Origin of the sequence: Cryobacterium sp. TMN-39-2, assembly GCF_004402745.1 — a bacterium.
GTDB classification, from domain to species: domain Bacteria; phylum Actinomycetota; class Actinomycetes; order Actinomycetales; family Microbacteriaceae; genus Cryobacterium; species Cryobacterium zongtaii.
In genome coordinates, this window is sequence record NZ_SOFX01000020.1 from 227,440 (window position 1) to 285,110 (window position 57,671).

Genomic DNA, 57,671 nt, shown 5'->3' on the forward strand with positions numbered 1-57,671 from the left:
CCGGGTCGAATTCCAGCACCTTGGGCTGTTGCGCCGTTGGCGTCATCGCCGCGGCCGCGGCGAGCATCGAGTCGGAATCGGGCGACACGTATGCGCCGGCCGGATTGAGCAGGGAGGCCGTGACGTTCTGGTAGCGCGACGCGGCCGCGGCCGTGCTGAGTCCGATGACGCCCTGCTCGCCGACCAGGGCTCGGGTACTCTTGAGGTACTTCGGCGGGGTGCTCGTGGAGTCCCAGCCGCCGAGCTGCAGCCCGTCGCCGCGCAGGGTGAGATAGGCGCCGTTCTCGAAGTCGGAGGTGTACGGCCGCCAGGTGACCAGGTTCACCGGCCCCACGTAGTTCGAACCCTCCGTCGCTTCCGTCTCGACGGGGTCGGCCTTGGGGAAGTTGTCACGGGGCAGTGCGAACGCCGCTCCAGTGGGGTTGATCGCGGCATTGGTGGAGTACCAGGGGTTCACGATCATGCCCCACTCGTCGGGGGTGCCGTCCAGGAAGGCCACGGCGTCGGCATCCGCCATCACATAGCGCCACAGCTGGGTGGCGAGGTCGGAGCGGCCCGACGGGCTCAGGGCATCAGACAGCGAGACGCTGTTGAGGTCCTGGGCGGCCCATTCAGCGTCGTTGATCTCGAGGAAGTCGGGATCGGTGGTGATGTTGCGCGCGTTGTCTCCGGGGTGTTCGAAATCGACGTAGTTGATGTGGGTGAGGTCGGCTCCCGGAGGCAGTGCCGATACGTAGGACGCGGTGAGCAGCTTCGCGATCAGGCGCGGGGTGAGATTGACAGATGTGAATGCCTGCGTTTCCCGGTCGATGTAGTCCTGGTCGATGCCGCCGATGGGCTTCACCCGCCGGTCGATCGCGAAGGAGACGGTGACGCCGGACATCCCGACCGGGGCGTATTGCAGGGGGTCCGCTGTGGTGGTGCTGGCGGGAAACGAGGTGAAAGCGAGCGGACTGGGGACTGTACCGGCGGCTTTGGCCAGGACGTCGGATTCGTTGCCGGTGCTCAGCACGAACGCCGACCCTGTCGTGCCCGCGCAGAGATTCGGCTGCCAGGAGGAGATAGCTCCGGCGATGAGTTCACTGCCGCCGAGCTGGGATTCGGCGCTGCCGATCTCGCAGCGCACGCCGACGGGCTTGAAATGAAGCTTCACGGCGACATGGTGTTGCCAGGCATCCCAGAACAGGCCGGGCCGGATGATCTGGCTCACGCCGGAGTCACCCGTTCCCCGGGGGATGACGACCAGCCAGCAGGACCTGCCGGTGGTGTCCTGGCCGGCAACAACGACGGGCTCGCCACAGCCGAGACCGGGAGACTGCATGGTTGTCTGTACCTCGAACTTGATCGAGCCGGCGCCGGTGTCGTCGGAACCGGCCCACTTCACCTCGTTAGAGGTGTACTGGGTGAAGAACTCATTGCTGTTGACGTCGACGCCCGTGTCGTGCACGAGGACGCCCTCCGCATTGGGCACCACGGAGGCAACGGTGCCGCCGTTGAGGGAGGTGAACGGTATGGAGGTGTATGGCGGGTTCGCGAATCCGGAGCCCGCGGACGTGTACTGCTCGTCCTCTGGAGCGATGTTCGGCGCCAGGCCGGTGTCGGGTTCGTTGGGATCGACCTCGACGTTCGCCTCGACGTTGGAGTCGCGGCCGGCATTCGGGAAAGCACCGTACTGGCAGGTCGTGCGGTCAGGGTGCCCTGGATGATCCGGATCATCGCCCCAGCACTGCGCGATCTGCAGGAAGTTCTCGCCGCCGACGTTGCCCTGTGGCCGCACAGACTTCTTGCCGCCGGTCCAGCTCACCAGGATGCCCTCGGACACGAGGTCGGTGGTTTTGGAGACCGTCACCGAGAGATCGGGAAACGGTGCCCCGGCCGGGTCGAGCTCGTAGTCAGCGGCGGTCACGGTGACGGCACTTGAGTTGTCGGCCACGGCGGGGATAGGGGCCAGTGAGGTGAGCGCGGCAACGCCGACGCCGACCAGAAGGCCCACGACGATGCCGCCGGCACCCGCCCGGGTCCAGAGCGAGGTTTTCACCGTTGCATGGCGGCTCATTTGAGGCCGTCCCTGCCACCGCGCGGAGCCAGGCGTCGCCAGAAGACCGGCGGCAGCACTGCCGCCGCCACCAGGAGGGTCGCGGCCAGGAGCATCAAGGATTGCTGTGTCCCCCAGCCTTCGTCGGCCAGTGCGAAGGGCGTGGCCACGGCAGCACCGGCCAGGGTCGACCCGGCTGCCCCGCCGGAGATCAGGGCGCCGTTTGCGTCGTACACCGCCGCGGCACCCGTCGAGGCGGCGGCGGCGCCGCCGGTCGCGGCGGCCGCCGCCGCGGCGGTCTCCGTGGTTCCACCGGTGGCGCTTCCGCCGGTTCCCGAGCCGGAGACCGGGGTCTCCGCCGGGGCGCCGGCGGTCCCGGTGGTGCACTGGTTGGGACCCACCTTGTCGCAGTCCTGCGGTTGAGCGGCGGTGAGGGCGAGCTGGTTGCTGGAGGGTGAATCCCCGGGTTTGAAGGTGGGGTTGTTGCACTTATTGATGTCCACACCCGACGTGTCCGCCCCCGGGATGCGCTTGATCTGGTCGAACCCGGCCAGCACCAGGTTCATGGGAAGCGGCGAGTAGCCCAAATCGGCGGCCTGCTGCTGGCCCTCGCAGAGCATGTAATTCGCGAACGCGCCCAGGGTGAAGCCCTTGCTGGCCGAGAAGACGCCGCCGACCTCCGTGGGAACGATCATGTACGAGTAACTCGACAGTGGGTAGGTTCGTGCGTCGGCGCTGTTGTACACTCCGTCCAAGATCTGAGTGAGGTAGTTCGGACCGGGGGTCTGGTCGATTTGGGCTGTCGTCAGGGCAACGGCCACCGAAGAGGCAGTGGGCTCGACGTAGTAGCCGGCCTGGTTGAGCACCTTGGCCACGGGAAAGCCGGACTCGAGGGCGTACGAGTACTCGACGTAGGTGATGGCGCCTTCGCCGTAGTCCTGGCTGACGTAGCCGGCCACCCCTGAGGACAGGCTCTGGGCCTTGGCGTTGCCGAAGGTGGGGTACTGGGAGGTCAGCCCGCAGGGTGTTGGACGGTTGACCGAGGTGCAGAATGCGTTCCACAGGTCGGGGTGCTGCTTGGACATCCAGAGGGTGAACTGGGCGGTGGAGCCGGAGCCGTCGGAGCGGACAACCGGCACGATGCCCTTGTCTGGCATGGCCAGGCCGGGGTTGTCAGCCTGGATGGCCGGGTCGTTCCAGTTGGTGATAACGCCGGTGAAGATCTTGGTGACGACCTCGCCGCTCAGCCGCAGGTTGGATACTCGCACCCCGTTGATCTTGAGGTTGTACATGAAGGAGGTGCCTCCAGCCACGATGGGCATGTACGCGTATCCCCTGGTAGGTACTTCTGGTGCCGTACCGTTTTCCGGGGCGAGCTGGAAGGGGACCTCGCTCACAGCGAAGTGGACGACGCCGGCGATGAAGTCGCTGCGACCGGTCGAAGAACCGCCGCCGTTGTAGTTCACGGTCATCCCGTAGTTCGACGCCACGTTGGTGCGCCACTGGTCGAGGGCGTTCTGCGACCAGGTCGAGCCGCTGCCCGAGATCGGGTCGTAGCTGACAGCCTGCGCCGGCAGGGCGCCGGTCAGGCTCACGATCACGACGGCGCTGAGTGCGAACAGGGCGTGGATTACACGAATCCACCGGGTTTTCGGCGTCACGAGGACGACTCCTTCTTCTTTGGGGCAGGCGGGAGCGGGGCAGGCTGGTGCGGATGGCGGAGGTCGCCCCGGATCGTGATGCGCTGCAGGTCACGCAACGAGGCCGCCACCACCCGCTGCTGTTGGCGGCGCGTCAGGTCGCCCGGGCCGCGCCCACCGATCAGCCTGGCGATGGCGAACAGGGCGAGCACCAGCAGGATCAGCACCGCCGCCGCCCCGAAGCCGCGGGCGATCATGTTGGGCTCCGGCGACTTGACGAAGTCGAACACCTGGAGTGGTAGCGAGATCATCGGGCCCTCGAACGGGTTGAGGTTGACGACCGCGGTCACGCCGCTGGTGAGCAGGACCGGGCTGGTCTCACCGATTCCCCGTGCGGTGCCCAGGATCACGGCCGTGGCCAGCCCGGGCCGGGCCGTGGGCAGCACAACGTGCCAGATGGTGCGCCAACGGGTTGAGCCCAGGGCATATGCGGCCTCGCGCAGGTTGCCGGCCACCAGGCGCAGCACGATGTCGGAGGCACGGATGACGATGGGCAGCATCATCACCGTGATCGCCATCGCTGCGGCGAAACCCGACCGCTGGTGGGTGATCAGCACGATGATCGCCGAGTAGACGAAGAGGCCGGCCACGATCGAGGGCAGCGCGGTCATGGCATCCGAAATCGTGCGCACGAACCGGGCGAACCGGCCGCCGACCTCGTTGAGGAAGAGCGCGGTGAGGATGCCCAACGGAACCGTGATGATCAGCGCCATGCCGATCTGCATCAGGGTGCCGAGGATCGCGTGCAGGATGCCACCGACGTCGAGCCCGTCGAGGGGGCCGGCCAGCTCCATGCTCTCGGTGAAGAAGTTGAGGTGGGGCAACGCCTCCTGCCCGCGCACCAGGGTGAAGGCCACGACGAAGACCAGGGCGCCGAAGAGCACAACACCGGCGCTGGAGAGCAACACGGCCATCACCCGGTCCTTCACCTCCTGGAAGTCAGCGGTGAAGCTCACCAGCAGCGCGTAGAAGCCGATGAAGGAGAGGAAGGCGACAATCGTCCATCCGACGCCGCCGGACAGCGGCGTGACCCAACCGAAGATCAGGGTGGCCAGGGCCATGGCCGCGGCGGCGGCGCCCAACACGTTGAAGCGGTCACCCACCCGCGCCGAACGCACCCGGCGGCGTGGACCGATCGCGATTCCGTCGGGTGACGGGATGTGGGTGCTGCGCGCAGCCGGCGTGAGGGTGGTCTCTGTCAGTGTCATGGTCAGTCGCTCTCTGCCCCTGAGCGGGACCTGGCCACAATGGAGGAGGCTGTGAAGTTGATGACCAGGGTCAGCAGGAACAGCACCAGACCGGCCGCCATCAGCGCGGAGAGGCCGAAGGCGCTCGATTCGCCGTAGCGCAGGGCGATGAGCGCCGACACCGAATTGCTACCGGTCTTGAGCAGCTGCCAGTTGATGGTGAAGATCGGCGAGATGATCATGTAGACGGCGATGGTCTCGCCCAGGGCCCGGCCGAGGCCGAGCATGGTGCCGCCGATAATTCCGCCGCGTCCGAAGGGAAGGACGACGGCCTGGATCATGCCCCAGCGGGTCGACCCGAGGGCGAACGCCGCCTCGCGTTCCCCGATCGGGGCCTGGGAGAAGGCCTCGCGCATGACCGAAGTCTGGGTGGGCACCACCATCAGCCCGACGACGATGCCGGCGATGAACGCCGAGGAGGTGAAGGCGCTGGCGTCGGTGAGGGCATCGCCGGACGCATCCGAGACCCTGAAGAACGGGATCCAGCCGAAGTAGGTCGAGATCCAGCTGGCCACCGGGATGACGTTGGCTTGCAGGAAGAAGACTCCCCAGAGCCCGAAGACCACGCTCGGCACGGCGGCCATCAGGTCGACGAGGGTGACCAGGGTGGACCGCAACCGGCCCTGGGCGACCTCGGAGATGAGCAGCGCGGTGCCCAGCGCGAGCGGCACCGCGACACACATGGCGATGAGGGCGATCGTGATGGTGCCGAAGAGCACAGAGGCGATGCCGAAGGACCGGGACTCCGGTGACCATTCCTGTTCGGTAAGGAACGAGAAGCCCGCGACGCCGAGGGCGTCAGAGGCCCGGATCGAGAGGAAGACCCCCACGGCGAGCATGATCGCGACGGTGATGCCACCGGCGGCGAACGCCACCGAACGGAACACGGAGTCCGACACCGACGGCCGGGACACCAGCGTGCGCCGACGTTCCTTCTCGAAGGGGAACGCTTCGGTGTCCGGCGCGGGGCGCGCAGACAGAGAAGCATTGATCGTGCGTGGCATGGGTGTCCTCGGGAGCGACAGGGAGGGAACGGGGCGGGGCCGTGCGGGCCGGGTAAGCGGCCGCACGTCCGAAACATATGTTTGGGTTGCCGGGTGAATTCGCGGAGTCGGTTTCGCTACCGAGCCATGGACACGGTGTGTTGACTTGGCGCCGGTCGACGCTCAGGGCGACGGAGCCGGCGGTGCGCTGTTCGTGGGCGTGGTGCTGGGGCCCGGCGACGACGACGGCGTGGCCGTCGGATGGACCGGGGCCGCGGCGGCCACGGTGATCGTCACGCTCGTTCCGAGGCGCAGCACCGCTGCCGTGTCGGGATGGCTCGCGAGCACCGTGCCAGGCACCGTATCCCCGTCGACGCGGGTCTCGACGACGGCGACGAATCCCGCGTTCTGCAGGGCGGCCACAGCCTCAGCCGAGGCAAGCCCGACGGTGGCGGGAACGCTGTTCGAGCCGGACGCCACCACCAGGTCGACGGTGTCCCCCGCGTTCAGCCACGACCCTGGCCCCGGCTCAAGGGCGAGAACGGTGTCGCCGGTCCGTACCGAATCCGCCGGTGTCAGGCTGCCCAGACGGAGACCGGCGGCCTCGAGGGCAGCGCGGGCCTCGCCGAGCGGCATGATGGTGAGCTCGGGCACCTGGACCGATGGGGATGGGGCCTCGACCGGCGCTGGGGGTGCCGTCGACATGTCGGTGCTGACCTCCGTAGCGGTCGCCGATGGCGTGCTGCTCACGGCCACGAATGACCGGGCAGAGCCACCGGCGGCCGCCACCCAGCCGGCCGCGATCACCCCCGCAACGAGCACCAGGGCGACCCAGCCGCCCGCCCGCCCTCCGCCCTGTCGCCGGCGTCCGGGCCGAGGCACGGCGGGCGATCCGGCCGCCGAACCGGTGGCCGACCCGGCCGTCGCCCCACCCGGCGGACGTTGCGCGGTGCGCGGCAGCACGGTGGTGCGGCCGGGGTCGGTGACGGCGTGGGGCAGCCCGTCAACCCGGCGGTCGAACCGGCGAGTGCGGTCGTCGCCGATACCGGTATCGGTTGGCGCGGGCGGCGTCAGGGCCAGAATGGCGTTCCGCATCTCAGCCGCGGAGGTGAACCTGTCCTCCCGGTGCTTGAGCAGCGCCCGCACCACGATCCGGTCGACGCCCCGAGGGATGCCGGCCCGTACCACCGACGGAACCGGTGGCGGTGCGAGCGCGTGGGCGCGCATCACTGCGGCCACGGTGTCGCGGACATAGGGCGCCTCCCCGGTCAGCGCGAAGTACAACACCCCGCCCAGCTGGTAGAGGTCACCGCGCTCGTCGACGGGAACACCGGCGGCCTGCTCGGGTGAGAGGTAGTTGACACTGCCCAGCACGCCGACGGGCCGGTCCTCATCGGCATCCGGATCGTGGCCGTCTGCCGGTTCGCTGCCCAGCACGTCCGACCCGACCGCCGCCCGGCCGGCCGCATCCGCCAGGCCGAAGTCGAGCAGTCGGACGCCAGCTATATCGAGTCGGCCGTCGCCGCCGGGGGCGATCATGATGTTCGCCGGTGACACGTCGCGGTGGATCAGCCCGGCGGCGTGGGCGGCGGCCAGCGCCTGCAGCACGGCGAGAGCGACCGTTAGGGCATCCGGGACCGGAAGCGGGCCGGTGCGGCCGACGTGCTCGGCGAGGCTCTCGCCCGGGGCGAGATCCAGGGCGATCCAGGCGAGCGGCTCGGCGGCATCGTCGTGCACGCCCACGTCGAGGACGGCCACGATGTTCGGGTGCCGGACCCCGGCCGCCGCACGGGCCTCCCGGAAAAACGCCTCCCGGAGCCTCGGGGAGCTGGACAACACCGGATGCAGGATCTTGAGCGCGATGGTGTCGCCGGAACGGGTGTCGACGGCGGCGAAAACCGACGCGGATCCACCCGTGCCGAGCAGCGCACCCAGCCGGTAGCGCTCGGAGATCAGGCCGGCGACCGGGCCGGACAGCCGGTTCACGGCATCCGCGCTGCGTAGCCGTTCGCCGCCACGGCGACGGAATCGACGTAGCTCTCGACGTGGTTGTACGAGTAGACGGCCGCCCGCCAGGCCGTCGCGGCCGAGAGGTCGCCCATGTCGCAGAGGTACCGGCCGGTCGCCAGCGCGGCGTCGTCGATCTGTTGGGGGTCGGCGGTTCCGTCGCCATTGCCGTCCGCACCCCACCGGTCCCAGGTGGCCGGGATGAATTGGAGCGGGCCGACGGCACGGTCGAACTCGGTATTGCCGTCCCAGCGGCCGGCGTCGGTGTCGACGAAGACGTCGTATTCGGACCCATCCAGCAGCGGCCCGTAGATCCCCGGCGCCGCGACGCCGTCGGCGCCGATCGCTGAGCCGTCGTGGCTGCCGTGGTCGGATTCGATCGATCCCAGCGCCGCGAGGGTAGTCCAGCCCAGGCGACAGCCGGGCTGTTCGCTAGCCAGCCGCAGTGCTGCGCCCGCGTACCCGAGCAGAGCTCTGTGCGGGATGCCGGTGGCCGATGCCGCCGCCCTGGCCCAGTCCGCCGACACCAGGCCGGCAGCGGGGACTCCGACCAGGACGGAAGTGCCGACGGCCACGTTCCCTGGCTGGCTGACGGATGCCGTTGGCGCCGGGGCAGGCAGCAACACTGCCGGCGCAGCGGCACTGCTCGACTCGCCCGCACTGCTCGACCAGGCCGTCCTGTACTCCCCTGGCCCTCCCACCGATTGCAGCAGGGCTCCCCCGACCAGCCAGGCCGTCAGGACCAGGAACAGGCCGAGGGGTACCCAGTCGGCCCAACGCTCGCGGGCGCTCACCAGACGCCGGCCAGTTCGGCGTCGCCACGGGGCCGGCGGGAACGGCGGGCTCCGGGCTCGACCATGCGCCGAGGATCGGCCGTCACCACCGCGCTGCGCAAGGCGGCCAGGGCGCCCGCGCAGGCATCCCGGCTGGCCGACGTCGTTCCGTACCACCGTCCACTCGTCATCACGGCGACGTTGTCGACGGTGACAACCCAGCCGTGGGTTCCGGATACCGGCCCGGTCACGGCGCGCATGGCCATCCGGTCGACCCCCAGCTGCAACGCGAGCACGTGCGCCCGAGCCGTGGCGAAGGACGAATACACCGAGGAACTGCGCCCCAACTCCCGGCTGTTCGACGCGAGGAGACGCCAGATCCCGGAGTGTGCCGACCAGGACCCGTCGGTGGCCGACGTGCCGCGCGCGCCGCCGCGGCGTGGAACCGGCACGATGCGGGCAAGCCCGACCTCGCCCGATTGCAAGTGTTCCCTAAACGACAGCCAACCCTGCAATCGGGGGTCAGCGGCCGAGCTGAAGGCGCAAAAGATCACGCTGGCGCTCGTTGACACGCTGCTCCTCGAAACCCTGGATTGACTCGGTACGAGGACAAACCCAACGGGTGTCGGTGATGACAACGCTGACGTGGCCGGCCTCAGCGAGAACATTCGTGGGGCGAGGTGACCGTAGCCGGTCAGTTGACTGAACGAGCGGTGTACGCTCCCTGACCGAACGCTGTGCTATCGGCGCAGCGCCTTGCGGGCCAGTCGGTTGCCGAGGAACTGCACAACCTGCACGAAGATGACGATCAATAGCACCGCGGCCCAGGTGACGACGGGGTCGAACTGGCGCCAGCCGTAGAGCAACGCGAACGCACCCAGTCCGCCGCCGCCGACGTAGCCGGCTACCGCTGACATGTCCACGAGCGCGACGAAGATGAACGTGTAGCCCAAGATCAGCGGGCCCAGAGCCTCAGGCAGCAGCACCGTGAAGATGATCCGCACGGGGCCCGCGCCCACGCTGCGGGCCGCTTCGATCACGCCGGGCGTCACGGTGAGCAGGTTCTGCTCCACGATGCGGGCCATCGCGAACATGGCCGCGAGGGCGATCGTGAAGATCATCGCGTTGTTGCCGATCCCGGTGCCCACAACGGCGCGGGTGAGCGGTTGCACGGCGGCAAGGAAGATGATGAACGGGATGGGCCTGATGGTGTTGACCAGAACGTTGAGGACGCCGAACACCGCCCGATTGGACAGGATGCTGCCCGCCCGGGTGAGGTAGAGGCCGAGGCCCACTAGCAGGCCGCCGAACCCGCCCAGGAGCAGGGTGAGGCCCACGATGTACAGGGTCTCCCACGCGGCTACCCACAGCTGGGGCAGAAGATCGATGAGTCCGTCCATGGTCAGCGCACCTCGGTGACTGTCGTGAGCGCGCGCACCCTGTCGAGTGCGGCGTCGATGGTCGTGTCGTCGCCGGTCAGCGCGAGGGTGAGGTGCCCGAACGGGCGCCCCTGGATTTCGTTGATGCCGCCGTACACGACCTGGAAGGCGATACCGTCGCGGGACAGTTCGCCGAACACCTGGGTCTGGTCGACGGTGTCGCTGCGGAACGCGAGGGTCACGATGCGGCCGGTGTGCCTGGCGCGGAGCACCTCCAGCTCGGGCTTGGACGGCAGCCCCTTCACCACCGTTGAGACGAAACGAGCGGATGCGGCCTGCTGCGGGTTCGAGAACACGTCGAACACGTCGCCGCGTTCGATGATGCGACCCTGGTCCATGACGGCAACCTTGGTGGCCAGCGTCTGGATGACATCCATCTCGTGGGTGATGACGATGATGGTGACGCCGAACTCGCGGTTGACCCGCTTGAGCAGTTCGAGGACCTCGTGGGTGGTCTCGGGGTCGAGGGCGCTGGTGGCCTCATCGGCCAGCAGCAGCGCGGGCGACGAGGCGAGGGCACGGGCGATGCCCACCCGCTGCTTCTGTCCGCCGGAGAGCTGGTCGGGATGGGCGCCGGCCTTGTCGGCCAGTCCCACGAAGTCGAGCATCTCGGCGACCCGTTTGGTGCGCTCGGCCTTCTCTCGACCGGCCACTTCGAGCGGATACGCCACATTGCGGGCCACGGTGCGGGAGTTCAGCAGGTTGAACTGCTGGAAGATCATGCCGATACCCAACCGGACCGGCCGCAGTTCGCGTTCGGGCAGCTGGGCGACGTCCCGACCGTCGATGAGGATCTGGCCCGCGGTTGACCGCTCGAGCACATTCACCAAGCGCACCAAGGTGCTCTTGCCGGCGCCCGAGTAGCCGATGATGCCGTAGACGTCGCCGGCGTCGATGCTGATGCTCACGTCGTCGATCGCCGTCACATCCGGGGCTCCCTTGACGGTGGCCGGGTACACCTTGCTGACGTTGCGCAATTCGACGAGTGGGGTTGAAACGGTCATGCAGATCCTTCGGTTGGAACGGGGAAAGGCCGGCCGCGCCTCACGGGGAGGGGCGACCGGCCGGGACTGCCTACTTCTGTGCTGCGGTGTCCTTCTCGACCGTGGCCAGGGCGGCCTGCAGGTCGGCGGGCGACGTGGTGGCCAGGACCGCGGAGTTGCCGGAGACCTCGAGCAGGCCGTCGGTGACGGTCGTCGTGGTCTGGAACAGCTCGACGAGCTTGGCGTAGGTCTCGTTGTCCTTGTCGTCGGCGCGCACGGCGAACACGTTCACGTAGGGCAGTGCGGACTCGTCGGAGGGATCGTCCTTGACGAGGGCGTCCTCGAACTTGAGGCCAGCCTTCTCCACGAAGTCGTTGTTGATGATCGCGGCATCCACGTCGGGCAGCGACGTCGCGGTGAGGGACGGCTCGAGCGCGGTGACGGTGACGAGGGACTTCTCGGTGTCGACGTCGTCGAGAGTGGAGAAGATCGTGCCGCCGTCCTTGAGGGTCAGCAGGTCGGCGCTCTGCAGCACGAGCAGCGCGCGGGCCAGGTTGCTGGCGTCGTTGGGCACGGCGACGGTGTCGCCCTTGCCCAGGTCGGCCACGTCTGTGACCTTGGTGGAGTACAGGCCGAGCGGGTAAATGGCCGTCGCGCCGATGGGCGTGAGGTCTTCGCCGCTGGAGACGTTGTAATCGGCCAGGTAGACCAGGTGCTGGAACTGGTTCATATCGATGTCCCCGTTGGTCAGCGCCGGGTTGGGCTGGTTGTAGTCGGCGAAGTCGACGACCTCTACGGTGATGCCCTCTTCGGCGGCGGCCCCGGTGTAGTCGGCCCAGTATGGGTCGCTGGCCCCGACAACACCGATTTTCACGGTCTCGTCGTTGCCGCCGGCGCCACCGGCGCAGCCGGCGAGCAGGGTCACGCTGGCGCCGAGCGCCAGGGCTGCCAGGATGCTCTTCTTCGTTGTGATGTTCTTCACTCTGATGTTCTCCACGTTTCGTTCGCTGTGTGTGCGCCCGCGCACGACGATGCGTTCACAGGCACAGCGCAACCACGGAGTCATCGCGTGGGGGTTCTGTGCCGCAGCGTCGGGTGGCACTCTTCTACGGTAGCCGCAGCTCGGTCGAGCCGTGGGCCGCTCGGACACGAAACGTCACAGGAACTTCGACGAAAGCCGCCCAGTCACAGAATCTGCGAGCTGGGCGGCGGGTCGAGCAACCGGGGGTGCCGGTGGTGAGGGCGGTGACCTATTTTTCGAGCAGCACCGAGAGTTCGACCCACCGGGTTTCGAAGCCGGCGACGGCGTCTTCGGCCGCGGCAACCTCGGCCTGCAGTGTGCCCAGGCCCGTGTAGTCGCTCTGGTCGTGCGCGGCGAGGGCGTTGTGGAGTTCCTTGATCTTGGCCTGCTGCTTGGCGACCTTGCGGTCGATGGACGCGAGTTCCTTCTGGGCGTTGCGCAGCTCGGCGCCGCCGAGCGCCGGCTTACCGGAACCCTTGGCGGTGGCGGACGTCGGAGACGCCGCATCTGCCGTGAAGGAGCCGCCGGCGACCTGGCGCTTGCGCAGCTCGAGGTACTGGTCCACACCGCCGGGCAGGTGGTGGAAGCCGCCGTCGGAGACCGCGTACTGGTTGTCGGTGACGCGCTCGATCAGGTACCTGTCGTGCGAGACCACCAGCAGGGTGCCGGGGAAGGAGTCGAGCAGGTCTTCCATGGCCGCGAGCATGTCGGTGTCCAGGTCGTTGGTGGGCTCGTCGAGGATCAGCACGTTCGGCTCGTCCAACACGATCAGCAGCAGCTGCAGGCGACGCTTCTGGCCACCGGAGAGGTCCTTGACCTGGGTGGAGAGCTGCGCACTCATGAAGCCCATCCGCTCGAGCATCTGGCCGGGCGTGATCTCTTTGCCACCGGCCATGTACGAGGTGCGCTGGCGGGCGATGACGTCGCTGACCCGGTCATTGCGGATGTCATCAAGTTCGAACAGCTGCTGGGTGAGCACGGCGACCTTGATGGTCTTGCCGCGCTTGACCTTGCCGCTGTCGGGCGTGAGGGTGCCGGCCACGAGGTTGAGCAGGGTCGACTTGCCGGCGCCGTTGACACCGAGGATGCCGGTGCGCTCACCCGGCGCGATCAGCCAGGTGATGTTGTTGAGCACGGTCTTCTCACCGAAGGTGACGGAGACATCGACGAGGTCGACGACGTCCTTGCCGAGGCGCTGCATGGCCATCGACTGCATCGACACGGTGTCGCGGGGCGGCGGCTCGTTCTCGATCAGTTCGTTGGCGGCGTCGATGCGGAACTTGGGCTTGGCGGTGCGGGCGGGAGCGCCGCGGCGGAGCCAGGCCAGTTCCTTCTTCATCAGGTTCTGGCGTTTGCCCTCCATCACGGCGCTCATCCGGTCGCGCTCGACGCGCTGCAGGATGTAGGCGGCGTAGCCACCCTCGAACGGTTCGATCAGGCGGTCGTGCACCTCCCAGGTCATGTTGCAGACCTCGTCGAGGAACCATCTGTCGTGGGTGACGACCACGAGGCCGCCGGAGTTCTGGGCCCATCGGTTTTTAAGGTGGCCGGCCAGCCAGGCGATGCCTTCGACGTCGAGGTGGTTGGTGGGCTCATCGAGGAAGACCACGTCGTGGTCGCCGATGAGGACCTGGGCGAGGGCCACCCGGCGGCGCTGGCCACCGGAGAGGTCGTCGACGAGGGTGTCCCAGGGGATGTCGCGCACGAGGCCCGCGATCACGTCGCGCACCTTCGAGTCGCCCGCCCAGACGTGCTCGTCGATGCCGCCGACGATGGTGTGCCCCACGGTCTGGCCGTTGACGAGGTCGTCGGACTGGTCGAGGACGCCGATGGTGACGCCGCGTCGGCGGGTCACCCGGCCGGAATCGGGCTCCATACGACCGGCGAGCAGGCGCAGGAGGGTGGACTTGCCGTCGCCGTTACGGCCGACGATGCCAATGCGGTCACCCTCGTTCAGACCGGCGGTGACGCTGTCGAAGATGACGCGGGTGGGAAATTCAAGGTGCAGGGACTCGGCCCCGAGCAAATGTGCCATAGGGTTCGAGCCTATCCCCCGCAGCTGAGCGCCAGTACCGCGCGGGCGGGCTACGAGGTGAGGATTCGGGCGCCGTGCACGGGGCCGGTGGCACGCACCACGTTCAGGCGGGCGGCGCTCAGCGCCACCGTCAGTTCGAGGCCGGCGTCCAGGTCCGGCACGAGGAACGCCACGGTGGGACCTGACCCCGAGAGGATGCCGGCCAGCGCGCCGTTGGCCTCGCCGAGCTCGAGCACCCGGCCCAGACCCGGCGCCAGCTGCAGCGCCGGGGCCTGCAGGTCGTTGTGCATGGTGTCGGCGAGCATGGCCGGGTCCCCCGCGCGCAGGGCCTGCAGCACGTCGGCATCCACGGTGGGCTGCTGTGAGGCGGGGAAGATGTCCTGGGCGTGCCGGGTGCGGTGCCGGTCGAGCTCGTTGTAGACCGAGGGTGTCGACATGCCGAACTCGGCCAGGGCGAGCACCCAGTGGAAGGTGCCCTTGGCCAGGGCGGGGCTGAGCTGGTCACCACGGCCGGTGCCGATGGCGGTGCCGCCGGTGAACGCGAACGGCACATCCGCGCCGAGGGTGGCCGCGATCTTCAGCAGCTCGTCGCGGCTCAGCTCGGTGCCCCAGAGCGTGTCGCAGGCGAGCAGCGTGGCCGCGGCATCCGCAGAACCGCCGCCCATGCCGCCGGCGATGGGCACGTTCTTGTCGATTTCGAGGTGCACCCCGCCGGTGTAGCCGGTGGCCCTGGCCAACGCACGGGCGGCCTTGATCGCCAGGTTGCTGCCGTCCACGCTCAGATTCGACGTGTCGATGGAGCCGGTGAACTCGACGCTGAAGTCGTCGGAGGCCGTGGCACGCACGTCTTCGTAGAGGGAGACGGCCTGGAACGCCGTGGCGAGATCGTGGTAGCCGTCGTCCATCACGGCTCCCACTTTGAGGAAGACATTGATTTTGCCCGGTGCCCGCGCATGCACAACCGGTGAGGTCGCCGTGTTGGTCATGTTCCTAACCTAGGCCAGCCAGGCCCGGGCGATCGCCAGGAAGTCGTGGACGGTGAGCTGCTCGCCGCGCTCGGTGGGGTCGATGCCCGCCTTGCTGAGCACCTCCGTCGCCTGGGCCGAGTCGCCGAGCACGCCGGACAGCGACTGGCGCAGCATCTTGCGGCGCTGCTGGAATGCGCCGTCGACCAGGGCAAACGTTGCCAGGCGCAGCTCCTCGGATTCGAGTTCCTCTGCACTTCGTTCGAAGGCGATGAGGATCGAATCGACGTTGGGGACCGGCCAGAAGACCTGCCGGCTCACCTTGCCGGCGGTGCGGAACTGGCCGTACCAGGCGGCCTTGACGCTGGGACTGCCGTAGATCTTCGAGCCCGGCGCGGCGGCGAGGCGCTCGCCCACCTCGGCCTGCACCATCACCACGCCGGCGCGGATGGAGGCGAAGTGCTCGAGCAGGTGCAGCAGCACCGGCACCGATACGTTGTAGGGCAGGTTCGCCACCAGGCGGGTGGGGTCGCCGGGCAGCTCGGCGATCTTCAGAGCGTCGGCACGGATGACGGTGAGCGCGGCGCCCGGCTGCATCAGCTGCACGGTCAGCGGCAGCTGCTCGGCGAGGCGGTCGTCGATCTCCACGGCCACGACGGCGGCTCCCACCTCGAGGATACCCAGGGTGAGCGAGCCCAGGCCCGGACCCACCTCCACCACGGTTTCGCCGGGCTTCACGGCGGCGACCTTGACGATCCGCCGCACGGTGTTGCCGTCGATGACGAAGTTCTGGCCGAGCTTCTTGGTCGGGTTCACCCCGAGCATCTCGGCGAGGTCGCGGATCTCGGCCGGCCCGAGCAGGGTGGGCGCGGTCGGTTCTTTGGCTGAGTTGTGGGCAGAGTCGGTCATGCGAGGCCTCCGGCCGGGCTGATGCGGGGGTCTCGGGGGGTGTCGGTCAACACCACGGCTTCCGCGTCCCAGCGGCCGTAGACGAGTTCGGTGTTCGAGGTGATCTGGGCGGCGAGCACCGCGACATCCGTCTGCAGGTGCTCTGCCATGGCGCGCAGGGTGTGCGGCAGCAGGTACGGCGCGTTGGGACGACCGCGGTGCGGGGTGGGCGTGAGGTAGGGCGCGTCGGTTTCCACCAGCAGCAGGGCGCGAGGGGCGACGTCGAGCGCCTCCCGCAGCGTGGCGGCGTTTTTGAAGCTCACCGGTCCGGCGAAAGACATGTACCAGCCCTGGTCGGCGCACAGCCTGGCCAGTTCGGCGTCGCCGGAGAAGCAATGGAAGACCGTGCGCTCGGGGGCTCCCACCCGCAGCAGGGTCTCGACGACCTCGTCGTGGGCGTCCCGGTCATGGATCTGCAGGGCGAGACCGTGTCGTTTGGCGATCTCGATGTGCGCCTCGAAAGACCGGAACTGGGCCGCCCGGCCGTCGGGGCCGGTGCGGTAGAAGTCCAGCCCGGTTTCGCCGATGGCGACCACCCGGGGGCGGGCGGCGAGCTCGTCGATCACCGCGAGGGCTTCGTCGAGGGTTCCGGCCGTCTCCAACTCCGGTGTGTCGTTGGGGTGGATGGCGACGGCGGCGAGCATCCGTGGTTCACGGGCCGCCATCTCGGCGGACCAGCGGGAGGTGGCCACGTCGGTGCCCACCTGGATGACGCCGCGGACGCCAACGCTGGAGGCCAGGTCCAGTTGCTCGGCCACCGAGAGCGGCGTGATTCCGTCTGAGATTTCGAGGTGGGTGTGGTTGTCGTAGACGCCAACGACCAGCGGCACCGGCGCCGGCGGGTAGACCAGGTCGCGGCCGGCGGTGGCCTCGCGCGAGCGGATGTGGGTGCTGTCGGCCGAACCGTTAGCCAACAGTGGCCTCGATGCGCGGGAACAGGGCGGCTAGCGGCGAGACGTGGCTGCCGCCGGTCCATTCCCAGGCCCGGTCGATCTGTGCGTCCTGCACGTCGCCGGTGCCGCCGAGGGCGGCCCATAGCGTCGCGGTGGCCTGCGGGGTCACCGGGGAGAGCAGCACGGCGAGGGTGCCGAGGCCGCGGACCACGGTGTGCAGCACGGTTTCGAGGCGTTCGCGGTCGTCAGGGTTCTTGGCCAGCGCCCACGGTTCCTGCGTGGTGATGTAGCCGTTGAGCTCGTCGACGAGCTCCCACACCGCGGCGAGGGCCTCGTGCAGGGCGAGCCTGTCGATGGCCGCGTCGGCGGCCTTGGTGACCCGGATTTCGGTGTCGCGGATGGCGGTATCCGCATCACGCGGCGTACCGCCGGCCGGGATCTCGCCGTCGCAGTAGCGCACGACCATGGCGATGACGCGGGATGCCAGGTTGCCGAAGCCATTGGCGAGCTCGGACTGGTAACGCGCGGACAGGTCCTCCCACGAGAACGAGCCGTCCTGGCCGAAGCTGATGGCGCGCATGAAGTAGTACCGGAAGGTGTCGGAGCCGAAGACGTCGGTGATCTGGTTCGGGGCGATGCCGGTGAGCTTGGACTTGCTCATCTTCTCGCCGCCGACGAGCAGCCAACCGTGGCCGAAGACCTGGGTGGGCACCGGCAGCCCGGCGGCCAGCAGCATGGCGGGCCAGATGACGGCGTGGAAGCGCAGGATGTCCTTACCGACGATGTGCGTGGCGGGCCAGAGCCGGCTGAACTTCTCATCGTCCTGGCCGTAGCCGGCGGCGGTGATGTAGTTGAGCAGGGCGTCGAACCAGACGTAGACGACGTGGCTGTCGTCCCACGGCACCTTGATGCCCCAGTCGAAGCTGGACCGCGAGATCGACAGGTCGCTCAGGCCCTGCTTGACAAAGGAGATGACCTCGTTGCGGGCCGATTCGGGCTGGATGAAGGTGGGGTTGGCCTCGTACATGGCCAACAGCTGGTCGGTGAAGGTGCTCATCCGGAAGAAGTAGTTCTTCTCGTGCAGCAGCTCGACGGGGATCGAATGGATGGCGCAGACCTGCTGGCCGGTGTATTCGCCGGTGCCGGCCACGAGGTCGCCGGGCTGCTTGTACTCCTCACAGCCCACACAGTAGAAACCCTCGTACTCGCCCGTGTAGATGTGGCCGGCGTCGAAGAGGTGCTGCAGGAACTTCTGCGCGTTCTCCTCGTGGCGGACGTCGGTGGTGCGGATGAAATCGTCGTTTCGGATATCGACGGTCTTCAGCAGCGGCTTCCACGCGGTCTCGACCAGCCGGTCGGCCCACTCCTTGGGGGTGACGCCGTTGGCGGTGGCGGTGCGCAGGATCTTCTGGCCGTGCTCGTCGGTGCCGGTGAGCAGCCAGGTGTCCTCCCCCCGCTGGCGGTGCCAGCGGGCAAGCACATCCGCGGCCACCTCCGTGTAGGCGTGCCCGATGTGCGGGACATCATTCACATAGAAAATAGGCGTGGTGATGTAAAAAGATGAGCCGTCGGACATGCTCATATCTTATGGGGGCCTGCGTAGGCGTCAGACCCTGTTACGCCGCGCGGCAGCCCGGCCCGGCTCAGCCCATTGCTCAGTCCAGCGGCAATTCAGGCTGCGGGGCGGCTTTCTGGCGCGGCGCGGCGGTCCCGGCGGCCTTGCCGGTGAGCGCGGCCTCGTACAGGTCGCGCTTGCCGAGCCCGGATGCGGCTGACACGTCGGCAGCTGCGTCCTTCAGGCGAGCCCCGGCCGCGACCAGCGCCAGAACCTCCTCGACGCCGGTGGCCAGGTCGAGCACCCGCGGCGTCGCCCCGGCGACGACGATGCAGATTTCGCCGCGGACGCCCGCCGCGGCCCACTCGGCCAGCTCGGCGGCGGTGCCCCGCTTGACCTCTTCGTAGAACTTGGTCAGCTCCCGGCAGACCACAACCCGGCGGTCGGCGCCGAGCGCGACGGCGAGGTCGGTGAGCGACGCGGCAAGCCGGTTGGGTGATTCGAAGAAGACCATGGTGCGGCGTTCGGTGGCCACCTCGCGCAGCGCCTGCATCCGCTCACCGTGTTTGCGGGGCAGGAAGCCCTCGAAGGTGAACCTGTCGGTGGGCAGGCCGGAGACGGCCAGCGCGGTGAGCACGGCCGACGGTCCGGGCAGCGCGGTGACGGTCACACCGGCGGCGATCGCGGCATCCACCAGGTGGAAGCCGGGGTCGGAGACCGTGGGCATGCCCGCGTCGCTGAGCACGAGCAGGTCGGTGTCGCGGGCGAGTTCGACGAGTTCGGCGGCCTTGCCCCGTTCGTTGTGGTCGTGCAGGGCGATCAGACGGGGCCGGTTCTCCACGCCGAGGGCCTTGAGCAGGTGCACCGTCACCCGGGTGTCCTCGGCGGCGATGACGGTGCTGGTACGCAGCGCCTCGATCAGGCGGGTCGAGGCGTCCCCGAGGTTTCCGATGGGCGTGGCAGCCAGAATGATCATGGTCCCAGTCTCGCAGCACAGTCTTGCAGCACAGTCACGCAGCAGTGGCTCACTACGATGGTCAGGTGCTCCTCACCCCCGTTGCGACCGCCCGTGTGACCGAGCGTTGGAGTGCCCTGTGGGGCAACCGGTGGGTTCGCCTGGCCGGGCCGGCACTGGTGGTTCTGCTGGCCGCGGGCTTACGGTTCTGGAACCTCGGCCACCCCGGCACCCTGGTGTTCGACGAGACCTTCTATGTGAAGGACGCCTGGAGCCTGTTCAACAACGGTTACGAGTCCACCTGGCCGGATGGCGCCGACGCCCTGTTCGCGGCGGGGCAGAGCAATATCTTCGGTACCGCCCCGTCGTTCGTGGTGCATCCGCCGCTCGGCAAATGGCTCATCGCCCTGGGGATGGCGATCTTCGGCGCCGATAACCCGTTCGGTTGGCGGGTCGTCACGGCGCTGGTCGGGGTGCTCGCCGTCGTGCTGCTCATGCTCATCGCCCAGAAGCTGTTCGGCTCGGTGTTACTGAGTACGATCGCCGGTTTCCTCTTCGCCATCGACGGCAACGCGATCGTGATGAGCCGGGTCGCCCTGCTCGACAACTACGTGATGTTCTTCGCCCTCCTCGGCTTCGGCGCGGTGCTGATGGACCGGGACCACCACCGGGCCAGGCTCGGGGCGTGGCTGAACGAGAAACGGGACAACGAGGTCGACCCCACCTGGGGCCCCGCGCTCTGGTGGCGGCCGTGGGTGCTGGCCGCGGGCCTGGCCTTCGGGCTGGCCTGTTCGGTGAAGTGGTCTGGGGCCTATTTCCTGGCCGCCTTCGGCATCTACCTCGTGGTGGTCGACGCGCTCGCCCGCCGCCGGGCCGGGCTGCCGTTCTGGGCCAGCGGAGCGATCCTCAAGCAGGGGCCGGTGACCTTCCTGCTCCTGGTTCCCGTGGCGGCGCTGACCTTCCTGGTCTCCTGGACCGGCTGGTTCGTCACCCACGGCGGCTACTACCGGGACTGGGCCGATCAGGCCGGACAAGCCTGGACCGGGGCTCTGGCCTGGGTTCCGCACAGCCTGCAGAGCTTCTGGCACTACCAATCGGCCGCCTACGGCTACCACGTTGGCCTGGTGACCCCGCATCCGTACCAGGCGAACCCGCTCACCTGGCTGCTGATGAGCCGGCCGACGAGCATGTATTACCAGGGCTCGTCCCTGGGCGAGAACGGCTGTGGTTATGCCACCTGCTCCGAGGCCATCACCGGCATCGCCAACCCGCTGATCTGGTGGGCGGCGACGGCCGCGATCCTCTATTCGGTCTACAGGTTGGTGCGGTACCGGGAGTGGCGCGTCGGCCTGATCCTGATGGGCATGGTCGCCGGATACCTGCCCTGGCTGATGTACCTGAACCGCACGGTGTTCCAGTTCTATACGATCGCGTTCGAGCCGTACTTGATCCTCGGGCTGACCCTGGTGATCTCTCTGCTGATCAAGAATGGATCCGGTCGGGCGATCGTGGCGGTGTTCCTGGCCCTGGCTACGTTAGTGAGCGCGTACTACTTCCCGCTCTGGACCGGTGCCCAGGTTCCGTTCGCTTTCTGGCAGGCGCACATCTGGCTGCCGAGCTGGCGCTGACCAGCATTAACGCTGTGATTGCAACACATTCCCAGCCCCGAACATATGCCAAAATTGGAATACATCCCCTGTTAAAGGCGTGTGAATTCACGCTATTTTCGGGTCTCGAACCCGTAGGATGGCCGTTATCTGCTTGACGAGTGATTGCTCTACAACCGACTGAGAAGTCCAGATACAAACCAAAGGCCTCATGTCGGAAGCATCTGCCGCACCCACGGTGCGTATTGTCCGCACCCGCAAGGGTGGCGACTCCCAGAACCCCACCACCGAGTACTCCTCCCTGCTGCACACCGTGCGGAATCTCGGTCTGCTCGGCCGCCGCACCGGCTTCTACTGGGGCGTCTTCGCCGCCCTGGTCCTGATCACCGTCGGCCTCGGCGTCGGCTTCGTGCTGCTCGGCGACTCCTGGTACCAGCTGATCATCGCCGGCGTGCTCGGCATCATCCTCACCCAGTTCGCGTTCCTCGCCCACGAGGCGTCGCACCGCCAGGTCTTCCAGTCCGGCCCCGCCAACGACAGGGCCGGCCGTGTCCTCGCCAACCTCTTCGTCGGCATCAGCTACGCCTGGTGGATGACCAAGCACAGCCGCCACCACGCCAACCCGAACGTGGTCGGCAAGGACCCCGACATCGACCCCGACTTCATTGTGTTCCGCGAGGAAGACGCCGCGAAGGTCAACTGGATCACCTCGTTCATGACCCGCAAGCAGGGCTACCTGTTCTTCCCGATGCTCACCCTCGAGGGCATCAACCTGCACATCCAAGGGTTCAAGACAGTCTTCGGCAAGGGCAAGGTCGACAAGCGTTGGCTCGAGATCAGCATGCTCACCAGCCGCATCGTGATCTACCTCGCCGTCATCTTCTACTTCCTGCCGCTGGGCATGGCGTTCGCCTTCGTCGGCGTTCAGATGGCCGTGTTCGGTGTCTACATGGGCGCCTCCTTCGCCCCCAACCACAAGGGCATGCCGCAGCTGCCGCACGAGAGCAAGGTCGACTTCCTGCGTCGCCAGGTGCTGACGTCGCGTAATATCCGCGGCGGCACCCTCATGGACACCTTCATGGGCGGCCTGAACTACCAGGTCGAGCACCACCTGTTCCCGAACATGGCCCGCCCGCACCTGAAGAAGGCGCAGGAGATCACCAAGGAATATTGCCAGTCCAACAAGATCCTCTACACCGAGACCGGCCTGTTCGAGTCCTACGGCATCGTGGTCGCCTACCTCAACAAGGTGGGCCTGGCCGCCCGTGACCCGTTCGACTGCCCGATGGTGCAGCGCTTCCACCACCGCTGACCCTCCTCTCGGACTGAGAGAGAGGCCCCGAGAATTTTCGATTCTTGGGGCTTTTCTCACGCTTCGCGGGCGATGGGTAAAGTTGACCCAATGTGGATCTGGGGAGTGGGCGCGGCCGGGGTGGCCGCGCTGGTCGCGTGGGGCGTGCACGCCGCACTTCCCGCGGTACCGCTGCTGACGGCGGCCGTGCTGCTCGGCATCGTGGTGGGGCAGCTGCCCGTGCTGCGTCCGGCGGTCACCGGGATGCTCGCGCCCGGCCTGACCCTGGCGTCCCACCGGCTGATGCGCCTGGGCGTGGTGTTGCTGGGCCTCAAGCTCAGCCTGGTCGACATCCTCGGTCTGGGCTGGGTCACCATCACCAGCACGGTCCTCATCGTGGTGCTCACCTTCTTCGGCACCCTGTGGCTCGGCCGCCGCGTCGGCCTACCCGGACACCAGCCGTTGCTCATCGCCACGGGCTTCGCCGTCTGCGGCGCGTCTGCGATCGGAGCGATGAGCGGCGTGGTCAAGGCCAAGGACCGGGAGACCGCCACCCCGGTGGCGTTGGTGACCCTGTGCGGCACCCTCGCGATCGGCGTGCTGCCGTTGCTCTGGCATCCGCTGGGCCTGACCGACCTCCAGTTCGGCCACTGGGTCGGCGCCGGTGTGCACGATGTGGGCCAGGTGGTCGCCACGGCGCAGATCGCCGGGTCGGCGGCCCTCGCCGTGGCCGTGGTCGTCAAGCTCACCCGGGTGCTGATGCTGGCGCCACTCGTGGCCGGCGTGGCGGTGTACGAGCGGCGGCGGGCGGGCACCGTCGATCGCACGGTCCGGCGGCCGCCGGTGGTTCCCCTGTTCGTCGCGGGGTTCCTGGCCATGGTGCTGGTGCGCACCTTCGTTCCGCTGCCCGCCACCGTGCTCGAGTCCATCGATCTGGTACAGACGGTGCTGCTGGCCATGGCGCTGTTCGGCCTGGGCACCGCGGTGCGCCTGTCCGAGCTCCTGCGCACCGGCGGCAAGGCCCTCGGCGTGGGCCTGGCCTCCTGGCTGCTGATCGCCCTGCTCGCTCTGGCCGCCGTCCTCATCAGCTGACGGTCGCTGCTGTGCAGGCCGGGCGGAGGTCATGTGGCGCACTGTTACGCCACTCCGCCCGCGGTCCCGCGCCGGGCCGGTAGCGTAACCGCATGGCAGATCGCGAGTACGGCTTCACCACCAGGGCAATCCACGCCGGGAACATCCCCGACGCAGTGACCGGGGCCCGGGCCCTGCCCATCTACCAGACCAGCGCGTTCGTGTTCGACGACACCGCGGATGCCGCGGCCCGGTTCGCGCTGCAGAAGTACGGCAACGTCTACTCCCGGCTGTCGAACCCCACCGTGGCGGCGTTCGAGGAGCGCATCGCGAGCCTCGAGGGGGGCCTGGGCGCCGTCGCCACGGCATCCGGCCTGGCCGCGCAGTACATCACCTTCGCCAGCCTGGCCGGGGCCGGCGACCACATCGTCTCCAGCGCCAACCTCTACGGCGGTTCGATCACCCAGCTCGACGTGACCCTGCGCCGCTTCGGCGTGGAGACCACCTTCGTGCAATCCGCCGACCCGGCCGACTACGCCGCCGCGATCACCGACAAGACCAAGCTGATCTTCGCCGAGACCGTCGCCAACCCGTCCGGTGAGGTCGCCGACATCGAGGGCCTCGCCGCGGTGGCGCACGCCGCCGGAATCCCGCTGATCATCGACTCCACCATCGCCACGCCGTACCTCTGCCGGCCCATCGAGTGGGGCGCCGACATCGTCATCCACTCCGCCACCAAGTTCCTCGGCGGCCACGGCACCACACTCGGCGGCGTGGTCGTGGAGAGCGGCCGGTTCAACTGGCACAGCGACAAGTTCCCGCTCTTCACCGAGCCGGTGTCCAGCTACGGCGGCCTGGAGTGGTCGGGTAACTTCGGTGAGTACGCCTTCCTCACGCGCCTCCGCGCCGAACAGCTGCGCGACATCGGGCCGGTTCTCGCGCCGCACTCCGCGTTCCTGCTCGCCCAGGGTGTCGAGACGCTGCCCTACCGGCTGCAGGCTCACGTGAACAACGCCCGCATCGTGGCCGAGTGGCTGGACGCCGACCCGCGCGTGGACTTCGTCAACTGGGCCGGGTTGCCCAGCCACCCGCACTACGAGCGCGGCCTCAAATACCTGCCCAAGGGCCCCGGCTCGGTATTCAGCTTCGGCGTCAAAGGCGGCCGCGACGCCGGTCGCACCTTCATCGAGTCCGTCGACCTGGCCAGCCACCTGGCCAACATCGGCGACGCCAAGACCCTCGTCATCCACCCGGCCTCCACCACCCACGCCCAGCTCAGCGAGCAGCAGCTCGCCGATGCCGGGGTTCTGGCCGGCCTGGTGCGCATCAGCGTGGGCATCGAGGATGTCGACGACATCATCTACGACCTCGACCAGGCGCTCAGCCAGGCCGCAGCGGGGGGACGCTCATGAGCACCGAGACAGTCCAGCTCACCAACGGTTTGAGCTGCAGCGTTCCCACAAATTCGCCGCTGGCCAAGCTGCTGCGCACCCAGCGCACCTGGGAGGGCCCGGACGCCAAGGCGCGCCTGGGCATCCTGCGGCGGGCACAGTCGATCGCCATCGTGGGTGCCTCCCCCAACCCGGCCCGGTCCAGCTACTTCGTGGGCACCTACCTGCAACAGTCGAGCGACTACAGGGTCTACTTCGTCAATCCGCGTGCCGACACCATCCTGGGCCAGAAGGCCTACCCCGACCTGGCGTCGCTGCCCGAGATACCCGACATCGTCGATGTCTTCCGCAAGGCCTCCGACATCCCCGCCGTGATCGACGACGCCCTCGCCGTGGGCGCCACGACGGTGTGGGTGCAGCTGGGCATCTGGAACCAGGAGGCCGCGGAGTACGGCGAGGCGAAGGGGCTCACCATTGTGATGGACCGCTGCATCAAGATCGAGCACGCCCGTTTCCACGGCGGCCTGCACCTGCTCGGTTTCGACACCGGGCAGATCACGGCGCGCAAGACCATCAGGTAGCCGCCCGCGTACGATAGAGCGGGTGACTGCGTACGTATCGGCTCTCGACCTCTTCTCCATCGGAATCGGTCCATCCAGTTCCCACACTGTCGGCCCGATGCGGGCCGCCCTGGCCTTCGCCCAGCACCTCGCCGAGAGTGGGCGGCTGCCCGAGGTGCGCCGCATCCGCTGCTCGCTGTTCGGCTCGCTCGGCTCGACCGGTCTGGGCCACGGCACGCCCGACGCGATTCTGGCGGGCCTGGCGGGCCTCACCCCGGAGACCTGCGACCCCGCCGAGGTGCGCAACAGCTGGGTCAATCTCACCGACGGGTCCACCCTGCGCCTGAACGGCAGCCACCCGGTTGCTGTGCAGAAGAGCGACGTGGTCTTCGAACCGCGCACCCGACTGCCCGGACACCCCAACGCGATGACGCTGTCGGCCTGGGGGGACGACTCGAGCGGCACCGCGCTGCTCGAGGAGACCTACTACTCCATCGGCGGCGGCTTCATCCGCCGCGACGGCGACCCGGTCCGGCCTGTAGCCACGGTGGTCCAGCCGATGCCGTACGCCTCGAGTGCCGCCCTGCTGGCGCTCTGCGACAGCCACGGCATCGGCATCTGCGATGTCGCGCGCGCCAACGAGGAAGCCATCCACGGCGCCGACGGGTTGGATGCCGGGTTGGATGCGATCTGGGCTGCAATGCACGCCTGCGTCGAGGCGGGCCTGCGCGTGGACGGCACGCTGCCCGGCGGCCTCGGCGTCAAACGCCGCGCCTCCGCCATCCGTATGCAGCTGGAGGAATACGACGGTCTGCAGCAACGCGAGCGGGACACCTCGACCGAGTGGCTGCACGCCTTCGCCCTCGCGGTCAACGAGGAGAACGCGTCCGGCGGCCGCGTCGTGACGGCGCCCACCAACGGCGCCGCGGGCATCATCCCCGCCGTCGCCCACTACTACCTGCGTTTTGTGCCCGGCGCGAGCGCGGCCGGCATCCGTCGGTTTCTGCTCACCGCGGTGGCGATCGGCTCGCTGGTCAAGGCGAATGCCTCCATCTCCGGCGCCGAGGGCGGCTGCCAGGCCGAGGTCGGCTCGGCCTGCGCCATGGCCGCGGGGGCGCTCTGCGCGGTGCTCGGCGGCACGCCCCGCCAGGTGGAGAACGCGGCGGAGATCGCGATGGAGCACCACCTCGGCCTGACCTGCGACCCTGTCGGCGGACTCGTTCAGGTGCCCTGCATCGAACGCAACGCCATCGCCGCGTCGACGGCGGTGTCGGCGGCCCGGCTGGCCCTACACGGCGACGGCACCCATCTGGTCTCGCTCGACACCGTCATCGAGACCATGCGGCAGACCGGCCTGGACATGATGACCAAGTACAAGGAAACCAGCGAGGGCGGCCTCGCGGTCAACGTCATCGAGTGCTGAGCGCCCGGCCGTTCGGCGGGTCAGCGACCGCCGCCGCCACCGCCGCCGCCACCACCGCCGGAGAAGCCGCCACCTGAGGATCCTCCGGAGGAACTGCTGCCGCCGGAGCCCGACCAGGACGACCCCGAACTCGAACTCTCCGAGGGGGTGGTGGCGAAGGAGCCCGTGCCGATCGACCGAGCGAAGCCGGTGAAGTTCTGGCTGAACACGGCGGCGCCGCCGGCACCGGAGAACCAGTCCGGCGACGCATCCGTCGTGTCGTAGTAGTTGCCGAGCTCGCGCGCCCACTCCCGCTCGACGCCCCACAGCATCGCCCACGGCAGCAGCTTCTCGTGAAGCTTCACGATCAGGTCGGTGTCAATCGTGGCGGCGACCCGCTCCGCGCCCTCCGGACTCTGCAGCACCCGGATGCGGTCGGCTTCGGCCAACGCCAGATAGTCGCGCAGGCCCAGGAGGTAGTCGCGGTTCGCAGCGCCCTTCTCGGTCAAGCGATGTGGCATCTGATACATCACACCCAGCAGCACCAGGGCCAGGATGGTGCCAGGCATGAGCCAGCCGACCAGGGTGCTGCTGACCTCGTTCTGGCCGGCCCACCGGGTCACCAGCCAGGCGGGAGCGAGCAGCAGCGCACCAGCGAGCGCCAGATAGCTGGGAATGCGACTCTTGCCCCTGGCGCGGTATCCGGACGAGGTCACCTCGTCGGAGATGCTGCCGCGCAACCGCACAAGCCGGTCACCGAGCTTGGGGTCAGCGGTATCCAGCCGCAGCCTGGCTCCGCCCTTCAGTTTGGGCATCAGCGCAGCGAGGATCTGCCGATCGGCGCTGCTCAACCGGTGCGTGTCCACCACCTCGAGCGCGTATCGTCGGCTGGCCGGTTCGCTGGGCGACTCCACCAGGCGGGCGGCCCGGGTGACGGCGAAACTGATCACCTGCGCGGGCAGGCCCACCTTCTCTTTTCCCAGCATCGCGGCGGCCAGCATGACCGACAGCTCCTCCGGCGGGGTGTACTGCACCACGATGGTTCCGCGACCCCTGGCGTCGCGCCAGACGAAGGTGCGCAGGCCCAGCAGCATGAGCACGAAGACGGCCGCGAAACCCAGAATGAGCCAGGGAGCCACGGTGACGATCCACGATTCCTCCGGGCCGGGCGGCTGGGTGAAGGTGCCGGGGGCGAAGCCGATCGCCACCGACATGTTCTGTCCGGAGACCAGGTTCTGGCTCGTCGAGGTCAGCACGCTGCCGGCAGCATCCGTGCTGGTCTCAACGGCGCAGGTGGCTTCACCGCCGTAGTATCCGACGTAGCAGGCTGCCTCGCCGGTGAGGGCCGCGGTGAGGTCTTCGTCGAGGTGCAGGCGTGCTGTCACCGACCCAAACGGCTGCGCCCAGCCGGTGCCGTTCACGTCCCAGTAGAACTCCTCGGCGGCGGTATCGGCGAAATCACCGATCACGTCGCGCTGGGTGTATTCGAGGACGTAGGTGGTGCGTCCGTGCACGAAGTCGTCGGTGCCGAGGGCGAGTTCGGTGAAGTCGTCCCTGCTGCTTGTCTCGTAGGGCACCGGGGCGCCGGTCTCGTCGGTGACGCTGATGACCTGCACATCCATGTCGACGTACCGGTGGGAATCCGGGATGGCCCGGACGATGCCGCGGTTCTGGTCGGCTGCCGGGAAGTCGGCCACGATGGTCTCGACCGTGCGCAGGGTGGCGCGGCCGTCGGCATCCCGGCCCAGATCGTAGTCGACCGTGAACGAGTCGAAGGTGAAGTCGTTCGCACCGGCGGGTACGGACGCCGCCGGTGCGGCGGATGCCCCGGCCAGGGCCAGGCTCGCGGCCAGGGTCAATGCCGTGGCCAGGGCCGCGGCCAGTGCACGCCGGCGCGGCAGAATCTGTCGGTGTGTCATGGTTCCCCCGGCTCAATGATATCCAGCGGGTACCTGGCGACACGGCCCGGTGTCCCCCGTATTAGGCACAGCACGCCGGCTGCGCCGGGAGAATCCTGACCTAAACTGTCTTCTCGGGGGTACACCATCAACGATCTCACCAGTTCACCGCAGTCGGCCGCGCCGCGCCTCTCTGTTCCGCGCCCAGCTGCACCGCGTCGCACTGCCCAGACCCGGCCGACCCGACGGGCCGTCGTGCTTTCGGTGATGCTGGTCGGTGGCCTGGCCTTGGCCGGCTGCGCCGCCGCGCCCGCACCGGTGGTGACGGCGACTGTCGTGGTCACCCAAACACCGACCCCCACGCCGACGCCCACGCCCACACCGACCCCCACGCCGACGCCGGTGGCCGAGGCGCCCGCGCCGGAGCTCACCGGAAACCCCGAGGTGCCGGCCGAGCCCATTCCGGAGGGCCCCGCCGTTGACCTCGGCGCGATTCCCGGCGCCCAGGCCGCGCCGGAATACGACGGCGCCGGCAACCCGATCAGCTACACGGTCATCGAGGGTGATTCGTTCTTCGATATCGCCCAGCGCTTCGACCTGCCGATGCAGCAGCTCCTCCGCATGAACCCGAAGGTCGCCGGGCTCGGCGAGGACATCTACCTCCGCCAGGTCATCAACCTCGACTGGACCAAGACTGGCTGAGCCCGCGGGCCGGCGGCGACAAGCGCGGGTCAGCGCACGGACGCGTGAATGCGTTCGATCAGCTCGATGGTGTGTGCCGAGTCGACAGCGTTCACCGGCAATGGCGCTCCGCGCAACAGCGCATTCGCCAGGCCCTCGTAGAAGGCCGTGTACTGGCCGCGCTGGGTCGGCACGACCTGGCTGGCGCCGTCGGCGCCGAGCCGCCCCCAGGTGGCTTCCGGTTCGAGGCCGAAGTCAGCGTCGCTGGGCAGGTTGCCAGCCTGGATGGCGGCCTCCTGGCCGTCCACTCCCCATTTGGTGTACCCCGCGGCCGAGCCGAGCACCCTGAACCGAGGGCCGGTCTGGGCCGCGAACGAGCTCACCCAGAGGTGCGAACGCACCCCGGAGCCGTGGTGCAGCGACACGAACGAATCGTCGTCGGCGGCGCCGCCCGGCCGGCGGGTGGACAGTTCGGCGGTGAAGTCATCGACCGGGCCGAAGAGCAGCACGGCCTGGTCGATCAGGTGCGCGCCGAGGTCATAGAGCACGCCGCCGCCCGCGGCCGGGGTCGCCCCGGCCTTCCAGCTGCGCGGGGTGCCGGGCTTGAAGAACTCGAACCTGGACTCGAATCTGTAGACGTCGCCGAGGGCGCCATCGGCCAGGAGCGCTTGCAGGGTGAGGAAGTCACCGTCCCAGCGCCGGTTCTGAAACACCGTGAGCGGAAGCCCCAGGCTCTCGGCCCGGTTCAGCAGCGCCCAGCCCTGCTCGGAATCCACTGCGAACGGCTTGTCGATGACCACGGCGAGGCCCGCATCGAGGGCGGCGTTGGCCAGCGCCACATGGGTGTCCGGCGGGGTGCCGATGATCACGAGGTCGAGGTCGGCCGCCTGAGCGAACAGCGCCTCGGCGGTGGGTACGATCCGCACCCCCGGGTAGCTCTCGATGGCCTTGGCGCCCCGATCGGGGTCGCCGGTCACGATGGCCTCGAGGGAGAAGTCGGGGTTGGCCGCGAGGAACGGTGCGTGGAAGACCCGGCCGGAGAGCCCGAAGCCGATCACGGCCGCGCGGATCGGGCCGGTCCGCGGGGTAGGCGTTCCCCCGGTGGCCGCCGAATTCGGCTGGGCGCCGTGCTGCGGTCCCGGACCGGGCCGCGGGCCCGGCTTGGGTGCCGGCTTCGGCGTCATGATCGGGGTTTCCGGCTGGTTGTCTGAAGTGGCCATGGCCCGAGGTTACGCCGGTTCGGGCGCCCTCCCGCCCACAACTGTTCCCGTTCCGGACAATTGCACCCGGCACACCGGGCGCACTTGTCCGCTTCGGGAACAGTTGGGCGCGGTGAGGAGCGGGCGAGGAGCGGGACCGGCGGCTAGAGCCGGTTGATCCCGGTCACCGTCAACGCCGGCACTCCCAGTTCGTCGGACTCGGCGAGGTCGATCATGGCGCTGATGCCCCAGTCGTGGTCGCCGGCCGGGTCGTCGAAGATCTGCCGGGCGGTCCACACGGTGGCACCCTCGTCGAGGATGAGCAGTCCGGCGCCGCGGGCATTCGCCCCGGCCAGCAGTTCGTCATGATCGGCGTAGTAGCCGTCCATGGCGTCGGCCCAGGCATCTGCCCCGAAACCGCTGTCGCGGTCGAGGTCGCCGAGGGCGTCGTAATTCTCCAGCGCGGCCAGCTGCACCCGGCGGAAAAGTTCGTTCCGCACCAGGATCCGGAATGCCCGGGTGTTGGTGGTGAGCCGGTGCGGCGCGGGCGGCACCACGGCGTGCGCCGTCGACTCGTGCGCGGCCAGGTCGGGGTGGATGAGTTCCTCCCACTCGTCGAGCAGACTGGAGTCCACCTGCCGCACGAGCTCGCCGAGCCACTCGATCAGGTCGAGAAGGTCCTCGGTCTTGGCCTCGTCGGGGATGGTCTGCCGGGCGGCCCGGTAGGCATCCGAGAGGTAACGCAGCACCACACCCTCGCTGCGTGCGAGCTTGTAGTAGGCCACGAACTCGCCGAACGACATGGCCCGCTCGTACATGTCACGCACCACGGTCTTGGGCCGCAGCGGGAAGTCGGCGATCCAGGGCTGGGACTGCTTGTAGGTCTCGAACGCGTAGCTGAGCAGCTCGTCCAGGGGCTTGGGCCAAGTGATCTCCTCGAGCAGCTCCATCCGCTGGTCGTACTCGATGCCCTCCTGCTTCATCGCGTTCACGGCCTCACCGCGGGCGGCGAACTGCTGACCCATCAGCACCGGCCGCGGGTCGTCGAGGGTGGACTCCAGCACCGAGATCATGTCGAGGGCATAGGTGGGCGCCTCGATGTCGAGCAGGTCGAACGCGGCCAGCGCGAACGGCGACAGCGGCTGGTTGAGCGCGAAGTTCGCCTGCAAATCGACGGTCAAACGGATGCTGCCGTCCGCACCCTGCTCCACGATCCCGGCCGCACGCAGGGTCTTGTAGATCCCGAGGGCCCGGCGGGCGTGGGCGAGCTGACGTTTCCACGGCTCGTGGTTGTCGAACACCAGCGAGTACACGTTCGCGAAAGCGTCGCCGCCGCGGGCGATCACGTTGATCAGCATGGCGCTGGTCATCTGCATGCTCGAGGTGAGGGTCTCCGGCTCGGCGTCGACGAGGCGCCTGAACGACGGCTCGCCCCAGGACACGAACCCCTCCGGGGCGCGCTTGCGGATGATCTTGCGCTTCTTCTTCGGGTCGTCACCGGCCTTCTGGATGGCCTTGAGGTTCTCGGTCTCGTGGTCGGGCGCCTGGATCATCACGGTGCCGGCGGTGTCGAAGCCGGCCCGGCCGGCCCGCCCGGCGATCTGGTGGAACTCGCGGGCGTTGAGCTGGCGCATTTTGACGCCGTCGTACTTGGTCAGGGCGGTGAACAGCACGCTGCGGATCGGCACGTTGATGCCCACGCCGAGGGTGTCGGTGCCGCAGATCACCCGCAGCAGGCCGCGCTGGGCGAGCTGCTCCACCAGCCGGCGGTACTTGGGCAGCATGCCGGCGTGGTGCACGCCGATGCCCATCCTGATCAGCCTGGAGAGGGTCTTGCCGAAGCTGGTGGTGAACCTGAACTCGCCGATGAGCTCGGCGATGGCCTCCTTCTGCTCCTTGGTGACCACCTTCACGCTGGAGAGCGCCTGGGCGCGTTCCAGGGCGGCCGCCTGGGCGAAGTGCACGATGTACACCGGCGCCTGGCCGGTCTTGATCAGGTCCTCCACGGTCTCGTGCACGGGCGTGGTCTCGTAGAAGTAGTGCAGCGGCACCGGGCGCTCCACACCGGTGACCACGGCGGTGTCCCGGTTGGTGCGGCGGGACAGGTCGGCGGCGATGTCGGTGACGTCGCCGAGGGTGGCCGACATCAGGATGAACTGCACCCGCGGCAAGAGCAGCAGCGGCACCTGCCAAGCCCAGCCGCGGTCGGGGTCGGAGTAGAAGTGGAATTCGTCCATCACGACCTGGTCCACCGGGGTGTCCTCGCCGTTCCGGAGCGCCAGGTTGGCCAGGATCTCGGCGGTGCAGCAGATGATCGGGGCGTCGGAGTTGACCGACGAGTCGCCGGTCATCATGCCCACGTTCTCGGCGCCGAAGATCTCCACCAGGGCGAAGAACTTCTCGCTCACCAGCGCCTTGATCGGGGCGGTGTAGAAGGTGCGCTTGCCGGCCGAGAGGGCGGCGAAGTGCGCCCCGATCGCCACCAGGGACTTGCCGGTGCCGGTGGGGGTGGACAGGATCAGGTTCGCGCCCGACACGATCTCGATGACAGCTTCCTCCTGCGCCGGGTAGAGCCGGAGGCCCGCATCCGCTGCCCACGCTTCGAAGGCCTCGAAAAGCTGGTCGGGATCGGTGTTGTGCGGGAGGGCGGTGAGGGTTGCCATGATCCCCCAATCCTCCCCTATCCGGCCGGAGGAGTCCTCCACCGCATCAGCCAGGCCATCAGGTAGGCGCGGCTGTTGCCGTCGTCGATCCGCTCCTCCGGCAGGCTCGCCGCCGCGGTCAGGGCGTCGGATGCGGCCTCCGGGCCGCGCAGGCCGGCGTACATCAATAGGTAGTCGCCGAACATCACGTCATAGTTGCCTCCCGGCAGGGCGTCGGCGAGGTTGGCGCTCACCCTGTCGGGGTCGCCGCCGAGGTAGCCGGCAACCGGGCTCATCGGCAGCACCAGGATGCCCAGCATGGCGCTGGGCACGGCGCTGAACCAGGTGGCGTAGTCGCGCTTACCGCCCCAGACCAGCGACGTGACGGTGTGGTCGAAGCCCGCATAGACCGGATCGTCGAGGTCGAAGTCGGTCCAATAGGCACGGGACGAGGCCGCCTCACTGGAGAGCATCCACTCGGCCTCGGCCGCGAGGTCGGCCTGGTCGCTGGCGGCGGCCCAGAGCGCCAATCCGTTCCACGCGGTCACTGCCTCTGAACTGGATTCCTGGTTGTTCCCGTCGCCGAACGGCGAGGTGCCGCTGGCCCAGGAGTGGCCCGCGTAAGCGTCGAACACCCTTCGGTCCGGGAAGTATTCGCTGCCGCCGCTGGTGGCGAGGTCGGCGGCGAGCAGATTCAGCACCGGCGCCCAGCGCTGTGCGGCGTCGGGATCGTCGGCCGCGACCACCGCCGCGGCATAGAAGAAGTAGCCGTAGTGGAAATGGTGGTCGTTGAACTCCTCGGAGCCGAACGACGTGGCCAGGCCCACGATCCCCTTCGCGTCCGGGTCGTAGACGAAGCACCGTTCGGTGCGCTGGGCACAGGCGTCGGGGTCCATCCAGTCGTCGAGGGCGGTGCTGAGCCGGTCGGTGAGCGTGGCCACCGCATCATCGGCACCCACCTGCCGGGCCACCTCGAGCAGGTTCGCGGCCCGGTAGAGGGACTTGCCGCCGAAGTAGGTGTCGGCGGCGAAGGTCGTGGTGGCCGCCACATCAGCTCGCACCTGGTCGGCCAGCGCGGCGCGGTCCTCGTCACCGAGAGCCGAGAGGTCCAGGGCGCCGCTGGGAGCGACCGCGGGCACCGACCAGCTCAGCTGCCGGCCCTCGCACACCGTGAGCGCACCGTAGATGCTCGGGTACTCCCCCGCGGTGCACGACGCACCGTCGGCGAGACCCTGTGCCTGGTGCGGCAGCGCGGCGATCAGGGTGTCGCCGCCGTCGCTGGTGTCGTAGTGGATGGTCGTGGTGGCCGTATCCGTGCCGGCGCCGTACTCGACGCTGGTGCCGATGACCGGGTGCCGGGCCGCTTCGGCGAAGGCCGTGAGCGTGCCGCCGTCCGGCAGTGCGAACCAGGTCACGGATTGGCCGGCCGCGAGGGACAGGTCGGTGCCGGACGAAAGAGTTCCCGCACTGACCAGGCCGTAGGTGCTGCCGGCCACGTCGACACTCCACACGCCCTTTTCGGCTTCACTGAATGCTGTCGGCATGGTGAGGGCGACGTCCGCAGCGGCAGTGAAGGACACGAACGGCGACCCCTCGGCGATCACCGTGCTGCCGACCGTGGCGCCGTCGATGGACTGGCCGATCGAGACGGATGCTTCGTCGTAGGCGGTCACCGCCTGCTCCAGCCCGTCGCCGTCGCCGACCTGCACGGCGATCTGCCCGGCGAAGCCGCCCCTGATCACGTTGGTGTCCGCCGCCACCTCCGGCAGCCCGAAGGCGAAGCCGGAGTCGCTCAGTTGGAATGAGAGGGGCAGAGGGAACACCGGCATCGATTCCTCGCCGAACACCAGGCCGGAGAACCACCGGTTGGTCGGCGGGATGAGCCCGTCGGATAGGCGGGCTGTCGGCAGGGCCTTCAGACTCTGCTGCGGAAGGGCGTCGATCAGCGGCGCGACCTCGTTGCCGGGGAAGATGGCCGCGCCGGGGGTCGAGGCCTCGGTGTCGACCGGTTCAACGGCATCCGTCGTGGTGCACGCGGTGAGCGCGGCGGCGATCACCAGGCAGGTGGCGACGGCGAGGGTGCGCGGTGTTCTCTGCACGATCACAGCCCGATCGTCCGGAGGAACCCGAACAGGCCGTCGCTGGCGCCGGCGAGGAGGCCGTCGTCGCGCAGTTCTATCGTCGCCGTGACCGGGGTGCCGGGGGCGATGAGCCCGTTCGCGGCGCCGTCGACCAGGTCCGGGCTCAGGACCCTGGCCGTGGTCTCGGCATGGCCGTTCGCCGTCTGCACGTCCAGGGTGTCCATGGTCCCGGCCACCCGGGTCTGGTTCGGCAGCACGATGACGACGGCCGCGCCGGGTTCGATCCGCGCGTAGTCGCCGCTGGTGAGGACGAAATCGGCCGACACGAACAGGGACCCGGCCTGGTCGATGACGGCGAGCACCTGCCCGGCCTGCACGAAGGAGCCGCGCTCGGTGCTGACGTCGGTGAGGGTGCCGTCGACGGCGGCGGTCAGGGTGAGCACGCCGTCCTCGGCCACCGAGTAGGCCACGCTGTCGACGGTGACCAGGCCTTCGGCAAGGTCGGCCTGCAGGGTGGGGCTCTGCAGGGTGAACAGCGCCTGACCCGCCCGCACCTGGTCGCCGTCCTCGACGAGTCGCTCCATGACGGTTCCGCCATAGTCGGAGCCCACTGGATACTCCGCCGCCTGAATTGAGGCGGAGGCGCTCATCACCTGGGCCTGCCGCTGGTTGAAGACGAGCGTGAGGACCGCGACGACGCCGACGACGACGACGAGTCCGAAGAAGAGCTTGAACCGGTTGGCCCAGGTCATCAGGACACCATCCTTCGGGTCAGGGCGCGGGTGCGTCGTGCCAGGTGCGCCTCGCGCATTGCCGTGCCGACAAAAGTGCCCAGGATGAGAGTGTTGGTCACATTCCAGGCCGTGGCCAGGGTGAGGGTGCCGATCGAGAGGTCACGCCACACCGCCACCACCGAGGTGAGCAGGAGGAATACGAAGAAGAGCACCTGCGGGATCATGAAGTTGAACGGCGATCTCACCCGGGACCGGTTGCCCGTGGCGCTCCAGTGCTGTTCCTTGCCGACCAGGACGTTCATCAGCGCGGCCACGTAGATGGGGAACGACGCCGTGGCGAGCATCAGGGTCTCCCAGCGGAACGAACCCATCGTGTAGAACGCCAGAAGCACCTGCATCAGGTAGAAACCCGCGTAGTACAGCAGCCAGGTCACCACCGTGGTGGAGAGGTTCATCGGGCGCAGGTCGAGGTAGATTTCCAGCGGTGGCACCAACAACAGCAGCAGCGGCGCGATCCCGGTGAGGTAGAAGGATGCCGTCACCAGGTACTGCAGACGCTGATCGAAGGTGAGACGGCGCCGAGGGCTGAGCGGGTTGCTGTGCAGCAGGATCTCGAAGCCGCCCGTGGCCCAGCGCAGTTGCTGTTTCGTGTACGCCTCCACGGTGTCCGGCGCGTGTCCGGTTGCCAGCACGGTGGGGATGTAGATGGTTTTCCAGCCCGCCTCGTGCAGCTTCAGCGACGTCCAGACGTCTTCGGACTTGGAGTCGGTGTACATGCCGCCGATGTCGTTGATCGCATCTCGCCGGAAGATCACGTTGGTGCCCACGCAGAAAGCGGCGTTGAATCGGTTGCGACCGGGTTGGATGAACCTGTAGAAGACCGCCTGCATGTATCCGGCGCCGCGGGAGATGACGTTGTGCAGGTTGCGGTAGGCCTGGGGGGTCTGCACGAAGGCGACCTTGTCGTCGATGAAAAACGGCAGGGTCTCGATGAGGAACTCCCGCTTGGGCACGAAGTCGGCGTCGAAGATCACGAAGTACTCCGCAGTGCTCGCCGTGAGCGCGTGATTGACGTTGCCCGCCTTGGCGCCGTTCGAGCTCAGCCGGCGCAGGTAGCGCACGCCCAGCTCGGCGGCCAGATCGCGCACCTCGTCGGAACGGCCGTCGTCCAACACCCAGGTGAGGTGCTCACCGTGCATCGCCCGCACCGCGGTGACGGTCTCCCGGATCACGTCGATGTCCTCACCATACGTGGTGATGAACACGTCGATGGTGGCCGGGTGGTCCCCCAGGTGCAGGGGCCACCGCTCGGGCTGGTCCTTCAAGCCGTCCCGCGCTATTGATCTGCCGCGTACCAGAGTTGCCTGGGTACGGTGAAAGTCGAAATCCCGAGTATCTGTAGACCCGGACAGGATCGTCCACATCGACAACAGCGCCTGGAAGATCAGGATCGACTCGGCCATGATCACGAGCGAGTATGGCAGCCAGTCGCCGCGGCTGGCCGGATTGAGCAGGAAGTGGGCGTAGGCCAGGATTCCTACCGTTGCGATCAGAACCAGCATGACGAGGGACGGCGAGTGCGCGTGCCCCGTCGACTTGGGTCGAACCGGGTGATCGTCGATCGCCAGTTGGTGGGTGGGGATCCGGTGCATAGCCTCGGGCGGCACTACTGAATCCACCGAGGATTCGGGTGTAGCGGGTATGCCAAGGCTGGGATGAAGGGAGGTCATCCGTCTCTCTTTCGGTACCGGATTCGGGTCCGGGGTTCGCGAACGGGATCTCGGGCGAGGTTCGCGTGCTGGTTCTGAGCGCGAGCATGAGCGGGTTCGACAGGGCCCTGAAACACGCGGCAACACCGACCGGGTCTGGCCTGGGTGTCGGCCGACCGGAGAGTGTGGGCATCGTCGTCCGGGTTCGCGGGATCTATCGGGATCGGGATCCGTGAGGGATCGGGATGCGGATGGAGCGACGAGGTGCCGTAGGGTGCGGCGAAGACGACGGAACAGGGGAGGTCGGGTGCGACCGTTCGTCGTGGCGGGTAGGTTCACCATAGGTCCGTGGCGAGAGTTCTGACTATCGGTTCCCTCAACGTTCTCGTGTTCGTAACACGGCTGTAACCCGGTGCTCGGCCCCGCTCTCACCCCCAGTCTCGTAAGGGATTCGTAAGGGCGGGTGCGCCCGTCTCACAGGCGGTAAATCTAAGCTGATCCCATGTCCAGCCCCGCCTCCCCGACACCGGCTCGCGCGCTGCCCGCCTTGGCCGGCCTGGCCGCGGTCCTGGCCGGATTCGGTCTCGCCGAACTTGTCGCCGGGCTCATCGCGCCCGGTGCCAGCCCGGTGCTGGTGGTCGGTGCTCTGCTGATCGATCTGGCGCCGGTCTGGGCCAAGGAACTGGTGATCTCGCTCTTCGGCACTGCCGACAAGGTGGCGCTGGTCGTCTTCATCGCCCTGGTCGCGGCGGTCCTGGCCGCACTGGCCGGCATCCTCGAATACCGGCGTGCCCCGTTCGGCCGGTTCGTGATCGTGGCCGCCGGCCTGGTCGCGCTCGCCGCGGCGCTCACCCGCGCCGGGGCATCCCCGTTCGACGCCGTGCCTCCGGTGCTGGCAATGGTGGTGGCCGCCCTGGTGCTCACGATGCTGATCAACAGGCTGCGCGTCCGCCGGGCCCCCACGGCGGCGACGGCCGAGCTGGACCGTCGCCGGTTTCTCGTTTACACCGGCATCAGCGCCGGTGCCGGCGTGCTCGCGGCCATCGGCGGCCAGCTGCTCACGGCCGGCAGCCGGGCAGCGGATGCGGCCAGGGCACTGTTCCCCCTGCCGGCACCTTCCACGCCGGGCACCCCGCTTCCCGCCGGAGCATCGTTCAACATCGATGGTCTCACGCCGATCATCACCCCCAACGCGGAGTTCTACCGCATCGACACCGCCCTCTCGGTGCCGCGCATCGACCCGTCGACCTGGACCTTGAGGATCACCGGGCTGGTCGAGAACGAGGTGGAGATCGATTTCGCTGAGCTGCTGGCCCTGCCACTGGCGGAAAGCACCACCACGTTGGCCTGCGTGTCGAACTACGTGGGCGGCGACCTGATCGGCAACGCCGTCTGGCTCGGCTACCCGATCCGTGACCTGCTCGCCAGGGCGAAGCCGCTCGCCGACGCCGACATGGTGCTGTCGCGCAGCCAGGACGGCTGGACCGCCAGCACCCCGCTCGAGGCCCTCACCGACGACCGCGACTCGATCCTCGCCGTGGGCATGAACGGCGAGCCGCTGCCTCTCGAACACGGCTACCCGGTGCGGATGGTGGTGCCCGGCCTCTACGGGTACGTGTCGGCCACGAAGTGGGTCACCGAGCTGGTGGTCACCCGGTTCGACCAGGAGACGGCGTATTGGTCCACCCGCGGCTGGTCCCAGAAGGGTCCGGTGAAGCTGTCCTCGCGCGTGGACGTGCCCCGCGAGAATGCGAGCGTTGACGCCGGAACGGTGACGGTCGCCGGCGTCGCGTGGAGCCAACACGTGGGCATCTCGGCCGTCGACGTGCAGGTGGACGACGGCGACTGGAACCCCGCCACCCTGGCCGACGCGATCTCCGTCGACACCTGGCGGCAGTGGCGCTGGGATTGGGACGCCCCGAGCGGCTCGCACACCCTGCGGGTGCGCGCCACAGATGCCAACGGCTTGGTGCAGACCAGCAAGCTCGCCGATGTCGCGCCGGACGGCGCCACCGGCCTGCACGAAATCCGCGTGTCGATTTCGTGACCACGTCGAAGCAGGTGCCCGGGTTGAGCCCGAGCAATATCGCCCATTTCGAGGGTCTACTGCGCGGTCAACGGTTCGATCTCGAGCGGGAGCTGGGCCGGCAGGGCGACACCCTGAACGCCGTGCGCGCGGCGCGCAGCGGCGGGGACGCCGACGACGAGCACGATCCCGAAGGCCCGACCCTCTCCGACGAGTGGTCGCTTCGGGCGGGGGTGCACGCCGAACTGGCCGCCTCCCTGGCTGCCATTGACGCGGCCCTGGTGCGCGTCGAGGACGGCAGCTACGGCCGGTGCCTGCGCGGGGGTGAGCCGATCGGCCGCGAGCGGCTCGAGGCCCGCCCGGCTGCGGAGCTGTGTATCGACTGTGCTCGGGAGTCGTGACCGATTCGCTGGCATGGATGGCTCGCCCCTCCCCCACAGGCCGGTTTTTCTGGACCTTTCCACAGCTTGGTTTCTGGGCCGGGGAGTGTCGGTGGTGGGTGCCTCACTGTCCCTATGGCCACCTCAGCTGCCACTCCCGATCACACCCCCGAAAACACCCGCGATGCCGCTTCGGACCCCGCGGTCAGTGCTGCGGTGGATCCTGTCGCGGCGGCGATCAGCGCGGTCATCGACCCGCTGATCTTGAACGAGAAAGTGATCGCGGCCGGCTACGCCTGAAACACCAATCCAGCTTCACCACCCGCCAAGGCCCCGGCGGCGCCCTCACCTGGACCACCCCAAGCGGCAAAACCTACACCTCAGCACCAGCCAACACCGACCCCACCACCTACGACCCCGCCGGCTACGTCACCGCCAACTACGACAGCCGCACACCGCGACTCGGAATCGATGACCCTCCCCCGTTTTGACCGCCGCCTCTGGCCGGATTCCGGTGCACGCGCTACAACTAGGGCATGAACGAGCCCGTTGATACCCCGGACGCCACCACCCGATGGATGCAGGGGTACCTCAAGGCCTGGTCCTCGAATGATCCCGATCACATCAACGCACTCTTCACCGAAGATGCCGAGTACTACACCGACCCGTTCGGGGAACCACGGCGCGGACGCCCCGCGATTGTCGCCGGGTGGCTGGATCACGCCGACGAGCCCGACAGTTTCACCTTCGAGTGGTCGCCGCTGATGATCACCCCCGAGATGTCCATCATCGACGGCGTCACCCGCTACGCGGCCGGTCCGGTCTACAGCAACCTCTGGGTGATCCGCTTCGCTCCAGACGGCCGGGCCCGGGAGTTCATCGAGTGGTGGATGGACCAGGCCCGGCCGACCGAAGACAGCTGAGGGCCACGCCCGACTGGAGTCTTGACACTGGTGAATCGTCCCGGCACACGGTACAACAGGGGTGACACAGGAACCCGCCGCAGAAAGGACACCATCATGGGAATCGTCTCCTCAGGCTTTTTCGGCCGCGGCCGCCGCGACGACCCGGCTCTCCCACCCGGCCAGCACCTCACCGACGGGTTCCCGGTGCTTTCGGCCGGCCCCACCCCGCGGATCACTCCGGAGGAGTGGGAGTTCACCATCACCACCGAGACCGGCCAGGTGCACCGCTGGAGTTGGACGGAGTTCCTCGCGCTCCAGCAGGATGACGTGAGCCGCGACATCCACTGCGTCACAAGTTGGTCGAAGCTCGGCACCAGCTGGCGCGGCGTCTCGCTCGACACCCTCTTCGAATCGGTCGAGTCCGACTGCGAATTCACCATGGCGCACTCCTACGGCGGTTACACGACCAACGTTCCGCTCGACGACCTGCTCGACGGCAAGGCCTGGATCGCGCACGAGTTCGACGGTGAGGCACTCGAACCGGCCCACGGCGGCCCGGCCCGCCTGCTGGTTCCGCACCTGTACTTCTGGAAAAGCGCCAAGTGGGTGCGCGGACTCGAGATGCTCCGGCAGGACGAACCCGGTTTCTGGGAGAGCAACGGCTACCACATGTACGGCGACCCCTGGCGCGAAGAGCGCTACTGGTGAGAACCGGCTGGAGAGTGGCGGAGGTGATCGGCGTGACCCCGGAGACCCGGACCGCCCGCACCCTGCGCCTGCGCTTGCCCGGCCTGACCGGGCACCGCGCCGGCCAGCATGTCGACGTGCGCCTCACCGCCCCAGACGGGTACACCGCCGTGCGCTCCTACTCGGTCGCGTCGGCGTTGCCCGGGGACGAATTCGACCTCACGGTGGAGGAGCTGGCCGACGGTGAGGTGTCGCCCTATCTTGTGCACCAGGTTGCCGCGGGCGACCAGCTGGAGGTGCGGGGCCCGGTCGGCGGCTGGTTCGTCTGGGACCCAGCCGATCCCTCGCCCGTGCAACTCATCGCCGGCGGCTCCGGAGTGGTGCCGCTGATGGCCATGCTCCGCGCCCACGCGGCCGCCGACCCCGCCTCCCCCGGCGCCGCCGCCCCGTTCCGCCTGCTCTACTCGGTGCGCGCACCCGACGCCGTCTACTACGGTGCCGAACTCGATGACCTGGCCCGCTGTCCGCTCGCGGATGTCTCCGTTGTGTACACCCGCCAGGCACCAGCCGGCAGTGGCCGGCCACCCCGGCGCCTGGATGCGGCGACCCTGATGGAGAGCGTGCTACCGGCCGCCGACAACCCCGCCGTGTTCGTCTGCGGCGCCACCGCCTTCGTCGAAAGCGTCGCCGACTGGCTCGTGCAGGCCGGCCATTCGCCTGATCGGATCAAAACCGAACGCTATGGCGGCACCGGGACCAGACCGTGACCGACAACCTCGACGACCTCGACTACCTGGACGGCAACGCCGCCGCCGGTCCGCTCAGCGAGTTCTTCGCCATCGACGTCGTCAGCGCCCGCGGCCGCTGCGCCTCCTGCGGCCGCATCGATGCCCTGGCCACCGCCCGGTTGTACCCCAACTCCCACGGACTGCTGTTGCGCTGCCCAGGCTGCGCCGAGATCCTGATGCGGCTCGTCGACACCGGCGACAGCGTCTGCCTCGACCTGCACGGCCTGAGCTTCATCGAGCTGCGCCGCGGCTGACGTGCTTCCCAGCTAATACCCGCTTCCACCCGCTTAGGCTGAGTTCGGCGGTTCCTCCGCCCTTCGAGCTGGAGTGTGCATGCAGGGATCGGTCATTCTCGACGTCATTCTGGTCGTGCTGCTCGTCGCCAGTCTGGGCGCCGGCTACCGCAGCGGCCTGATCGGCAGCCTGAGCGGCGTGCTGGGCCTCGTCGCCGGCGCCGTCGCGGCGTACTTCGTGGTGCCGCTGGTGCCCACCTGGGTGTCCGCCGCCGAGTGGCGCACGCCGGCCTCCATCGCCGCGGCGCTGCTGCTGGTGATTGCCGGGCTCACCATCGGTGAGTCGATCGGTCTGGCCCTCCGCCGCCGCACCCCGCGCAAGCTGCGCGGCGTCGACAGGCTCTTCGGCGCCGTGATCGGCGTGGCCGCCGCCGCTGCCGTGATGTCGATGGTCGCGTTCAGCGTCGGCGCCCTGGGCATTCCCCCGCTCACCTCCGCCATCGCCTCGTCGGGGGTCGTGCGCACCATCGACTCGGTCACCCCCGATCCAGTGAAGAGCTTCCTCGCACAGCTGCGTTCCACCGTCGTCGACGACGGCCTGCCCCTGATCGCGGATGCCTTCGGCGGCCAGAGCCCGACCCTGCCAGAGGCCCAGCTCGACAGCGCCGCGCTCGACACTGCCGCGGCATCCGTGCTGCGTATCACCGGCAACGCCGTCGCCTGCGGCCAGAGTCAGTCCGGGTCGGGCTTCGTGATCGCCCCCGAACGCGTGATGACCAACGCCCACGTTGTGGCCGGGGTCACCGAAGCCGTCGTGGAGGTGCCGGGAGCCGGCGCCTTGACCGGCGAGATCGTCTACTTCGACCCCGTCGACGACCTCGCGATCATTGCCGTACCCGGTCTGGCCGCCGCACCGCTGACCCTGCAGGGTGACCTGGCCGTCGACAGCGAGGGCGTCAGCCTGGGCTACCCGTTCGGCGGGCCGTTCGACTCCGATCCGGCGAGGGTCATGTCGGTGGGTTCGGTGCTCGTCGCCGACATCTACGGCCAGTCCCCCACCGCCCGGGCCGTGTACACGCTCGCCGCGGACGTGCAGCAGGGCGAGTCGGGCGGGCCGCTGCTCAGCGCCGACGGCCGGGTGGCCGGCGTGATCTTCGCCAAGGCGGCCAACACCGCCAACGTGGGCTACGCCCTGGCGATGTCCGAGGTCGCCCCGGTCGTCGACCAGGCCGACGGCCTCTCCGCTATGGTCAGTTCCGGTACCTGCATCCAGGGCTAGGTCCGCCGGAAGCGGGGGTATGGTGACCGCATGACTTTTCGGCCAGAGGACTACCGGGCCCCACTCGAGCAGGCGGTTCGGTCCGCCGCCGAGTGGTTGGATTCGCTGCCGTCCCGGCCCGTGAAACCGGCGGCGCCGGTCGACCAGCTGGCGGCGGCCTTCGCCCGCGCCCTTCCAGAGGAACCTGCCGATCCCGCCGCGGTGGTGGCCGAGCTGGCCACGCTGGCCGAACCCGGACTGATGGCCATCGGCTCCGGCCGCTTCTTCGGCTGGGTGATGGGCGGCACCCTGCCCGCGGCCCTGTCGGCGGACTGGCTGGTGAGCGCGTGGGACCAGAACGGCGGACTGCGCTATGCGACACCGGCGACCGCGGCGATCGAGGAACGAGCCGGTGCCTGGATTCTCGACCTGCTGCATCTGCCAGCCTCGAGCGCAGTGGGCTTCACCACCGGCGGCACGATGGCTAACTTCGTCGGCTTGGCCGCCGGCCGAGGCGCGGTGCTCCGCGCGGTCGGCTGGGACGTCAACCGTGATGGCCTGACCGGCGCACCACGGGTGAGCGTACTGGCCGGCGCCGAGGTGCACAGCTCGGTGATCCTCGCCCTGCGCTACCTGGGCTTGGGCGAACCGACCCTCGTCGCCGCCGACCCGCAGGGGTGCATCCGTCCCGACGCCCTGGCGGACGCACTGGCGACGGTCACCGGTCCCAGCCTGGTCGTCCTTCAGGCCGGCAATCTGCACTCGGGCAGCTTCGACCCGATGCGCGAGTCGATTCGGTTGGCCCACGATGCCGGGGCCTGGGTGCACGTCGACGGCGCCTTCGGGCTGTGGGCGGCAGCGAGCCCCCGCTGGGCTCCCGCCCTGGCCGGACTGGACACCGCCGATTCGTGGGCGACGGATGCCCATAAGACCCTCAACGTTCCCTACGATTGCGGCATCGCCATCGTCGCCGACCCGACCGCCGCGCGGTCCGCGTTCGCGGCACACACCAGCTACTTCGTGCGGGACGACGCCGGCACCGCCGACCCGATGGATCTGGTGCCCGAGCTGTCCCGACGCGCGCGCGGCGTTCCGGTGTGGGCGGCGATGCGCTCCCTCGGTCGCGGCGGCACGGTGGCCCTCGTCGAGGGACTCGCCGACAACGCCAGCGCCCTCGCCACAGGGTTGGCGGCGCTGCCCGGTGTCGAGGTGCTCAACGACGTGGTCTTCACCCAGGTGTCGCTCTCGTTCGGCACCGATGACCGCACGGTCCGGGTGACGCAGGCCCTCATCGCGGACGGGGCGGTCTGGATGTCCGGGTCGGTCTGGTCGGGGCGGGCGGTGTTGCGCATCTCGGTCAGCAACTGGTCCACGGATGCCGCCGATGTGGCTGTGGCCGTCGACGCCGTCGCGCGCGCCCTGGCCACGGTCACCACCGCCGACCGGGAGTGACCCCACTCGCCCAGCTGGCAGACTGGATCCATGACTATCACCGCCGCCGCAGACGGCTCGGCCCTTGGCAACCCCGGACCGGCCGGCTGGGCCTGGTACATCGACGACAACAACTGGGCCGCCGGCGGCTGGAAGCACGCCACCAACAATCAAGGCGAGCTCAAGGCCGTCCTCGAACTGTTCCGCGCCACCGCGCACGTGGACGACGACCTGCTCGTGCTCTGCGACAGCCAGTACGTCATCAACGCCATCACCAAGTGGATGCGCGGCTGGAAGGCCAAGGGCTGGCGAAAGGCCGACGGCAAACCCGTGATGAACCTCGACCTGTTGCAGGAGCTCGACGAGGCCCTGGTGGGCCGCAAGTACCGGTTCGAGTGGGTCAAGGGCCACGCGAACCACCCGCTCAACGAGGCCGCCGACTCCCGCGCCCGCGCCGTCTCCGAGGCGTATCAACGGAACGCCACGATCCCCACCGGGCCGGGCTTCGTGGCCGGCGGGCCGGTGCCGGCTGCCGCGGTTGTGAAGACGGCCCCAGCAACGACCCCGGCTGCGAAGACCGCGCCGGCGAAAATCGCCGCACCACGCGCATCCGCCGACCTCGGCCTGTTCGACTTCGAGGTCGAGCGCCCGCACACCGTGCAGGTCTCGCTCAGCGCCGAGGAACTCGGCCGGCTCAAGCGCCGGGCGAGCGGGCGCGGAGTCAGCCCGGAAGAGCTGCTCCGCGACCTGATCTGACTAGCGCCGCGGCTTGACCTTCGGCTTCGCGGCGTTCTTGTTCGGCAGCAGCGTATTGGCCTCGTCCAGCGACATCCCGTTGGTCTCCGGCACCTTGGTGAGCACGAATAGGAAGGACAGGCCGGCGAACACGGCGTACATGCCGTAGGTGAGCGGCAGCGACCAGGCCGACATCGGCGGGAACGTCACGGTGATGAGGAAGTTCGCGATCCACTGCGCGGCCGCGGCCAGGCCGAGAGCCTTGGCGCGGATGGTGTTCGGGAAGATCTCCCCGAGCAGCACCCAGACCACCGGTCCCCAGGAGGCACCGAAGGAGATCACGAAGACGTTCGCAGCCACGAGAGCGATCGGTCCCCACGCACCCTGCAGCGCGAGCTCGCCATCGACCATGACCGACTGGCTGAACGCCACGGCCATAGTCGCCAGCGACACCGTCATGCCGATGGAACCGGTCAGCAGGATGGGCCGGCGGCCGACCCGGTCGACCAGCGCGATCGCCACCAGGGTGACCAGAATGTTCGTCACGGACGTCGCGACCGAGATGGCCAGCGAACTGGACTCTTCGAAGCCCACCGCGCTCCAGAGCGTGGTCGAGTAGTAGAAGATCACGTTGATGCCCACGAACTGCTGGAACACCGACAGGATGATGCCCACCCAGACGATGGGCTTGAGACCGAGCATCGGGCCGCGCAGCGACCCGGTGCGCTTGGCGCGGGTGTCGTCCTCGATCGAGGCCTTCATGTCGCGCAGCTCACGGTCCACGTCGCCGTGCGGCCACACCTTGTGCAGCACCTCGCGCGCCTTCTCCTCCTTGTCGTGCAGCACCAGGAAGCGCGGCGATTCGGGCAGCAGCAGCGCGATCACGCCGTACACGACCGCGGGGATGGCCGCGACCAGGAACATCCAGCGCCAGGCCTCCAGCCCCCACCAGAACATCTCGCTGGCGCCGCCGGCCGTCGACGCGAACACGGCGTCGGAGAGCAGGGCGGCGAAAATACCGATGGTGATCGAGAGCTGCTGCAGGGAGCCCAACCGGCCACGCATCTGCCGTGGCGAGATCTCGGCGATGTAGGCGGGGGCGACCACCGAGGCGAGCCCGATACCGATACCCCCGACGACGCGCCAGACGATCAGATCGACCACCCCGAACGCGAGTCCGGAGCCGATCGAGCTGGCGAAGAACACGATCGCGCCCACGAGCATCACCGGGATGCGCCCGAACTTGTCCGCGAACCGTCCGCCGAGGAAGGCGCCGGTGGCCGCGCCGAGCAGGGCACTGGCCACGGCGAACCCGGTGATGGCCTCGGTGAGGCCGAACTGCCCCTGGATGGCCTCGACCGCACCGTTGATCACCGAAGAGTCGAACCCGAAGAGGAACCCTCCGAACGCGCCGGCGATGGCCAGCGCGATGACCTTACGATTTGTCGCTGGTTTGCCATCCCCGCCAGCCGATGTGCCAGCCGATGTGCCGGCCGGCGTCCGGTCCTTCTTCGGTTCTGTCCTGTTAGTCATCGCCACTTTCCCCGCATTCGCTGGTGTCTTCGCCGTCTGGGCAACCCGAAAATCCTACGCCTGCCTCGCACCAGCGGATGACACACAGCGAGATGCCGCCGTTCCGACGATCACCCGACTAACGCCGCAGCACCGGCTTCGCCTTCGTCGCTGCCTTCGGCTTTGCGGAGTTCTTGTTAGGCAGCAGAGTGTTTGCCTCGTCCAGCGACATCCCGTTGGTCTCGGGCACCTTCGTGAGCACGAACACGAACGACAGCCCTGCGAACAGGGCGTACACACCGTAGGTGAGCGGCAGTGACAGCCCTGCCATCGGCGGGAAGGTCACGGTGACGAGGAAGTTCGCGACCCACTGGGCGGCGGCAGCCAGGCCGAGGGCCTTGGCACGGATGGTGTTCGGGAAGATCTCCCCGAGCAGAACCCAGACCACCGGTCCCCAGGAGGCACCGAACGACATGACGAAGACGTTCGCCGCCACGAGGGCGATCGGTCCCCAGGCGCCCTGCAGGGCGAGTTCGCCGTCGATCATGACCGACCGGCTGAACGCCATCGCCATGGTGGCCAGGGACACCGTCATGCCGATGGAACCGGCCAGCAGGATGGGGCGGCGGCCGATCCGGTCGACCAGGGCGATCGCCACCAGGGTGACCAGGATGTTCGTCACCGACGTGACCACCGAGATGGTCAGCGAGCTGGACTCCTCGAAGCCCACCGCGCTCCACAGCGTGGTCGAGTAGTAGAAGATCACGTTGATGCCCACGAACTGCTGGAACACCGACAGCAGAATGCCCACCCACACGATGGGCTTGAGGCCGAAGACCGGGCCACGGAGCGAGCCGGTGCGCCTGGCCCTCACATCGTCCTGGATCGAGGCCTTCATCTCGCGCATCTCGCGGTCGACATCTCCGTGCGGCAGCACCCGTTCGAGCACCTCGCGGGCCTTGCGCTCCTTGTCGTGCAGCACCAGATAGCGCGGCGACTCGGGTAGCAGCAGAGCGACGACTCCGTAGATGAGGGCCGGTACCGCGCTGACCAGGAACATCCAGCGCCAGGCCTCCAGGCCCCACCAGAACATCTGGCCGGCGCCGCCGGCGGTAGCGGCGAAGATGGCGTCCGAGAGCAATGCGGCGAAGATACCGATGGTGATGGAGAGCTGCTGCAGCGAGCCCAACCGGCCACGCATCTGCCGTGGCGAGATCTCGGCGATGTACGCGGGCGCCACGACCGAAGCGAGCCCGATGCCGATACCGCCGACGACCCGCCAGAGGATGAGGTCGACGACGCCGAAGGCGAGCCCGGATCCGATCGAGCTGGCGAAGAAGATGATCGCGCCGACGAGCATGACCGGGATGCGGCCGAACTTGTCCGCGAAACCGCCGCCGAGGTAGGCGCCCGTCGCAGCTCCGAGCAGGGCGCTGGCGACAGCGAACCCCGTGATGGCTTCGGAGAGGCCGAATTGACCCTGAATGGCCTCGACCGCCCCGTTGATCACGGAGGAGTCGAACCCGAAAAGGAACCCTCCGAACGCCCCGGCGATGGCCAGCGCGATGACCTTACGATTTGTCGCCGGCGTGACCGTCGGTGTCGCTTCTCTCGTCAATTCCGTCGTGGCTTGCATAGAAACTTCCTCGTTTTCGCTGGTCATCGCCGTCTGGGCAATCCGTGAAGACTACGCCTGGCCCGCACTCGGGGGGACCAAGAGATGGAGTCCAACGTCCTAAATGTTGCGCGAGCCGCTATATTCGGTCATCTTTCGCGGGCGCACCGAGCGTGGTAGGTATGGCCCATGACGCGATTCCTCGGGGTGGATCTGGCTTGGGCAGAAGGCACGGCCGCGAAACCGGCCAATGAGAGCGGGCTCGCCTGCATCGACGAGACCGGCCGGGTGATCGAGGCAGGGTGGGCCCGCGGCATCGACGAGGTCGTCGACTGGATCCAGCGGCTAGGCGAGCCGGGCGCGGTACTCGCCATCGACGCACCGCTCGTGGTGAACAACCCCACCGGAATGCGGGAGTGCGAACGGGAAACCGGGTCTCGCTACGGTCGCTGGCACGTGGCGGCCAACGCCTCGAATCAGGCCCTGCCGCGTCTCGGCGGGGTCACCCTGCGCGGCCGGCTGGAGCAGCTCGGCTGGGCCTACACCGATGGCCTTGCCCCCGTCGGTGCACAGATGTGCAGTTTCCTGGAGTGCTACCCCTACACCACCCTGGTTGGCGCGCCGGAGTTCGGCTACGACGACAAACGGCCCCGATACAAGCGGATGGGGTCTGCCCTCCCGATCCTCGAACGTCGCGCCGAGCGTGCCCTGGTCTGCGACGACCTCATCGAGCGGATGTGGCGACTGCACGCGGCCTCGCCGCCACTGGACCTGGCCACCCACGCGGCCTCCGACAGCCTGGTCACCGAGCCGACACCGTTGGCCGACGCCGCCTACAAGCACCGCGAGGATCTCATCGACGCGCTGCTCTGTGCCTGGACGGCGTCGCTCTGGCACCGCTACGGCACCGCACGCAGCCAGGTCCTCGGTGCCGCTGACCCGCTGGTCGTGGACGGTCGCCGGGGCACCATCATCGCGCCGGCCCGTCTTGAGCAGCGCCGCGGCGACGACCGTGTCCGGGCCGCCGCACTCGCTGCCGCCGCGTTCAGCGCACCGGCAGCCAGCGCCCCTTCACTCGTTCGGTGACCAGCCAGCTCACCGGGGCGGCGACCAGCCGGGTCTTCGCAACGACGTGGTCGCCGATGGCCAACGCGGCGGTGCCGTCGTCGGCGGTGAAACGCACCGTGGCGCGGGCCGACCCGGCCACCACGGCCAGGTCGGAGGCCTCCACGATGGTGAGCTCCGCGGCGGCGCCGGCGGCGGCGGCGGGCAGTACGGCCTCCGGTCGCACCCCCGGCTGCAGGGCGCCGATAGACATGATCACGCGGTAGGACGGCATTGCCCCAGAGTACGGGGCCTCACTCAGGCGGCGGCAGCTGCTGCAACGACCAGGTGTTGCCGTCGGGGTCGGAAAAGTACACGAATCGACCCCAGTCCTGCTCGTCCACCTCGCTGGCCTCCACGCCCGCGGCCACCAGCTGGGCCCTCGCGGCATCCGCGTCGGCGACGACCATCTGCACGCCCCGCTGCGAGCCGGGCGGCATATCGGTCATGCCCTCGCCGAGCACGATCGAGCACGCGGATCCCGGCGGGGTCAGTTGCACGAACCGCATGGCCTCGTTGACCCTCTGGTCGTAGTCGGCGTTGAAGCCGACCTGGTCGACGTAGAACGCCTTGGCCCTGTCGACGTCGGTGACCGGGATACTGACGAGTTCGATCTTCATGTCCATGGCGAACCTCCGGTTATGGGCTGAGTGTCACTCGAACGGCGCCAGCCTACGACGGAGCGGGTGCTGCCGCTAGAAGCGGATGTCGCGGCGCGACCGGGTGACCTCGGCCAGCACGTCGGGCAGCACCTGCACCCCGGTGCCCGGGCCGGTCGGCACCCGCAGGTGCCCGTTCTCGAGTACGAACGGGGCGGTGAGGTCCTGGGCGTAGTAGCGGTCAGAGGCCGAGGTGTCCCCCGGCAGCACGAAGTTGGGCAGGCCGGCGAGGGCCACATTGGCGGCCCGGCCGATGCCCGTCTCGAGCATCCCGCCGCACCAGACCGGCACCCCGTGCGCGGCGGCGACGTCGTGGATGCGGCGGGCCTCGAGGTAGCCGCCCACCCGCGACGGCTTGACGTTGATGATGCTGCACGCGCCAAGGCTGATCGCCGCGGCGGCGTCCTGCGCCGACTCGATCGACTCGTCCAAGCACACCGGGGTGCCAATCAGCCGGGCCAGCGCCGCGTGCCCGAGCAGGTCCCGCTCGCCCAGTGGCTGCTCGATCAGGAGCAGGTCGAACGGGTCGAGCCGGGCGAGGTGCCGGGCATCCGCCAGCGTGTATGCGGTGTTCGCATCGACCTGCAGCAGCAGGTCGGGGCCGAACCTCTCGCGAACGGCACGCACCGGGGCGAGGTCCCAGCCCGGTTCGATCTTGAGCTTGATGCGCAGGTAGCCCTGGGCGAGGTAGCCGGCCACGGCCTCGAGCAGCTCGTCGACGGTGTCCATGATGCCCACCGAGACGCCGGCCGGCACTGTGTCGTGCACGGCGCCGAGGTAGCCGCCGAAGGATTGGCCGCTCTGGCGCAGCTGGGCGTCGAGGATTGCCGCCTCCAACACGGCCTTGGACATCTGGTGGCCCTTGACCGGGGCGAGGGCGGAGCCCACCCGCTCGGCGGTGAGGTCGTCGCCGAGGGCCTGCAGCCGCGGGATGAGGTGGTCGCGGATCACCAGGTCGCTGGCATCGATGAACTCCGAGCTGTACAGCGGCCGCACCTCGGCGGCGCACTCCGCCCAGCCCTCGGCGTGGGCGGTCGACACGTGCACCAGGGTGATTTCCCGTTCGGTGATGGTGCCGAACGAGGTGCGGAACGGCCGCACTAGCGGCAGGCTCACCCGGCGCAGCTCGATATTCTCGATTCTCATGCGCCGGCGCTCTTCATGAACGGAGTCTAGCCACACCGGATTTCGGGGCGCATGCCCAGCCATCCGCACGGGATCGTCGATTAGGGTTCGAAGAATGAGCAGCCTCGTTGATGGATTCGTGAGCAGTTGGCGTTCGCACCTGCTTGTCACCCTCTCGGGCAACGACGAGGGTCGGCCGGCCTGGGTCGGCACCATGGAGCTGGGCGACGACGCCGGCTTCTTCGGGCCCGGTTCGGCGTCCTGGGCGGTGCACGGCGGCATGGCCACCATGGTCGCGGGCATCCGGGCGCTGCTCATGCAGACCCTGCACCCTGGCGCGATGGCCGGCGTGCACGACTGGTCCAGGTACCGGGAGGATCCGCTCGGCCGGCTGAGCGGCACCATCCAGTGGCTGGTCACGGTGACGTTCGCCGCCACGGAACAGGCCGAGCGTGAGTCGGGCCGGGTGGGCCGGTTCCACCAACGGGTCGTGGGTAGCTACGTCGACGCGCAGGGTGTTCAGCGGCCCTACTCTGCCGGCGACCCCGAGCTGCTGTCCTGGGTGCACGTGGTGTTCACGGATGCCTTCCTGGCCAGCCACAGGCTCTGGGGCGGCCCGATCCCCGGCGGCGCCGACAGGTACGTGCGGGAGTGGGCCAAGGCCGGCGAACTCGTCGGCGTGCAGGACCCGCCCCGGTCGGACGCCGAGCTCGCTTCGCAACTGCGGGCGTTTTCCGACGCGGGTGTGCTGATGGGCGGCGACCGGGTCGCGGAGGCCGTGCGGTTCATCAGGCACCCGCCGCTCCGGCGCGGCATGCTGCCGTTCTACCGCATCATGTTCGCCGGTGCCGTGGCATCGATCCCGGTCGAATACCGACGGATGCTGGGCCTTCGCCGCAGCCCCCTACCCGTGGTCTGGGCCACCGGCGCTGTGCTTGGCCTGGTGCGGCTGCTGCTCGGCGCGTCCTCCACCTCGGAGGACGCGGCCCGGGCCCGTATCGCCCGCCTCGCCGTGTCCTAGCCGCGCGCCCGGCGGGATTCCCTGAGGAGGGTGCGGGTGATGGCTCCGACGGTGACGGCGACCAGCGCCGCCGCGATGGCCAGGACCAGCGCACTCGGCTGCACGATCGACTGGCCGGCGAGGGCCTGGCCGGTCACCAGGGCCAGCACGCCCAGGTAGAGGCCGACCAGGGCGCGCAGAATGCCGCGGCGCGCGAGCGGACGGGCGAGGGCGGGCATCCGTCGGGCGAGGGCTTCGAGCAGCAGGGCCGCCAGCGGCAGCACCTGCAGGGCGTGCATACCCACGAAGTGCGGGATGCGCAGGTCGCCGGCCACGGTGCTCCAGCCCAGCAACGGCAGGCTCGGACCGCCGTCGGCGACTCCGACGGTGTGCGCGCCCACGATGCCCTGGTAGTCGTCGAGCTGGGCCGCGGTGGGTCCGGTCATCAGGAACGCCAGGCCCATGCCAACCAGGGCGATGAGCAACCCGGAGCGGATCGCGAGGGCCCGGCCCGGGTCGCCGAGGTCGGCGCGGAGCAACAGGATGGCGATGGGCACGGCGGCGACCCAGACGGTGACGATGGATGCCGCCATGACCGACCAGAGGGCAGCGTGGAACCCCGTCGACACGTTGAAGTGACTGGTCAGGCCGGCCGCGGCCGCTCCCACGATGATCACCATCTCCACGACCAGGAACACGGCCGCGACGGTGCCGGCCCACCAGGCCAGCCGACGAGACCGAGCCTTAGCCGCTGGCAACAGCCCGATCAGCCAGGACAGGGTCACGGCGTAGACGCCCACCGAGATGGCGAACTTGAGCGGCTTGGCCCAGAGGGGCGCCCCGGTGACGGTGCGGGGATCGACGGCGAGGCCCACCAGAGCGCCGGCGGTGACCACGGCCATCGCGAGAGCGAGCCAGAGCAGCGGTCGGTGCCACCTGATGGTGGGCGGGGCGCCGGACGCGGGGCCGGTGAGCAGGGTGCTGCGAAACGCGGTTCTGGTTCCGGTGCGAGTACTGGCCATGATGACGGACTCCTGACGGGATGGGGGACTTACGGGATGGGGGGACTTACGGGTTGGGCGGTGCTGGATACCGGCGGGCGGAGACGTGCTCCTGCGCCGCTCGGCGGAGGGCGGCAAAGAGGGCATCGCCGAGCACTGTGCCCACGACCACCATCTCCGTCTTGGATTCGCGGTCGGTGCGGGCGTCGATCTCGTCGAGGTCGGCCTCGGCCACGGCGAGCGCCGCGGCCGCGTAGCCGGGCACCCAGCCGCTGAGGTCGGGCTGGCCGAGCTCGGCGAAGGTCTGCAGCACCCGGGCCGCGGCCAGGCGGCCGGGATTGTCCGGCGACACGTGCCATCCGCTCAGCACCGCATCGACCTGGGCCACGGCCTCGGGCGACAGGGCCGCACCGTCGATCTGGGGCGAGACCGTGCGCTGGGCGATGTCGAATGTGTGGGACAGGCCCAGGTCCGAGTCGATGGCATCGATCACCTGGTGGGCGGCGGCGATGCTGAGTCCGCCCACCTCCAGCAGGCCACGGATGACGCGCAGCCGGCGCAGGTGCTCCGGCCCGTACAACGACTGGTTCGGACCCTGCCGCTCCCCCGCCGGCAGCAGGCCCTCCCGCAGGTAGTACTTGATCGTCGCCACCGGGATCCCACTGGTCGTGCTCAGCTGCGCCATCCTCATGCAGATAGTTTAGCTATCGGATAGTGACACTGTCTATACCCGGGAGCTGGGGCGCGATCACAGTTACACCGCGATTACAGTTGCACAGTGTCCCAACGCCCCGCCATCCCCATCCCGCCGACCGTGCGCGCCACCTTACGTCGGCCGAAGGCCCTCAGCGTCGAGGTGCTCGCCGGAGTGGTCACCACCCTGGCGCTGATCCCCGAGGTGATCTCGTTCTCGATCATCGCCGGTGTCGACCCGAAGGTGAGCCTGATCGCCTCCGTGGTTCTGGCCATCTCGATGTCGTTCCTCGGCGGCCGCTCCGCCATGATCACCGCAGCCGCGGGCGCCGTGGCCCTGGTGGTGGCGCCGCTCGTGAAGGACCACGGGGTGGAATACCTGCTGCCCGCGGTGTTGTTGGCCGGGATCGTGCAGATCCTCTTCGGTGTCACGGGCCTGGCCCGGCTGATGCGGTTCATCCCGCGGTCGGTGATGATCGGCTTCGTCAACGCGCTGGGCATCCTGATCTTCGTCGCCCAGGTGCCGCACCTTCTGGATGTTCCGTGGCTGGTCTACCCGCTGTTCGCCCTCACTATCCTCATCGTGCTCGGGCTGCCCCGATTCACCAGGGTGGTGCCCGCCCCGCTGGTGGCCATCGTGGTGGTCACCGCGATCGCCATGACCTGGCACCTGGCCGTGCCCACCGTCGGCGACCAGGGCGACGTGTCAGGCGGCCTGCCCGGCATCACCCCGCTGCTCGTACCGCTGAACCTGGAGACCCTGCAGATCATCTGGCCCACCGCGCTGAGCGTGGCCTTCGTGGGGCTCGTGGAGACCCTGCTCACCGCCAAGCTCGTCGACGACATCACCGACACCCGCTCCCCCAAGGGCCGCGAGGCGTGGGCGCTGGGGATCGCGAACATGCTCGCGGGCCTCTACGGCGGCATCGCCGGCTGCGCGATGATCGGCCAGACCGTCGTGAACGTGAAGCTCGGCCGGGCCCGCACCCGCATCTCCACCTTCGTGGCCGGGGCCTTCCTGCTGTTGCTGGTCACCGCGCTCAGCGGCCTGATGGAGCAGATCCCCATGGTGGCCCTGGCCGCCGTGATGATGGTCGTGGCCATCACCACCGTCAACTGGCACAGTGTGCGTCCGGGCACGCTGCGCCGGATGCCCGTGCCCGAGACCGTCGTCATGCTCACCACGGTCGCCGTGGTCGTGGCCACCCATAACCTGGCCATTGGCATCGGCGCCGGCGTCGTGCTGGCCATGGTGCTGTTCGCGCGGCGGGTGGCGCACGTGGTGCGTGTGGACCGGGTGCTCGCCGACGACGGCCAGTCGGTGCGCTACGCGGTGAGCGGACCGCTGTTCTTCGGCAGCAGCAACGACCTCGTCGAGCAGTTCTCCTACGGGGTCGACCCCGCCGTCATCGACGTGGACCTGTCCCAAGCGCAGATCTGGGATGCGTCCACCGTCGCGGTGCTCGACTCCGTCGAAACGAAGTACCGCCAGCACGGCGCCACGGTCACCTTCCACGGCCTGGACGAGCGTAGCCGGGCCATGCACGGGCGACTCACCGGGCAGTTGTAGCCCGGCCAGGGTGCCGCCACCCGCTCGTGGCATGTGACGTGCGCGGCGGCATGTGTTGTGCGTCGCGGCACACGTTGTGCGCGGCGGCACATGTTCTAGCGCGTGCCGCCGGAACTAAGGTGTGCCGCGGGAGCCAACGCGTGCCGCGAGCCGCCCCTACGCCCCGGCGAAGAACGCGCCGATCGCGGCGGACAGCGAGAACGGGTCGTTCACATGGGCAAGCTCCCGCGCGGAGTGCATCGACAGCAGCGGGATGCCCACATCCACGGTGCGGATGCCCAGCCGGGTGGCCGTGAGCGGCCCGATCGTGGAGCCGCAGGGCACCGTGTTGTTCGACACGAACTCCTGAAACGGCACGCCGGCGGCGGCACTGCAGCGCGCCCAGAGGGCCGCACCGGCCGCATCCGTCGCGTAGCGCTGGTTACCGTTGATCTTGAGCAGCGGGCCCCGGCCGGCCAACGGCACGTTGGCCGGGTCGTGCCGCTCCGGGTAGTTCGGGTGCACGGAATGGCCGGCGTCGGCCGAGACGCACCAGGAGTCGGCGTAGGCGCGCTTCCGCTCCGACATCGTGGCACCGAGGTCATCGCCGATGCGGCTGAGGATGTCGTCGAGCATCGGCCCGCTCGCCCCCGACCTGGACTGCGACCCCAGCTCCTCGTGGTCGAACGCGGCGAGCACGTTGATGGTCTCCTCGCTGCCCGAGGACCGGATCAGCGCCACCAGGCCGGCGTGCACCGAGGAAAGGTTGTCCATCCGGCCCGCGGCGAAGAGCTCGTTGTGCAGGCCGAACCGGGCCGGCGGGTTGGTGTCGGCGGTGAGGATGTCGTAGCCGGCGACGTCCTCAGGCGCCACCCCGGCGAGCGCGGCCAGATGCCCGACCAGGTCGGCCTGGCGGAGGTCGCCCACCCCGAACACCGGGTTGAGGTGCCGCTGCCGGTCGAGGCTGAGCGCCTCGTTGGCGGTGCGGTCCAGGTGCACGGCCAGCTGCGGGATGCGCAGGAACGGGCCGGTGCGCACCAGGTGCGCCACCCCGTCGGTGCTGACCAGCTGGCCGGCGAGCTCGAGCTCACGGTCGAGCCAGGAGTTGGCCAGCGGACCGCCGTACACCTCGACGCCGGCCTGCAGCCAGCCGTAGGACCCGGTG

At 68.8% G+C, this 57,671-nt stretch carries 50 protein-coding genes (2 of these 50 only partly in view); 20 read left to right on the plus strand and 30 right to left on the minus strand.

Annotated features, from left to right (window positions below; all coding sequences use genetic code 11):
* From E3O57_RS06550 to rsmI, 16 genes are all read right to left on the minus strand, one after another.
* A protein-coding gene (locus tag E3O57_RS06550) for a hypothetical protein (protein WP_133159783.1) crosses the window boundary here: on the minus strand, positions 1–2,056 show its 5' portion. 548 nt of this gene lie to the left of the window's left edge; 2,056 of the gene's 2,604 nt are visible here — the first part of the coding sequence; the start codon lies at positions 2,054–2,056; the stop codon falls past the left edge of the window.
* Complete coding sequence (pstS, locus tag E3O57_RS06555; RefSeq protein ID WP_241990329.1) at positions 2,053–3,696, minus strand: phosphate ABC transporter substrate-binding protein PstS; 1,644 nt, start codon at positions 3,694–3,696, stop codon at positions 2,053–2,055. Before pstS ends, E3O57_RS06550 begins: the two co-directional genes overlap by 4 nt.
* Complete coding sequence (gene pstA / locus E3O57_RS06560) at positions 3,693–4,943, minus strand: phosphate ABC transporter permease PstA (RefSeq protein WP_103479418.1); 1,251 nt, start codon at positions 4,941–4,943, stop codon at positions 3,693–3,695. Before pstA ends, pstS begins: the two co-directional genes overlap by 4 nt.
* 2 nt (positions 4,944–4,945) lie before the next feature.
* Positions 4,946–5,986 carry a phosphate ABC transporter permease subunit PstC gene (pstC, locus tag E3O57_RS06565; RefSeq protein ID WP_103479419.1) on the minus strand — a complete coding sequence of 347 codons (1,041 nt, stop codon included), beginning with the start codon at positions 5,984–5,986 and terminating at the stop codon, positions 4,946–4,948.
* Positions 5,987–6,148: 162 nt separating this feature from the next.
* Positions 6,149–7,951: a PASTA domain-containing protein gene (locus E3O57_RS06570; protein WP_165787945.1), complete on the minus strand. Its 1,803-nt coding sequence runs from the start codon at positions 7,949–7,951 to the stop codon at positions 6,149–6,151.
* On the minus strand, positions 7,948–8,766 hold the full coding sequence (locus tag E3O57_RS18625) for a lytic transglycosylase domain-containing protein (protein WP_165787946.1): 819 nt from the start codon (positions 8,764–8,766) through the stop codon (positions 7,948–7,950). The genes E3O57_RS06570 and E3O57_RS18625 overlap by 4 nt, the downstream gene beginning before the upstream one ends.
* On the minus strand, positions 8,763–9,230 hold the full coding sequence (locus E3O57_RS06575) for a hypothetical protein (protein WP_133159784.1): 468 nt from the start codon (positions 9,228–9,230) through the stop codon (positions 8,763–8,765). The genes E3O57_RS18625 and E3O57_RS06575 overlap by 4 nt, the downstream gene beginning before the upstream one ends.
* A gap of 255 nt (positions 9,231–9,485) precedes the next feature.
* Complete coding sequence (locus E3O57_RS06580; RefSeq protein ID WP_103461605.1) at positions 9,486–10,145, minus strand: methionine ABC transporter permease; 660 nt, start codon at positions 10,143–10,145, stop codon at positions 9,486–9,488.
* 2 nt (positions 10,146–10,147) lie between these two features.
* Positions 10,148–11,188 (minus strand): methionine ABC transporter ATP-binding protein, encoded by a 1,041-nt coding sequence (locus E3O57_RS06585; RefSeq protein WP_103479421.1) that lies wholly within the window; start codon positions 11,186–11,188, stop codon positions 10,148–10,150.
* A 70-nt stretch (positions 11,189–11,258) separates the two neighbouring features.
* Complete coding sequence (locus E3O57_RS06590) at positions 11,259–12,149, minus strand: MetQ/NlpA family ABC transporter substrate-binding protein (RefSeq protein ID WP_370289874.1); 891 nt, start codon at positions 12,147–12,149, stop codon at positions 11,259–11,261.
* Positions 12,150–12,417: 268 nt separating this feature from the next.
* A complete protein-coding gene (locus E3O57_RS06595) occupies positions 12,418–14,223 on the minus strand; it encodes an ABC-F family ATP-binding cassette domain-containing protein (protein WP_103461608.1) in 1,806 nt (601 codons plus the stop codon).
* Positions 14,224–14,273: 50 nt separating this feature from the next.
* A complete protein-coding gene (locus tag E3O57_RS06600) occupies positions 14,274–15,209 on the minus strand; it encodes a 4-(cytidine 5'-diphospho)-2-C-methyl-D-erythritol kinase (protein ID WP_088456748.1) in 936 nt (311 codons plus the stop codon).
* A 9-nt stretch (positions 15,210–15,218) separates the two neighbouring features.
* On the minus strand, positions 15,219–16,097 hold the full coding sequence (gene rsmA, locus E3O57_RS06605) for a 16S rRNA (adenine(1518)-N(6)/adenine(1519)-N(6))-dimethyltransferase RsmA (RefSeq protein WP_103479423.1): 879 nt from the start codon (positions 16,095–16,097) through the stop codon (positions 15,219–15,221).
* Positions 16,094–17,050 carry a TatD family hydrolase gene (locus E3O57_RS06610; RefSeq protein WP_103479424.1) on the minus strand — a complete coding sequence of 319 codons (957 nt, stop codon included), beginning with the start codon at positions 17,048–17,050 and terminating at the stop codon, positions 16,094–16,096. Before E3O57_RS06610 ends, rsmA begins: the two co-directional genes overlap by 4 nt.
* A complete protein-coding gene (metG, locus tag E3O57_RS06615; protein WP_088456751.1) occupies positions 17,043–18,605 on the minus strand; it encodes a methionine--tRNA ligase in 1,563 nt (520 codons plus the stop codon). The genes E3O57_RS06610 and metG overlap by 8 nt, the downstream gene beginning before the upstream one ends.
* A gap of 79 nt (positions 18,606–18,684) precedes the next feature.
* Positions 18,685–19,560, minus strand: coding sequence for a 16S rRNA (cytidine(1402)-2'-O)-methyltransferase (gene rsmI, locus E3O57_RS06620; protein WP_088456752.1), 876 nt, complete (start codon positions 19,558–19,560; stop codon positions 18,685–18,687).
* Positions 19,561–19,604: 44 nt separating this feature from the next.
* Here rsmI and E3O57_RS06625 point away from each other — a divergent pair, with 44 nt between their 5' ends.
* From E3O57_RS06625 to E3O57_RS06650, 6 genes are all read left to right on the plus strand, one after another.
* Positions 19,605–21,167: a dolichyl-phosphate-mannose--protein mannosyltransferase gene (locus tag E3O57_RS06625; RefSeq protein ID WP_241990330.1), complete on the plus strand. Its 1,563-nt coding sequence runs from the start codon at positions 19,605–19,607 to the stop codon at positions 21,165–21,167.
* A gap of 190 nt (positions 21,168–21,357) precedes the next feature.
* Positions 21,358–22,458, plus strand: a complete 1,101-nt coding sequence (locus E3O57_RS06630) for an acyl-CoA desaturase (protein WP_088456754.1) — start codon at positions 21,358–21,360, stop codon at positions 22,456–22,458.
* Positions 22,459–22,548: 90 nt separating this feature from the next.
* Positions 22,549–23,529, plus strand: coding sequence for a YeiH family protein (locus tag E3O57_RS06635; protein WP_241980316.1), 981 nt, complete (start codon positions 22,549–22,551; stop codon positions 23,527–23,529).
* A 92-nt stretch (positions 23,530–23,621) separates the two neighbouring features.
* Positions 23,622–24,920: an O-acetylhomoserine aminocarboxypropyltransferase/cysteine synthase family protein gene (locus E3O57_RS06640; RefSeq protein WP_088456756.1), complete on the plus strand. Its 1,299-nt coding sequence runs from the start codon at positions 23,622–23,624 to the stop codon at positions 24,918–24,920.
* Complete coding sequence (locus tag E3O57_RS06645; RefSeq protein ID WP_103479427.1) at positions 24,917–25,480, plus strand: CoA-binding protein; 564 nt, start codon at positions 24,917–24,919, stop codon at positions 25,478–25,480. Before E3O57_RS06640 ends, E3O57_RS06645 begins: the two co-directional genes overlap by 4 nt.
* A gap of 22 nt (positions 25,481–25,502) precedes the next feature.
* Positions 25,503–26,882, plus strand: a complete 1,380-nt coding sequence (locus tag E3O57_RS06650) for an L-serine ammonia-lyase (RefSeq protein ID WP_103479428.1) — start codon at positions 25,503–25,505, stop codon at positions 26,880–26,882.
* Between the two features lie 20 nt (positions 26,883–26,902).
* Here E3O57_RS06650 and E3O57_RS18885 read toward each other — a convergent pair whose 3' ends face one another.
* Positions 26,903–28,780, minus strand: a complete 1,878-nt coding sequence (locus E3O57_RS18885; protein WP_103479429.1) for a DUF2207 domain-containing protein — start codon at positions 28,778–28,780, stop codon at positions 26,903–26,905.
* Between the two features lie 234 nt (positions 28,781–29,014).
* On the opposite strand from E3O57_RS18885, the gene E3O57_RS06665 reads away from it, so the two are divergent.
* The gene (locus E3O57_RS06665; RefSeq protein WP_165787947.1) at positions 29,015–29,461 is read left to right on the plus strand and encodes a LysM domain-containing protein; all 447 of its coding nucleotides are present in this window, start codon (positions 29,015–29,017) and stop codon (positions 29,459–29,461) included.
* Positions 29,462–29,490: 29 nt separating this feature from the next.
* Here the strand turns inward: E3O57_RS06665 and E3O57_RS06670 are convergent, their stop codons facing one another.
* The 5 genes from E3O57_RS06670 to E3O57_RS06690 form a co-directional block, all read right to left on the minus strand.
* On the minus strand, positions 29,491–30,660 hold the full coding sequence (locus tag E3O57_RS06670) for a Gfo/Idh/MocA family oxidoreductase (protein WP_240632231.1): 1,170 nt from the start codon (positions 30,658–30,660) through the stop codon (positions 29,491–29,493).
* A gap of 143 nt (positions 30,661–30,803) precedes the next feature.
* The gene (locus tag E3O57_RS06675) at positions 30,804–33,302 is read right to left on the minus strand and encodes an RNA helicase (RefSeq protein ID WP_103461621.1); all 2,499 of its coding nucleotides are present in this window, start codon (positions 33,300–33,302) and stop codon (positions 30,804–30,806) included.
* A 17-nt stretch (positions 33,303–33,319) separates the two neighbouring features.
* The gene (locus E3O57_RS06680; RefSeq protein WP_103479431.1) at positions 33,320–35,386 is read right to left on the minus strand and encodes a glycosyl hydrolase; all 2,067 of its coding nucleotides are present in this window, start codon (positions 35,384–35,386) and stop codon (positions 33,320–33,322) included.
* A complete protein-coding gene (locus E3O57_RS06685) occupies positions 35,383–36,114 on the minus strand; it encodes a biotin/lipoyl-binding protein (RefSeq protein ID WP_103479432.1) in 732 nt (243 codons plus the stop codon). The genes E3O57_RS06680 and E3O57_RS06685 overlap by 4 nt, the downstream gene beginning before the upstream one ends.
* Positions 36,114–37,763, minus strand: coding sequence for a glycosyltransferase (locus E3O57_RS06690; RefSeq protein WP_241990331.1), 1,650 nt, complete (start codon positions 37,761–37,763; stop codon positions 36,114–36,116). The genes E3O57_RS06685 and E3O57_RS06690 overlap by 1 nt, the downstream gene beginning before the upstream one ends.
* Positions 37,764–38,307: 544 nt before the next feature.
* Here E3O57_RS06690 and E3O57_RS06695 point away from each other — a divergent pair.
* The 10 genes from E3O57_RS06695 (at position 38,308) to E3O57_RS19230 (ending at position 46,269) form a co-directional block, all read left to right on the plus strand.
* A complete protein-coding gene (locus tag E3O57_RS06695) occupies positions 38,308–39,852 on the plus strand; it encodes a molybdopterin-dependent oxidoreductase (protein ID WP_103479434.1) in 1,545 nt (514 codons plus the stop codon).
* The gene (locus tag E3O57_RS06700) at positions 39,849–40,232 is read left to right on the plus strand and encodes a TraR/DksA C4-type zinc finger protein (protein ID WP_198416807.1); all 384 of its coding nucleotides are present in this window, start codon (positions 39,849–39,851) and stop codon (positions 40,230–40,232) included. Before E3O57_RS06695 ends, E3O57_RS06700 begins: the two co-directional genes overlap by 4 nt.
* A 114-nt stretch (positions 40,233–40,346) precedes the next feature.
* Positions 40,347–40,511 carry a hypothetical protein gene (locus tag E3O57_RS18635; RefSeq protein ID WP_165787948.1) on the plus strand — a complete coding sequence of 55 codons (165 nt, stop codon included), beginning with the start codon at positions 40,347–40,349 and terminating at the stop codon, positions 40,509–40,511.
* Positions 40,512–40,747: 236 nt separating this feature from the next.
* Positions 40,748–41,134: a nuclear transport factor 2 family protein gene (locus E3O57_RS06705; protein ID WP_088456768.1), complete on the plus strand. Its 387-nt coding sequence runs from the start codon at positions 40,748–40,750 to the stop codon at positions 41,132–41,134.
* A gap of 96 nt (positions 41,135–41,230) precedes the next feature.
* Positions 41,231–41,824: a sulfite oxidase-like oxidoreductase gene (locus tag E3O57_RS06710; RefSeq protein WP_103461625.1), complete on the plus strand. Its 594-nt coding sequence runs from the start codon at positions 41,231–41,233 to the stop codon at positions 41,822–41,824.
* 32 nt (positions 41,825–41,856) lie between these two features.
* The gene (locus E3O57_RS06715) at positions 41,857–42,570 is read left to right on the plus strand and encodes a ferredoxin reductase (protein WP_241990332.1); all 714 of its coding nucleotides are present in this window, start codon (positions 41,857–41,859) and stop codon (positions 42,568–42,570) included.
* Entirely contained in the window at positions 42,567–42,845 is a 279-nt protein-coding gene (locus tag E3O57_RS06720) for a DUF6510 family protein (RefSeq protein ID WP_088456771.1), read from the plus strand. Before E3O57_RS06715 ends, E3O57_RS06720 begins: the two co-directional genes overlap by 4 nt.
* A 79-nt stretch (positions 42,846–42,924) precedes the next feature.
* Entirely contained in the window at positions 42,925–44,103 is a 1,179-nt protein-coding gene (locus tag E3O57_RS06725) for a MarP family serine protease (protein ID WP_088456772.1), read from the plus strand.
* A gap of 30 nt (positions 44,104–44,133) precedes the next feature.
* Positions 44,134–45,534 carry a pyridoxal-dependent decarboxylase gene (locus E3O57_RS06730; RefSeq protein WP_103479436.1) on the plus strand — a complete coding sequence of 467 codons (1,401 nt, stop codon included), beginning with the start codon at positions 44,134–44,136 and terminating at the stop codon, positions 45,532–45,534.
* A 30-nt stretch (positions 45,535–45,564) separates the two neighbouring features.
* On the plus strand, positions 45,565–46,269 hold the full coding sequence (locus tag E3O57_RS19230; protein WP_103479437.1) for an RNase H family protein: 705 nt from the start codon (positions 45,565–45,567) through the stop codon (positions 46,267–46,269).
* On the opposite strand, the gene E3O57_RS06740 is transcribed toward E3O57_RS19230, so the two are convergent.
* Both E3O57_RS06740 and E3O57_RS06745 read right to left on the minus strand, forming a co-directional pair.
* Complete coding sequence (locus tag E3O57_RS06740) at positions 46,270–47,781, minus strand: sugar porter family MFS transporter (protein WP_103479438.1); 1,512 nt, start codon at positions 47,779–47,781, stop codon at positions 46,270–46,272.
* Between the two features lie 118 nt (positions 47,782–47,899).
* Entirely contained in the window at positions 47,900–49,396 is a 1,497-nt protein-coding gene (locus tag E3O57_RS06745) for a sugar porter family MFS transporter (protein ID WP_103479439.1), read from the minus strand.
* A 168-nt stretch (positions 49,397–49,564) separates the two neighbouring features.
* Between E3O57_RS06745 and E3O57_RS06750 the strand changes: the two genes are divergently transcribed.
* Positions 49,565–50,461, plus strand: a complete 897-nt coding sequence (locus E3O57_RS06750) for a DUF429 domain-containing protein (protein WP_088456777.1) — start codon at positions 49,565–49,567, stop codon at positions 50,459–50,461.
* On the opposite strand, the gene E3O57_RS06755 is transcribed toward E3O57_RS06750, so the two are convergent.
* The 3 genes from E3O57_RS06755 to menC all read right to left on the minus strand — a co-directional run bounded on the left by E3O57_RS06755 (position 50,421) and on the right by menC (position 52,284).
* Complete coding sequence (locus E3O57_RS06755; RefSeq protein ID WP_103479440.1) at positions 50,421–50,714, minus strand: hypothetical protein; 294 nt, start codon at positions 50,712–50,714, stop codon at positions 50,421–50,423. The two genes, E3O57_RS06750 and E3O57_RS06755, sit on opposite strands and share 41 nt — an antisense overlap.
* 19 nt (positions 50,715–50,733) lie before the next feature.
* Entirely contained in the window at positions 50,734–51,105 is a 372-nt protein-coding gene (locus E3O57_RS06760; protein WP_103461632.1) for a glyoxalase superfamily protein, read from the minus strand.
* A 69-nt stretch (positions 51,106–51,174) separates the two neighbouring features.
* Positions 51,175–52,284, minus strand: a complete 1,110-nt coding sequence (gene menC, locus E3O57_RS06765; RefSeq protein ID WP_103479441.1) for an o-succinylbenzoate synthase — start codon at positions 52,282–52,284, stop codon at positions 51,175–51,177.
* A gap of 94 nt (positions 52,285–52,378) precedes the next feature.
* Here menC and E3O57_RS06770 point away from each other — a divergent pair, with 94 nt between their 5' ends.
* Positions 52,379–53,284, plus strand: coding sequence for an oxygenase MpaB family protein (locus E3O57_RS06770; protein WP_103479442.1), 906 nt, complete (start codon positions 52,379–52,381; stop codon positions 53,282–53,284).
* Here the strand turns inward: E3O57_RS06770 and E3O57_RS06775 are convergent.
* Together E3O57_RS06775 and E3O57_RS06780 are read right to left on the minus strand one after the other, a co-directional pair.
* The gene (locus E3O57_RS06775) at positions 53,281–54,285 is read right to left on the minus strand and encodes a hypothetical protein (protein ID WP_103479443.1); all 1,005 of its coding nucleotides are present in this window, start codon (positions 54,283–54,285) and stop codon (positions 53,281–53,283) included. The two genes, E3O57_RS06770 and E3O57_RS06775, sit on opposite strands and share 4 nt — an antisense overlap.
* A gap of 46 nt (positions 54,286–54,331) precedes the next feature.
* A complete protein-coding gene (locus E3O57_RS06780; RefSeq protein WP_088456783.1) occupies positions 54,332–54,955 on the minus strand; it encodes a MerR family transcriptional regulator in 624 nt (207 codons plus the stop codon).
* An 87-nt stretch (positions 54,956–55,042) separates the two neighbouring features.
* Between E3O57_RS06780 and E3O57_RS06785 the strand changes: the two genes are divergently transcribed.
* Positions 55,043–56,527, plus strand: coding sequence for a SulP family inorganic anion transporter (locus E3O57_RS06785; protein ID WP_088456784.1), 1,485 nt, complete (start codon positions 55,043–55,045; stop codon positions 56,525–56,527).
* 156 nt (positions 56,528–56,683) lie between these two features.
* Here the strand turns inward: E3O57_RS06785 and E3O57_RS06790 are convergent, their stop codons facing one another.
* Positions 56,684–57,671, minus strand: partial view of a M18 family aminopeptidase gene (locus E3O57_RS06790; RefSeq protein WP_103479444.1) — the 3' portion only. 290 nt of this gene lie beyond the right edge of the window; only the last 988 of its 1,278 coding nucleotides appear in the window; the start codon falls outside the window, past its right edge; the stop codon is at positions 56,684–56,686.

Bases quoted from the DNA above. Each gene is read 5' to 3' on its own strand.
- pstA (WP_103479418.1), bottom strand. From the start codon at position 4,943: ATGACACTGACAGAGACCACCCTCACGCCGGCTGCGCGCAGCACCCAC.
- pstC (WP_103479419.1), bottom strand. From the start codon at position 5,986: ATGCCACGCACGATCAATGCTTCTCTGTCTGCGCGCCCCGCGCCGGAC.
- E3O57_RS06580 (WP_103461605.1), bottom strand. From the start codon at position 10,145: ATGGACGGACTCATCGATCTTCTGCCCCAGCTGTGGGTAGCCGCGTGG.
- E3O57_RS06585 (WP_103479421.1), bottom strand. From the start codon at position 11,188: ATGACCGTTTCAACCCCACTCGTCGAATTGCGCAACGTCAGCAAGGTG.
- E3O57_RS06595 (WP_103461608.1), bottom strand. From the start codon at position 14,223: ATGGCACATTTGCTCGGGGCCGAGTCCCTGCACCTTGAATTTCCCACC.
- E3O57_RS06600 (WP_088456748.1), bottom strand. From the start codon at position 15,209: ATGACCAACACGGCGACCTCACCGGTTGTGCATGCGCGGGCACCGGGC.
- rsmA (WP_103479423.1), bottom strand. From the start codon at position 16,097: ATGACCGACTCTGCCCACAACTCAGCCAAAGAACCGACCGCGCCCACC.
- metG (WP_088456751.1), bottom strand. From the start codon at position 18,605: ATGTCCGACGGCTCATCTTTTTACATCACCACGCCTATTTTCTATGTG.
- rsmI (WP_088456752.1), bottom strand. From the start codon at position 19,560: ATGATCATTCTGGCTGCCACGCCCATCGGAAACCTCGGGGACGCCTCG.
- E3O57_RS06630 (WP_088456754.1), top strand. From the start codon at position 21,358: ATGTCGGAAGCATCTGCCGCACCCACGGTGCGTATTGTCCGCACCCGC.
- E3O57_RS06635 (WP_241980316.1), top strand. From the start codon at position 22,549: ATGTGGATCTGGGGAGTGGGCGCGGCCGGGGTGGCCGCGCTGGTCGCG.
- E3O57_RS06640 (WP_088456756.1), top strand. From the start codon at position 23,622: ATGGCAGATCGCGAGTACGGCTTCACCACCAGGGCAATCCACGCCGGG.
- E3O57_RS06645 (WP_103479427.1), top strand. From the start codon at position 24,917: ATGAGCACCGAGACAGTCCAGCTCACCAACGGTTTGAGCTGCAGCGTT.
- E3O57_RS18885 (WP_103479429.1), bottom strand. From the start codon at position 28,780: ATGACACACCGACAGATTCTGCCGCGCCGGCGTGCACTGGCCGCGGCC.
- E3O57_RS06670 (WP_240632231.1), bottom strand. From the start codon at position 30,660: ATGGCCACTTCAGACAACCAGCCGGAAACCCCGATCATGACGCCGAAG.
- E3O57_RS06675 (WP_103461621.1), bottom strand. From the start codon at position 33,302: ATGGCAACCCTCACCGCCCTCCCGCACAACACCGATCCCGACCAGCTT.
- E3O57_RS06685 (WP_103479432.1), bottom strand. From the start codon at position 36,114: ATGACCTGGGCCAACCGGTTCAAGCTCTTCTTCGGACTCGTCGTCGTC.
- E3O57_RS06695 (WP_103479434.1), top strand. From the start codon at position 38,308: ATGTCCAGCCCCGCCTCCCCGACACCGGCTCGCGCGCTGCCCGCCTTG.
- E3O57_RS18635 (WP_165787948.1), top strand. From the start codon at position 40,347: ATGGCCACCTCAGCTGCCACTCCCGATCACACCCCCGAAAACACCCGC.
- E3O57_RS06705 (WP_088456768.1), top strand. From the start codon at position 40,748: ATGAACGAGCCCGTTGATACCCCGGACGCCACCACCCGATGGATGCAG.
- E3O57_RS06710 (WP_103461625.1), top strand. From the start codon at position 41,231: ATGGGAATCGTCTCCTCAGGCTTTTTCGGCCGCGGCCGCCGCGACGAC.
- E3O57_RS06725 (WP_088456772.1), top strand. From the start codon at position 42,925: ATGCAGGGATCGGTCATTCTCGACGTCATTCTGGTCGTGCTGCTCGTC.
- E3O57_RS06730 (WP_103479436.1), top strand. From the start codon at position 44,134: ATGACTTTTCGGCCAGAGGACTACCGGGCCCCACTCGAGCAGGCGGTT.
- E3O57_RS19230 (WP_103479437.1), top strand. From the start codon at position 45,565: ATGACTATCACCGCCGCCGCAGACGGCTCGGCCCTTGGCAACCCCGGA.
- E3O57_RS06740 (WP_103479438.1), bottom strand. From the start codon at position 47,781: ATGACTAACAGGACAGAACCGAAGAAGGACCGGACGCCGGCCGGCACA.
- E3O57_RS06745 (WP_103479439.1), bottom strand. From the start codon at position 49,396: ATGCAAGCCACGACGGAATTGACGAGAGAAGCGACACCGACGGTCACG.
- E3O57_RS06750 (WP_088456777.1), top strand. From the start codon at position 49,565: ATGACGCGATTCCTCGGGGTGGATCTGGCTTGGGCAGAAGGCACGGCC.
- E3O57_RS06755 (WP_103479440.1), bottom strand. From the start codon at position 50,714: ATGCCGTCCTACCGCGTGATCATGTCTATCGGCGCCCTGCAGCCGGGG.
- E3O57_RS06760 (WP_103461632.1), bottom strand. From the start codon at position 51,105: ATGGACATGAAGATCGAACTCGTCAGTATCCCGGTCACCGACGTCGAC.
- menC (WP_103479441.1), bottom strand. From the start codon at position 52,284: ATGAGAATCGAGAATATCGAGCTGCGCCGGGTGAGCCTGCCGCTAGTG.
- E3O57_RS06770 (WP_103479442.1), top strand. From the start codon at position 52,379: ATGAGCAGCCTCGTTGATGGATTCGTGAGCAGTTGGCGTTCGCACCTG.
- E3O57_RS06775 (WP_103479443.1), bottom strand. From the start codon at position 54,285: ATGGCCAGTACTCGCACCGGAACCAGAACCGCGTTTCGCAGCACCCTG.
- E3O57_RS06780 (WP_088456783.1), bottom strand. From the start codon at position 54,955: ATGAGGATGGCGCAGCTGAGCACGACCAGTGGGATCCCGGTGGCGACG.